Source organism: Roseitalea sp. MMSF_3546 (assembly GCF_030732865.1).
GTDB lineage: Bacteria > Pseudomonadota > Alphaproteobacteria > Rhizobiales > Rhizobiaceae > Roseitalea.
The window spans coordinates 1-54,586 of the sequence record NZ_JASHKB010000002.1 but is presented as its reverse complement, the minus strand read 5'-3'; the positions used below and the strand labels follow the sequence as shown (position 1 = coordinate 54,586).

Sequence of the window (54,586 nt, the reverse complement as noted above, 5' to 3'; positions counted from 1 at the left end):
CATGGCGAGACGTTCAACTGCCCGGTGGAGATCTGCGAGGCGCGCTACGGCATCGATGTCGAGCACAAGCGGCTTAGCGAAAGCGCCCTGGGCCAGGGCCTGCATCGCGGCGGCCGGGGCCTGAGCGTGCGCTACCGCCCGCGCGGGCCGGCGATCCTGTCGGCCGGCTACAGTCGCAACCGCGTGCCGGTCTGGGGTTCGAACGGCGGCGATGCCGGCGGCACGAACGCCCTGTCGGTAACCCGCGCCGATGGCAGCCGTGAGAGCCACGCCTTCGTCAGCGGCCTCGCCGTCGAACCGGGCGATGTCATCGACATCGACACCGCCAATGGCGGCGGATGGGGAAGCCGCGCGGGGAATGGCTGAACGTCAATCGGCACCTATGCCTTGTCGCGCCCGCGCAGATAGGCGATCAGATCCGCCTTGGCGCCCTCGACATGATCGGCGATGCGCCGGGCGGCAAGCTCGGCGTCGCCCGCCTCGCAGGCCTCGACGATCGCCTGATGTTCGCGGTTCGCCCGTTCCATACCGTCGGTCATGGTCAGTTGCGCGCGGGTGAAGCGGTCGACGCGATCGTGGGTGTTGCCGATCACCTGCAGGTGGTAGCCGAGCCCGCTGTCGCGATAGAGCGTATGGTGGAACTGCCGGTTCAGATCGCCCCATAGCATTGGATCGGTCGACCTGAAGAAGTCCTCGCAATGGGCCCGCGCCTCGGCCAGCGTTTCGGCGCGCATGCGCGGCACCGCCGCCCGCATCACCGCGCTTTCCACCAGCTTGCGGAAATCGAAGATCTCGCTGACCTCGGCGATGTCGATGCTCGCGACCGTGGCGCCGCGATAGCGCTGCTGGGTGACAAGCCCCTGCTGCTCGAGCCGGGTGAGCGCCTCGCGCACCGGGATGCGGCTGGTGTTGAACAGCCGCGCCAACTCGTCCTGGCGCAGCGGTTCGCCATCGGCGACCTCGCCCGAGATGATGGCCTTGCGCAACGCCTCGCAGATGATGTCGGCGCTCGAGGCGGTCCTGGTGATGTCGACGGCCTTCAGCGGCATTGCGGTTTCCGATCCGGTCTTGCGCGGTGCTGAGCGAGAGATAGCCCGGCCAATTGGTTATTGCAAATCATATCCAATATCCGATAACCATTCAGCCCACGGAGCCATTCGAGATCGGGAGACCGCCCATGTGGAAGGGAATGATGCCCGCCGTGACCACCAAGTTCACCGAGGACGGCGGTCTCGACCATGCCGAGATGGAGCGCTGCTTCGGCCTGCAGATCGAGGCCGGCAATGCCGGTCTGGTCGCCTGCGGCAGCCTTGGCGAGGGTCCGATGCTCTCGCAGGACGAGCGGCTCGCGGTGCTGGCGCGATGCAGGGCGGTGGCCGGCGACAGGACGGTGCTGATGACCGTCAGCGAGGCGGGCACGCGCGAAGCCTGCGAAATGGCCAGAAAGGCGGCCGCCGCCGGCGCCGACGGGCTGATGGTCGTGCCCTCGCCGATCTACTTCACCGACCGGCGCGAGGCGATCGCCAATCTGCGCGCCATCGCCTCGGCCGGCGACCTTCCGGTGATGATCTACTCGAACCGGGTCGGCTACCGCGTCGACATCACGCCCGACATGATGGCCGAACTGGCGGACGATGACCGCTTCGTCGCGGTCAAGGAGAGTTCGGACGACATCCGCCGCACCACCGAGATCATCAACCTGCTCGGCGACCGCTATGCGGTGTTCACCGGCGTCGACAATCTGGGCATGGAGGCCCTGCTGATGGGCGCGGTCGGCTGGATTTCCGGCGTTTCGCTCGCCTTCCCCGAGGAAAACCAGAGGATCTACGATCTGATCGCGCAGGGCCGCATCGCCCAGGCGCGCGAGATCTACCGCTGGCTCCGGCCGGTGCTCGACCTGGACGTGTCGACCTATCTGGTCCAGCAGATCAAGCTCGCCGAGGCGATGACGCTGGGGTCGACCGAGCATGTCCGTGCGCCGCGCCTGCCGATCGTCGGCGAGCACCGCGCCCGCGTCGAAGCCATCGTGCAGGCCGCCATCGACACGCGCCCCGACCTGACGCGCCACTGAGCGGTCGCCGGCGCGCTGCGCCCTGCCGCGAACGGGAACGAGCATGGCAAACCCCGCACACCGCACCGACACGCTGCTGGTCATCGGCGCCGGCGTGATCGGGCTGAGCATCGCCCTGGCCGCCCAGGCGCGCGGGCTGGCGGTGACGGTGATCGACCGCGACCCCGTCGGCCAGGGCACCTCTTCGGGCAATGCCGGCGCCTTCGCCTTTCCCGAGATCATGCCGCTGGCCTCGCCCGGCATCATGGCGAGAGCCCCGCGCTGGCTGCTCGACCCGACGGGGCCGCTCGCCATCCCACCCGCCTACGCGCCACGCCTTGCGCCCTGGCTCTACCGCTTCTGGCGCGCCTCCATGCCCGACCGCTACCGCGCCAGCATCGCCGCGCAGGCATCGCTGATGGCGGTGTCGGAGCGCGCGCTCGAGCCCTTCATGGCGGCGACGGGCACCGCCGCCATGCTGCGCCGCGAGGGCCAGCTGCAGGTCTACGAGACCGAGGCGTCATATAGGGCCGCCCGGCCCGAATGGGACGAGCGCGCCCGCCGCGGCATCGATTTCACGCTGATCACCACCCATGACGGGCTCGTTGCGCACCAGCCCGGCCTCGCAACGCATCTGCGCCATGGCGCGTTCACGCCGGGCTGGTTCAACATCTGCGATCCGCGCGACTACCTGCTTGCACTGGCCGGCCGGTTCCGCGAGGCGGGCGGCGCCATCGAGCGGACCGAAATCCGCGCGCTGCGGCCGACCGAAACGGGCGTCACAGCCCAGACCGGTGCCGGCACGCGCGGCGCCGCGCGTGCCGTCATCGCCGCCGGCGCATGGTCGCACCTGCTCGCGCGCACGCTCGGCGACCGCATCCCGCTGGAAACCGAGCGCGGCTACAACACCACCCTGCCGGCCGACGCCTTCGACCTGAAGTGCCAGGTCAGCTTTTCCTGCCAGGGCTTCGTCGTCTCGCGGCTCGCAAGCGGGGTCCGCGTGGGCGGCGCAGTCGAACTGGGCGGGCTCGACCGTCCACCCAACTGGAAGCGTGCCGACGCGCTGCTCGCCCATGCCCGGCGCCTGATGCCCGGCCTGAAGACCGGCGGCGGCACACGCTGGATGGGCTATCGCCCCTCTTTGCCCGACACGCTGCCCGTGATCGGGCCGAGCCGCGCCTCGGCCAGGATCGTCCATGCCTTCGGTCACGGCCATCTCGGCCTGACCCAGTCGGCCGGCACGGCCGCGCTCGTCGCCGACATGCTGACCGGCCGGCCGCCCGAAATCGATCTTGCGCCCTTCTCGCCAACGCGCTTTGGATGAACGCCATGAGCAAGCACACATTTCTTTGCATCGACGGGCACACCTGCGGCAATCCGGTCCGGCTCGTCACCGGCGGCGGACCGGCGCTGGACGGGGCAACCATGATGCAGCGGCGCGCGCACTTTCTCGCCGACTATGACTGGATTCGCACCGGGCTGATGTACGAGCCGCGCGGCCACGACCAGATGTCGGGCGCGATCCTCTATCCGCCAACCCGCGAGGATTGCGATATCGGCGTGCTGTTCATCGAGACATCGGGCTGCCTGCCCATGTGCGGGCACGGCACGATCGGCACGGTGACCATCGCCGTCGAGCACGGCCTCGTCCGGCCCAGGACACCGGGCGTGCTGCATCTGGACACGCCGGCCGGCCCGGTCACCGCCCGATACGCGATGAACGGCGACCATGTCGACGAGGTGCGCATCACCAATGTCCCCTCCTTTCTCTACAGCCAAGCGCTGACGGCCACCTGCCCCGTGCTCGGGGAACTGACGGTCGATGTCGCCTATGGCGGCAATTTCTACGCAATCGTCGAACCGCAGCGGAACTACGCCGATCTGGCCGACCATGCCGCAACCGACCTGATCGCCTGGAGCCCGGCCCTGCGCGCCGCGCTCAACGAAAAATACGACTTCGTGCATCCCGACAATCCCGACATTGCCGGTCTGTCGCACATCATGTGGACCGGCAGGCCGACGCAGACCAGGGCCGATGCGCGCAACGCCGTCTTCTACGGCGAAAAGGCGATCGATCGATCGCCCTGCGGTACCGGCACCTCGGCGCGCATGGCGCAGATTGCCGGCAAGGGCCGGCTGCAAAAGGGCGATACCTTCGTCCATGAGAGCATCATCGGCACGCTGTTCTCCGGTCGCCTCGAGCAAACCACGAGCGTCGGCGGCCTGCCCGCCATCGTGCCCTCGATCGGTGGCTGGGCCCGCGTGACCGGCTTCAACACCATCTTCATCGACGACCGCGACCCGCTCGCCCACGGTTTCGTGGTCCAATAGCCAGACCCGGATCACGCCCATGCGCCGCGTCAGAAGCGTGCATGTCGCCTCGGTCGGCGTGCTGACATACCCGCCGCAGCCAAGCGGATAGTGCCGGCGGTCGGACGACCACACCCGCCAAGGATGGCCGGCATCGCCATTGACCGCCAGGATCGTGATCAGGCGGTCGCCCGTCGTCTGGCGGACACGGTCGGCGATGGCGGCGAACGGCGCCTTGGCGCTCTCGCCGCCGTCACGGGCCGAATGCTCGCCCCGCGTCACGTCACGACCCGATCACGGTCAGGCCGCGCTCGAAACCCGTCAGCGACCGACAGCCGTCCTCGGTGATCAGCACGTCGTCCTCGATGCGCACGCCGATCTCGCCACTGCGATAGAGCCCCGGTTCGATGGTGAACACCATTCCCGGCTCGATCGGCGCGCGGTTGCCGACCATCACCTGCGGCGCCTCGTGCACCTCGATGCCGAGCCCGTGGCCGGTCTTGTGCAGCACCATGTCGGCGAATGGCGACCCGCGCAGCCGCTCGGTGACGGCCGTATCCAGATCGTGCAGCGTCATGCCCGGCGCGGCGATCGTGCGGCCGGTCTCGTTGGCGGCCAGAACTGTCTCGTAGATCGCCCGGTGCTCGTCGCTGACCGCGCCAACGAAGAAGGTGCGCGTGATGTCGGCATTGTAGCCGCCATGGGCCGCGCCGAAGTCGATCAGCAGCGGATCGCCCTTTTCGAGCCTGCGCTCGGGCGATGGCGTGCCGTGCGGGTCGGCCGAAGCGCCCCTGGCGAGCACGATCGTGTCGAAGGCCGGCGCGTCGGCCCCCTCGGCCAGCATCTCGGTCATCAGCCGGCTCCTGATCTCGACCTCGCTCATGCCCGGCACGACCGCATCGATGGTGGTGCGAAGGGCCCGCTCGCTGATCGCGATCGCCTGTTCGATGATCGCCACCTCCTCGGCGTCCTTCACGAGCCGCATGCGCGAGATCGCCGCGTGGGCATTGTCGATGCGCGCATCGGCGAACGCGCTGCGCAGCGCGTCGCGTTCGAACACGCGCATCAACTGGCCCTCGACGCCGATCCGCTCGGCCTTCAGCCGGCGGGCCACATCGGCGAAGGCGTCGTCGAAGCCGTCCGAATCCTGCCAGTATGTGGTGTTCACCTCCGGTGCGCCCTGCCCCCATCGGGCGCTTTCCAGCGTCGGGATCGCGCCATGCATGGAGCCGTCGCGTGCAACGAACAGCACCGTCGGCCGCTCCATCAGGTGCAGGTGCACGCCGGTCAGATAGTAGAAATTGGCGCCGGGCACGAGCGCCACGGCGTCGAGCCCCGCCCCGTCCATGGCCGCGGTGAGCTTTGATAGGCGCGCCGCCTTGCGTTCCTGGTCGATCATGCTTGTCCCCCAAACTGGTCCGAGACGGTGAAACTGTTGCCGAACCTTGGGGCCAGCGAACGCTGGATCACCGCCGGTTCGGCCATTAGATGCACGCCGACCGGCCGGTCGGCACGGTCGCAGTCGCCCGCGCGCACGGCCTTGGCAATGGCCTTGTGCTGGCCGACCGTCAAGGCCGCCTGGGCCTCGTCGAACAGCGGGTAGTAGTGCAGAAGGTGCAGGCGCCGGCGAAAGTCGCGCGCCAGCCGGTAGAACTTGTCGAGGAACTGGTTGCGCGCCGCATCGATGCGCTCGAGCCCTTCGGCGGCGGCGTGGCGCAGCGGTTCGCCCTCCCCGCGCTGGCCCACGCCGGGTTCCGGCCTGCTCAGGGCGATCGGCCTCACCGCCGGCCTGGTGCGGCGAGCGGCCCGGCATCGCGCGGCTCAACGCAGTTTTCCGTGCGTCGCTTCTTCACCACAATTGGGCGCGAGATTGGGCCGGTCGGCTGGGCGGCAACACGGTCGGTCCCGATCACTTTTCCGGCGCGGTCGCAACAGGGGGCTTAACAAATCCGCCTCCAGCGACATCTAATGTGAAGGACCGGTGCCGTGGACACGTTGTCGGCCGGGGCAACACCGCCTGGAAGGTGCCCCGATCCCGGCCGGCCAAACCACACCGATGCGCCCAGGGGCCACCGGCAGGAACATCGCAGGACGCAGGGAGCATCATGGAGCTCTTCAGTCACTATACCGAAGTCTACGATCGCCTGAAGGTCGAGGAGATGCCGCTGCAGGACTACCTGCTGGGCTGCCGCGAAGACCCGTCGATGCGCGCCACTGCGGCCGAGCGCATGGTCTCGGCCATCGGCGAGCCCGAACTCGTCGACACAAGCCAGGACCAGCGGCTCGGCCGCATCTTCCTCAACCGGACCATCAAGCGCTACCCGGCCTTTGACGACCTTTTCGGGGCCGAGGAGACGATCGAGCGCGTCGTCGGCTTCTTCCGTCATGCCAGCCAGGGCCTGGAGGAGAGAAAGCAGATCCTCTACCTGCTCGGACCGGTCGGCGGCGGCAAGTCGTCCCTTGCCGAAATCCTCAAGCGTCTGATGGAGAAGGAACCGGTCTATATCCTCAAGGCGGGCGAGCAGATCAGCCCGGTGTTCGAGTCGCCGCTCGGCCTGTTCGACCCCGACCGGTTCGGCGACATCCTGGAAAGCAAGTACCGCATTCCGCGACGCCTTCTGAGCGGGCTCATGTCGCCATGGGCGGTCAAGCGGCTCGAGGAATTCGACGGCGACATCTCCAGGTTCTCTGTCGTCAAGGCTCATCCGTCCAAGCTGCGCCAGCTCTGCATCGCCAAGACCGAGCCCGGCGACGAGAACAATCAGGACGTGTCCACGCTGGTCGGCAAGCTCGACATCCGCAAGCTCGAGCATCTCAGCCAGAACGATCCCGATGCGTACAGCTATTCGGGCGGGCTCAACCGCACCACCCAGGGGCTTCTGGAATTCGTCGAGATGTTCAAGGCGCCCATAAAGGTGCTGCACCCGCTGCTCACGGCGACGCAGGAAGGCTCCTATGTCGGCACCGAGAACATCGGCGCAATGCCCTATCAGGGCATCATCATCGCCCATTCCAACGAGGCCGAATGGCAGCAGTTCAAGTCCAACAAGAACAACGAGGCCTTTCTGGACCGCATCAGCGTCGTCAAGGTGCCCTATTGCCTGCGCGCGACCGAGGAGGCGCAGATCTATGGCAAGCTGCTGGGCAACAGTTCGCTGCGCGAAGCGCCTTGCGCGCCCGAGACGCTGCCGCTGCTGGCCCGTTTCAGCGTGCTGACGCGGCTGCGCGAGCATGAAAACTCGAACCTTTACTCCAAGCTTCGGGTCTATGACGGCGAAACGCTCAAGCACACCGATCCCAAGGCGCGGTCGTTGCAGGAATACCGGGACATGGCCGGTGTCGACGAGGGCATGACGGGCATCTCGACGCGCTTTGCCTTCAAGGTGCTGTCGGAGACCTTCAACCACGACACCGAGGAAGTGGCGGCCGACCCGGTCCATCTGATGTACGTGCTCGAGCAGGCGGTCCGGCGCGAGCAATATCCGCCCGAGGTCGAAAGCCGTTATCTCGACTTCATCCGCACCGAGCTCGCACCGCGCTACGCCGAATTCATCGGCGACGAGATCCAGAAGGCCTATCTGGAATCCTACTCGGACTACGGGCAGAACCTGTTCGACCGCTACATCGCCTATGCCGATGCCTGGATCGAGGAGCAGGACTTCAAGGATCCCGACACCGGTCAGATGTTCGACCGCGAGGTGCTCGAACAGGAGCTTGAAAAGATCGAAAAGCCGGCCGGGATCAGCAACCCCAAGGACTTCCGCAACGAGGTCGTCAAGTTCGTGCTGCGCGCGCGCGCCGAGAACGAGGGCCGCAATCCGGACTGGCACAAATACGAGAAGCTGCGGCGCGTGATCGAACGGCGCATGTTCAGCAATGTCGAGGATCTGCTGCCGGTCATCAGCTTCGGCGCAAAGAGCGATCGCGACAGCGACGCCAAGCACGAGGAGTTCGTCGGGCGCATGACCGCGCGCGGCTACACGCCGCGTCAGGTGCGCAGGCTGGTGGAATGGTACATGCGCGTCAACAAGGCCGGGTGATGGCCACACGCCGATGGTGAGCTTCGTCGACCGCCGGCTCAATCCCAAGAACAAGAGCCTTGGGAACCGCAGACGCTTTCTGGGCAAGGTGCGCGCGCATGTGAAGCGCGCCGTCGACGAGGCCGTCCGCAAGCGCAGCATCGCCGACGTCAACGACAGCGGCGCGGTGACCGTGCCGGCCGACAGCATCCTCGAGCCGCATTTCCAGCACGCCGCCGAGGGCGGCCGCCGCGAGCGCGTCCTGCCGGGCAACCGGGACTACCAGGCCGGTGACCGGATCAGGAAGCCGCGCACCGGCGGCGCGGGCAGCGGCAACAGGGGCGCCCCCGGCGGCGAGGGCGAGGATTCGTTCGCCTTCGTCCTTTCGCGCGACGAGTTCCTCGATATCTTCTTTGAGAATCTCGAACTGCCCGACCTGGTCAAGCGGACCCTGTCCGACCAGAGCACGGCAAGGCCCCACCGCGCCGGCATCTCGGTGACCGGTTCGCCCGGCAACCTCAATGTCGAACGCACCATGCGCAACGCGCTTGGCCGGCACATCGCGCTCGGGCGTCCGAGCGACAAGCGGATCGGCGAACTGCGCGCAAGGCTGTTCGAACTCGAAGCGGTGCATCAGCCCACCGAGGAACAGCACGAGGAAATGCACGCATTGCGCCTCGAACTCGAGGCGCTGCGCAGGCGACAGAAGCGGGTGCCCTATCTGGACCCGCTCGACGTGCGCTACAGCTATTTCGAGCCCAGGCCCGAGCCGAACGCCAAGGCGGTGATGTTCTGCCTGATGGATGTGTCGGCATCGATGGGCGAGCGCGAGAAGGATCTGGCCAAGCGCTTCTTCGTGCTGCTGCACCTGTTCCTCGAACGCTGCTACGAGCGCGTCGACCTGGTCTTCATCCGGCACACCCACCAGGCGAGCGAAGTTGACGAGGACACCTTCTTCCACTCCCGGGAGACCGGCGGGACGGTGGTCAGTTCGGCCCTGGACGAGATGGCGCGCATCATTTCGGAGCGCTATTCGCCTGCCGAATGGAACATCTACGCGGCCCAGGCCTCGGACGGCGACAATTATGCGGGCGATTCCGACACCTGTGCCGACATCCTCGACGACACGCTGATGCGGCGGTTGCAGTATTTCGCCTATGTCGAGATCCTGCAGGAGCAGGAGCGCAGCTTCGTGACCAGCGACGGCAGCGGCACCGAACTGTGGCGGGCCTACCTGACCGTGGCCGAGGACTGGCCGAACTTTGCCATGAAGCGCGTGGCCCACCCCTCCGAGATATACCCCGTCTTCCGCGAATTGTTCGAACGGGCCGAAAGCCATGGCTGAAGGCAGAAAATCCCGCTCGCTTCTCTTCGAGGGCGCCGAATGGACGTTTGACGATCTCAGCCGCGTGCATGATGCCATCGAGAAGGTCGCCCGCAAGGACCTGGCCCTGGATCTGTACCCCAACCAGATCGAAATCATCTCGAGCGAGCAGATGCTCGACGCCTATTCCTCGATCGGCATGCCGCTGATGTACCGCCACTGGTCCTTCGGCAAGCACTTCATCCAGCACGAGCGGGCCTACCGGCGCGGCGCCCGCGGGCTGGCCTACGAGATCGTCATCAACTCCAATCCGTGCATCAGCTATTGCCTGGAAGAGAACACCATGGCGCTTCAGGCGCTGGTGATCGCCCATGCCGGCTTCGGCCACAACCACTTCTTCAAGAACAACGAACTGTTCCGGCAATGGACCGATCCCGATGGCATTCTCGACTATCTCGAATATGCCCGCGATTTCATGCAGCGCTGCGAGGAGCGCCATGGCCGGATCGAGGTCGAGCGGCTGCTCGATTCCGCGCATGCGCTGATGCCCTCGAGCGTCTTCCGCAGCCGGCGCCCGCCGCCGCCCACGCCCCGGCAGGCCGAAGCCCGTCAGCAGGCGCGTCGGAACGAGGCCGAGCGCAGCGCCCACTATCTGTGGGACCGGCTGCCGGCGAGCCAGCCCGCCTCCGACGCCGATCAGATACGCCAGCGCAAGCGCGCCATGCATCTGCCCGAAGAGAATCTTCTCTACTTCATCGAGCGCTACAGTCCGATCCTGCAACCATGGCAGCGCGAAGCGCTGGCGATCGTGCGGACGATCGGCCAGTACTTCTACCCCCAGAAGCAGACGCAGATCATGAACGAGGGCTGTGCCTGCTTCGTGCATTATCACGTCATGCACGCGCTGCATGCAAAGGGGCGCATCGACGATGGCGCGATGCTCGAGATCCTGCACAACCATACCGAAGTCGTCCGCCAGCCCGACTTCGACGACCCGCATTTCGGCGGCCTGAACCCCTATACGCTCGGCTTCACCATGATGCAGGACATCCGTCGCATCTGCGAGGCGCCGACCGAGGAGGACCGGCAATGGTTTCCCGACTTTGCCGGCAGCGGTGACTGGCACGGCGTGCTCAAGGACGCATGGGCGAACTACCGCGACGAAAGCTTCATCCTGCAGTTTCTCAGCCCGGAGGTGATGCGGCGCCTGCGCCTGTTCGCGCTGACCGACGACACGAACGCACCGTTCTATACCGTCTCGGCGATCCACAACGAACGCGGCTATCGCCAGGTGCGCGAGGCGCTGGCGCGCTCGCGCGACATCTCGCTCCTCGAACCGAACATCCAGATCGTCGATGTCGACCTTCAGGGCGACAGGGTCCTGCATCTTTGCCATCTCCAGCAAGACGGCGTTCCGCTCGACAAGCGCTCGGAGACGATGACGCTCGAGCACATGCGTCGCCTGTGGGGCTACCCGGTCGAGATGACGCGCAGCTAGTGCTCCGACCCCGGGCATGCGGGCGGAACCAATGCGGCGCCCGTCGGTTCCGTTAACGCAGATGTGGATCAACGACGTCGAACACAACATGGCTCAACCCGACCTGGCCGATGCCGCCTCGGCGCGCCGTCGACCGAAGCGCGGCGTGCGCTCGCGGCCGGCCTGAGGGCGGAGGAGTCGATGGCCGCACGCGCGCTCTGGAAGGGCCAATTGAGGCTTTCGCTGGTCTCGATACCGGTCGAGCTGTATTCGGCGACCGAGAGCGCGGCGCGCATCCGCTTCCGCCAGATCCATGCTCCCAGCGGCAAGCCCGTGCGCTACGAGAAATCGGTGCCGGGCATCGGCCCGGTCGATCGCGACGAGATCGTCAAGGGCTTCGAGTACGAAAAGGACCGCTACGCGCTGATCGATCCCGACGAGATCGATGCGATAAAGCTGGAGACGAAGAAGACCATGGAGATCGTCCAGTTCGTCGACCAGGGCGAGATCCCGCCGATCTACTTCAACAAGCCCTATTACCTGACGCCGGCGGACGAACTGGCCGAGGACGCCTATCGCGTGGTGCGCGACGCCCTGCGCCAGAGCGGCAAGACCGGCCTGTGCCAGGTCGCCATGCGCGGCAAGGAGTATCTGGCCGCGATCCGTCCCTGCGGCGATGGCCTGCTGCTCGAGACGCTGCACTACGACGACGAGATCCGCAGCGCCGAGCCGATGTTTGCCCAGGTCACCGATGACGAGCCCGACGAGGAACTGCTCGATGTTGCCACCTCGCTGATCGAACGCAAGACGGCGCCATTCGATGCGTCGGCCTTCACCGACAGCTATGCGAAGGCGCTGCGCGATCTCGTCGACCGAAAGGTCAGGAACAAGTCGACCCCGCGCGTGGAGACCGAAGGCGCCGAGCCGCGCCCGACGGGCGAAAACGTCGTCGATCTGATGAGCGCGCTGAAGGAAAGCCTGGAGGAATCGGAAAACAGCGGCCGCAAGGGCAAGTCGGGATCGAAGTCCGGCTCCGGCGGCAAGCGCGGCTCGTCGGGCGCCCGCAGGAAGAAGTCGGCCTGAACCATGGCGGCGAAGTCAGACAGACTGTCCGACTATGCGCAAAAGCGCGACTTCTCGGTCACCTCCGAGCCCTCTGGCAAGGCGATACCCCAAAAGCGCGGCAAGCCGGTTTTCGTCGTCCAGAAGCACGATGCGACCCGTCTGCATTACGACTTCCGGCTCGAATGGGATGGCGTGCTGCTGAGTTGGGCGGTGACCAAGGGGCCAAGCGACGACCCCACTGCCAAAAGGCTGGCCGTGCGCGCCGAGGACCACCCGCTCGACTATCAGGATTTCGAGGGCACGATCCCCAAGGACGAATATGGCGGCGGCACCGTCATGGTCTGGGACAAGGGCTGGTGGGGACCGCACGGCGACGTCGAGGAAGGCCTTCAGAAGGGCAAGCTCGGCTTTGACCTGCACGGAAAACGCATGACCGGCGCCTGGGCGCTGGTACGCATGCGCCGGCGCAAGGGCGAAAAGCGCGACAACTGGCTGCTGATCAAGGAACGCGACGGGCAGGCGACCGATGACGAAAACCATCTGACCGACGCATACAACACGAGCGTCGTGTCGGGCCGCACCATGACGGCGATCGCCCAAGACGAACCGCCGACGTCCGATCCCGGCTCGGCGCCGCGACAACCGCCCGATCCGGCCGAAACCTTCACAAGGAAGACGCCGAAATTCACGCCGCCCGAACTGGCCGTGCTCGACGACCATGCTCCCGAGGGCGAGGACTGGCTGCATGAGCCCAAATATGACGGCTATCGCTGCCTTGCCGCGCTCGGCCGCGACGGCATCCGCCTGCACACGCGCTCGGGCAAGGACTGGACCGAGCGCTTCGTCGGTCTGGCCGACGCCCTTGCCTTTCTGGATTGCGAGAGCGCGCTCATCGACGGCGAGGTCGTCGCCGGCGGCGGCGGCGATCCGGCGACGGCCAAGTTCTCCGACCTTCAGGACGATCTGAAGGCCGGACGCCCCGTCCGCTTCATGGTCTTCGATCTGCTCGAACTCGACGGACGATCGCTGCGCAAGACCGGGCTCGCCGAGCGCAAGGAAAGGCTGCGCGCGTTGATCGCAGGCGCGCCGGCGGGCGGACCGGTGCGCTACAGCGAGCATATCGTCGGCAAGGGCCCCAAGGTCTTCAAGGCCATTGCCGAAGGCGGCGCCGAGGGCATCATCTCCAAACGCGCCGACAGCGCCTATACGGGCAGGCGCTCGGGCAAATGGCGCAAGGTCAAGGCCGAGCGGCGCCGCGAGTTCGTCATAGCCGGCACCACCCCCTCCTCAGCCAGGGGCCGGCCCTTCGCCTCGGTCCTGCTTGGCACCCATGACGATGGCGCGCTGGTCTATCGCGGCCGCGTCGGCACCGGCTTCGATGCCGATACGCTCGGCCGGCTCGAAGCGCGATTTTCCCGGATCGAGCGCAAGACATCGCCCTTTGCCGACGACGTACCGCGCCAGATCGCCCGCAATGCGCGGTGGCTGACGCCGAATCTGGTGGCCGAGATCGGCTTTGCCGAACTGACGGCCGACGGGCGCATCCGCCATGGCCGGTTCGAGGGCCTGCGCGAGGACAAGGAGGCCAAGGCGGTGAGCATGCAAAACGATACCCGGGCCGAGCCCGGCGGGTCCGCAGATGACGCGGACGACGACACGGCAGCCGGCACCGACCACGACGACGGCGGCACCGTGCACGTGCGCGACATCCGCATCTCGAGCGCCGACCGGACGGTCTTTCCAGACGCCGGCTGCACCAAGGGCGATGTCGCCCGGCACTACGGCACGGTCGGCGACCGCATGCTTGCGCTCGCCGGCAGCCGGCCCGTCTCGCTGCTGCGCTGTCCCAGGGGCACCGAGGGCGACTGCTTCTTCCAGAAGCACGCCGGCAAGGGTTTCCCCGGCGAGATCGCCTCGGTTCCGATCGAAGAGAAGTCCGGCGGCACCGAGGACTATCTGGTCATCGACAGGCCGGAAGGATTCGTGGCTGCCGCGCAGATGGGCGCGATCGAATTCCACATCTGGGGTGCCCGCACCGACAATCTGGAAAAGCCCGACCGCGCCGTCTTCGACATGGATCCCGGGCAAGGCGTCGACTTCGCGGCGGTAAGGGCCGCCTCGGCAAGGGTGCGCGAACTGCTGTCGGATCTCGGCCTTCAATCGGTCGCGATGGTCACCGGCGGCAAGGGGGTGCACGTCATCGTTCCGCTGCGCCGCACAGCCCGCTGGCAGAGCGTGGTGCTGTTCGCCCGTACCGTTGCGACCTATTTCGCCCAGACCGAGCCGGACCGGTTTGTCGCGACCATGTCCAAGGCAAAGCGCAAGGGCAAGGTGTTCGTGGACTGGCTGCGCAACGAGCGCGGTTCGACGGCGATCGCGCCCTATTCGTTGCGCGCACGCAAGGGCGCACCCGTCGCCATGCCGGTCACCTGGCAGGAACTGGAGCGCCTGGATGCGGCCAATACCTTTTCCATGGCGAAGGCCCGGGACCGGCTGTCCCGGCCCTGCCCGCTCGAACGGGCCGAGGCCGACCTCGATCAGGCGATCACCAAACCGGTCATCGAAAGGCTCGAAGCGAAGCTGGAGTGATCGGCACTCACGCCGACGGCCGGCCATAGAGCATGTCCAGGACCGCGTTGACCGCCACCGCTTCGCACGCCGTTACGAGCCCGGCGCCGTCCTTTCCCTGAAGCGCATCGAGGAAAGGCACCAGTCCCTCGCCCGCATCCAGTGAGGCCAGTTCGGCCGACCAGTTGCGCGTTCCGTCCTGCCTGTCCCAGGCCTCGGCGAGGCCCTGGCGCACGCGCGCGCCGCCTTCGGTGCCCACCAGATCGAGTTCGAGGCGCATCCGCGTGTCGGTCCAGCCTGCCTGCACGGCTCCGATCGCGCCCGATTCGAATGCCAGCACCGCCGCGCCGTGGTCGTCGACCGGATAGCCCTTTTCGAAACCAAGGCGCGCCTGCCCGTCCGCGATCGGGCCGAGCATCCATTGCAGCAGGTCGATCGCGTGCACGCCCTCATCGGCGAAACCGCCATAGCCGGCAAGCTGCGGCGTGGTCATCCAACCCGAAAGGTCGAGCCAGCGGGCAAAGGCGCCATCATGGGAAAAGCGCGCACGCGCTTCCACGATGTCGCCGAGCACGCCCTCGCGCACCCGTTCGCACAGCTCGGCCAGCGCCGTGTTGGTACGCATGAAAAAGCCGGTATGCACCGTCGTGCCGGTGCGTTCGGCGGCATCGGCGATGCGGCGGGCGGAGGCCGCGTCGTGGGCAAGCGGCTTTTCGGCGAAGACCGGAATGCCGGCCTCGACAAGCGCATGCATGTCGGCTTCGTGATGGGCGGTCTCCGAGCAGACGATGGCGCCGTCATAGCCTGCCCCGGCCAGTTCCGCCGCCTCGCCATGCCAGTTGGCGCCGAGCCGGTCGCACCAGTCGCGGCCGCGCTGCTCGTCGCGGTCGAAGACCCCGCCGATCGTCCACGAGTGATCCCGAGCCATGCGCACATGGTCGGGCAGATGAACGTGGGCGGCGCCGCAAATGGCCAGCCGGCCCTTCTCAGCGTCCCGCGCCGGCATCGTCGCGCGCCTCCTTCGACTTGCGGAACAGGCGCGGATAGTACTGGCTGTTCAGGCGCAGCCGCGGCGCCAGCTTCCAGGCCAGCGGCACGGTCAGCGCGATGCCGGCCACGATGACGACCGGCAACACGTATTTCCAGTATGGCGCGAGCGCGGGGATCGACAGCACCGTCACCGCGCCGACGCCGAAGACGACGGCGTTGAGCGGAAGGGCGATCGCACCGGCCATGAGCGTTCGGGTTCGCATGGCAAACCTCCATCGGTTCGGTGTTGCCGGCAAAACGCGGCGACCCGGTCCGCCGTTCCGCTCACCCGCGCGCCCGCCGATTGGCGCGCTCACTCGTCCGCGTCGTCATCGCCGCCGGTGAGTTGCGTGGCAAGCAGGGCGCCGGCCACCACCGCCGCGATGGGCAGCGCCGCGGTTCCGGTCCGTCTCAGGCTGACCATCGCCGTGGCGACCGCCGCGCTGCGCAGGGCGGCGTTGCGCCGGATGCGCCGTTTCGCCCGCGTCTGGTAGATCGAATTGACGATCAGCGCGATCGCCGCAATCACCAGGAACAGCGCCGCCGTGATCACCAGCGCGATGATGGGATCATAGAGCGCGGCGATCCACACGGCGAGCGCCGTCGCGCCGAAGCCGACGGCGAACAATGCGCAGATGCCCGCGATCCCATACATCACCGCCGCCCAGATCCATCGCCGTTTGCGGCTGTGGAAGTCGGCGGCGGTCAGGCGGGCGAAGCTCGAGAGCGGTTTGAGCATGTCAGCGCCGCATCAGCAGCGCAGCCAGAAACCCCGCCCCGGCGGCAATTGCCATTGTCTGGATCGGATGGCGGCGCACCGTCGCGCTGGTCTGCCGTTCGATCCGCTCGAGTTGATGGTTCAGGTCGTCGATGAACTCGTCGGACTTTGCGCGAAACATCTTGCTGGTCTCGTCGCGACGCGAACGCGCCGTGCGGGCGCCGGCTCCGGCAACCTTGCCCAGCCGCTCGGTCACCGCGTCGATGTCCCGACGCAGCGCGGCGATCTCGGCGGACAACTCGTCATTGCCCGCCTTGCCAGGGCCATTGCGCGATTTCGAGCCGGACTGGTTGTCGGATGTCGCATTCATCACAGTCTCCTTTCGTGAGCCGGCTCGGAGATGACCGTCGCCAACGGCTCAACTGTCTGTTTTCCCGTGCATTCGAGCCAAGGAAGAGGTGCTCCCCGTCCCAAAGGCACACAAGGGGCCAATGCGCGCCCGGGCGAAGGGTTCCCGCCCGCTGGCGTTGCGACGGTGACGTTACCGGAGCGACATGGGGTGCCGGGCGCGCGGCGTGAGCATGCGGTGGATGCCCGCAAGGCTTTCGGTCTTCTCGGCGGTCGCCTTGAGCACCACCAGGATGGGCACCGACAGGAACAGGCCGGCGAACCCCCACATCCAGCCCCACACGAGCAGCGAAACGATGATGGCCAGCGGCGCGATGTTGGTGCGCCGGCCCACCAGGTTCGGCGTGACGAAGTTGGCCTCCACGAAATTGATCGCCATGTAGGTCGCCGCCGGCAGGATCATCTGCAAGACGGTGTCGAACTGCACGATGCTCACCGCCAGCAGCAACAGCACCCCGATCGCCGGGCCGACGAACGGCATGTAGTTGAGAAACGCGACGACCGCCCCCCAGAAGACCGGCATGGGCACGCCCAGCCACCACAGCGCCAGCCCGACCACGATGCCCAGTGCGATATTGATCAGCGTCGTCACCAGCAGATAGTGGCTGACCTGGGACTCGACCGCTTTCCAGACACGGGCGGCGCGCAGCTTGCCGCGCATCGTGCCATGTGGGATCGTCGCGATGATCATGAACGGCCGACGCATCGCCAGAATGAAGCCGGCGATGGTCACCGTCACCAGGAAGGTCGTTGCGCCCGAGGCGAAGCTCGTGGCCGCGTTCATCAGGAATCCGGGCTGCCGGACCACCACTTCCTCGACATTGTCGTCGCGACCATCGTCCAGCGCCTCGCCGACCTCCTCTCCCACCGTCGACAGGGCCTCGCCGATCTCCTGGGCCTCGCGCAGCGACAGGCGCAGCGCCGCCAGCTTGCGCTGCAACTGATTGACCATGCTGGGATAGTTTTCGATCGTGGTCTGCACGGGTCCGGAGATGAAATAGGCGAGCAGCGCGATCAGCCCGGCCACGGTCAGCGTCAGCGTCAGCGCCGCCAGGATGCGCGGAACGCCGGCGCGCTCCATCGCCGCCAATGGCAGATGCAGGATGATCGCCAGGAACAGCGCGATGAAGATCGGGATGAAGACCGCCTTGGCCAGCATGAGCCCGGCAACGAGCGCGATGATGACGGCGAGCCCGGCCAGGCCCCGAAAAAGCCAGCCGTCCAGGCCGATCATGAAGCGCCTTCAGCGCCCTGAGGACCGGGCTGCGCAGGGCGGGCAATCGATGAGCGCGGCGACGGGCAAACCATCGTCAAGTCGATCGATGCCGCTTTCGTCTCAATGCTGATCGCGAACATGGCGGTTCTGGCGGGGCTTTCGGGCCGGTTCGTCACCATCGGCCGAGCCTATGGTTCCCATGAGTCAATGAAGTGCTTGACGCTTCCAACGCTGGCGGCGCCACCTCGGTTCCGCCGGCCAACGATTGGGCAATCGGGGAACCCCGGCACGTGGTGGCCCGTTTCCGGAGCAAGAAAGGATCAAGCCATGGAACAGATGGTCTTTGCCATATTCATGATGGGCTGCGGGCACAATCTCGATGTGTGCCGGCCGATCGACAATCCCGAGCCGGTCTTCGAAAGCCGCGCGTCATGCGAACGCGAACTCGAAAGGACCGCACGGCAGGTAACCGGGTTTCCCACCGCCATCGGCAGCTGTATCGAAGTCGAGGAACGGCGCGCCGATGCGGACCTGGAGTTCGACTGGTTCTTTGCGGCCGACGGCCGCCTGATCGTCGAGCCGCGCTCCACGGACCTGCAACTGGCCAGGAACTAACCAGGGCAGGTCTCAGTGCAACACGAAGCGGATGGTGACGCGATATCCTCTTTCACCGGCCACGCGCTCGATGACGCCTTTTTCGGCCGCGATCAACCGGTCGATAAGGACATTGCCGAAGCCCGAGCTTTCCTGCTGGGTGTCGATCGCCTGGCCGGCATGCTGCTCGTCCCACACCAGTTCAAGCCCGTCCGGGTTCTTGCCGGCGCGACACGAAAGGCTGATCTCGCCCGTTTCCCGCGCGAACGCCCCATACTTGATCGCGTTGGTGGCAAGCTCGTAGATCGTCAGGGCAAGTGCTTGGCCCAGCGATGGCGGCACGGCGATGTCGTCGACGTGAACGGAAATGCGCGGCGCCCAGGCGCGCGCGCCGATGAAGGGGGCGAGCGCGCCGTCCACGGCCTCGGAAACCGAGGCCAGCTCGGCGTCGGCGACGGTGCCGATCGCATGCTGGGCGGCGGCCAGCGCGTCGATCCGCCCTCGCAGCTTCTGGACGTAGTCGCTAATCTGATTGGTCTCGCGCGCGGTCGCCGCGGCAAGCGAATTGACCATCGCCAGCGAGTTCTTGATACGATGGCGCATCTCGCCGATCACGGCCAGCAACCGCTGTTCGGCATGCACCTGCTCGGTGACATCGTGGTTCATGCCGATGATGATGCTCGCACGCCCCTGCGCGTCGCGCCTGTAGACCTCGCCCGTCCCGAGAAGCCAGCGCTCCTGCCCCAGACCATCGGTCACCCGAAACCGCTCTTCATATTGCGTGCCATCGGCGATGGTCGTGGCCATGGCCGCTTCCACACGCGCCCGGTCGCCGACATGGACATGTTTGAGAAGCACCGCACCGGTGAAGGGTCCCCGCCCGAACGGCATGCCGAACAGGCGCGGCAGGTTCGGATCGGCGTCCACCAGGTCCGAGGCCAGATCCCAGACCCAGGTCGCCGCCCCGCTCGACTTCAGCGCCACCTGCTGGCGCAGTTCGGCCGACATCTCCAGAAACGTATCGGACGGTTCTTCGCTTGCCTGCTCGGTCGCCGGTGGGGCCTGCCCTTCGGGCAATCTTTCTTCTTCGTCATCCATCGGCTTCATCGCGCTCGCAACAACAAAAACAGGAACGCGACGAAGATGCGGGCCGCGGTCGGGTTACAGATCGAACGGATCGGAGCTTTGCCTCGATGATAGCACGGATGCATGGACTGTGAAACACTGCACGCAATCCGAGGATCGCAGGACATGTTGCGTCATTTGATCACGGCGGATCAGGCCTTTCCCGAGATGGAGCGGCTGGTGCTCGGCGCGCGTGAAAGCCTGGACATCGCCCTTCACCTGTTTTCGCCGCGCACCAAGACGCGAAGCGCAGCGTCTCACGACCGTACCTTGGTCGACTGGGGGGATTTGATCGCCGATGCCGCCCGCCGCGGCGTGTCGATCCGCATCCTGCTCAACGATTTCGATCCGGCCGGCTGGGCGGACATGCACGCGCGCGTGTGGGAACGGGTCGCCATGCTCGGCGAAGCCTTCGCGGACATGACCGCCCAGGAGCGCCAGCGCGTGGTCGTGCTGGTCGCCCATCCGGGCGGGCAGGCCGGTGCCGCCCTGCGCCTTCTGGCATGGCCAAGGGTCCGCGGCCATCTGAAGACGGCCATCGCCGATTTCAAGCAGCGCGGCCGTCGCCTGCCGCCCGGCCTCGATGCGCTCGACCACGGAACGGTTCGCTGGTGGCCACCGACCGCGAACTTCACGCAGACGCTGCATCAGAAGTTCCTGCTCGCCGATGGCGAGCGCGCCATACTGGGCGGCCTCGACATCGACGAGCGGCGCTATGACGATCCCGGTCATCGCCGCAATGCGCAGCAAACCTGGCACGATGTCTGCGTGGCATTCGACGGGCCGCCGGCCGAACAGCTCGAACGCCATTTCGAGCGCTGCTGGGCTGCCGTGCAGGCCGACGGCACCAGCCACGCGCCGGCCTTCCGCCGCAGCCATCCCGACTTCCCCCTGACGCTGGTCGATACCGCCGCACACGCCAGGGCACGGCCACACAGCGCCCCGGCGCCCGACACATCGGCCGGTCCATGCCGCATCGCCGCCACCCTTCCGGTGCCCGGCCGCAATCCGCTGCGCTTTGGCCCGCGGCCCGATGACTGCTCGCTGCTCGAGGCCCATCTGGAGCTGATCGCGGGCGCCAGGCGATACATCTATGTCGAGAGCCAGTTCTTCAGATTCTCCATGATCCGCGACTCGCTCGTCTCGGCGCTCGAGCGAAACCGCGATCTCCACCTGATCATGCTGCTGCCCGGCGCGCCCGATGTCGTCGCCTATGAGGGCGCAAGGAGCGGCGTTCAGCGCTATGGCGAATGGCTGCAGATGCGCGCCTGCAACCGCCTTGCCGATGCCTTCCCGGACCGGTTCGGGGTGTTTTCGCTGACCAATGATCGCGACCGCGCCGAACACAACGAGCGCGACGCGCTTCACGGCAAGGCCATGGTCTATGTGCATTCCAAGCTGATGATCGCCGACGACCGCGTCGCCATCGTGGGTTCGGCCAATCTCAACGGCAGGTCGATGCGCTGGGATGTCGAGGCGGGGCTCATGGCCCATGACGAAGGTTTCGCCGTCGGGCTGCGGCGCGATCTGTGGCATGTCCATCTGGGCGAGATCGCGGCCGATCTCGATCCGGTCGAAGCGCCCGAGGGCAGCCTTGCGGTCTGGCGCCGGCAGGCCGAACTGCGCCGCAATGCGGGCCGGTCGAGCGCGATCGACGGCATTGTCCCCTTTCCGCTGGCCAGGACACGCCGCTTTGCCAAGGACCATCTTTTTGTGCCCGAGGAAATGGTCTGAGCGGGAACCCTTCGTCGCCGCGTGCGTTGCGGATGAACACCGCGCAAGCGGACAAGGAGACCAAATGACCACCAAACTGGATCCCGAACAGGCGCGCCAGGGGCGCGGCGGACGTCGGGTGCTGACCATCCTCATCGCCGGGCTGCTGCTTGCGGCCGTCGGCGCGATCGTCTTGGAGGTCATCGACAATGATGCGGTGACCGACAACATCGGCGCTCCGGGCGTCGAGCCCGTTCCCGGATGATGCACCGCAAGGCGCGCGCCGTCTTCACACACGCCACGAGACAGCCAGAGCACGAGAAAGGACACCGCCAATGACCCAAGCCGTCCTGAAGCCCGAGCTAAGCAGGGAGCAGGTTTCGACCGGGATCGATGCCGATTCGCGCAGGCAGATCGCCGAAGCGCTTTCCTCGGTTCTCACCGATACCTACTATCTGGTCATCAAGACCCACATCTATCACTGGAACGTGGTCGGCCCGCTTTTCCATGCGGTCCACGAGATGACCGAGGAGCAGTACAAGAACCTGTTCGAAGCTGCCGACGACATCGCCGAACGCATTCGCGCGCTCGGACACCGGGCGCCCATCTCCGATGCGGCCGGACCCGATGAATCGGTGGTTTCGACCGCCGCCTCGGCGCGTTCGGCCCATGACATGATCGCCGATCTGATCGGCGATCACGAGGCCGCCATCCGCAACATGCGCCAGGCCGCCGAGATGGCCGAGGACAAGCACGATCTGGTCACGCACGACATGCTGACCGCCCGCCTGACCTTTCACGAGCAGGTGGTCTGGATGCTGCGCGCGCTGATCACGGAGTGATCCGATGGGCATCGAGACCGGAGGCCTTCTCGGCCTGCTGCTGCTGATCGCCATGGTCTGGGCGATCTACAGCATATTCCAGTCGGCCGCATCGACCGGCGCCAAGGTGCTGTGGACGGTGCTGATCATCGTCGTGCCCGTCGTCGGCCTGATCATCTGGCTGCTGTTCGGCCCCAAGGGGCGCAACAGGCACGCCACCTGAAATCGGCCCGGCGTGCCCGAGCCCGCCTGAGGGTTCGGAGGCCGCCGCGTGACCGATGACGCAGGACGCGGGCGCGACCGAGGCGCTCGCGCCTGCATTGCGGCAAGGGAGTGTGCAATGTCGACAAATCGCAACCCGTCCATCATCAGCGGCGCGCTCGGCCCCGAGCGTGACATGACGCCCGAGCAGGTCGCCGCCCATGGCGAATGGACCGATCAGGAAAAGATCAAACGTCTCGAACAGATGAAGACCGACGCGCTCGCCCGCGAGCGCGACGACGATCAGATCGCCGAGGGCGGCGATCATCCCGATCTGCGCATGATCGAGCGGGCGATCGAATCGGTCAAGAGTGGTCAGGCCGACCAGAAGGCCGAAAAGCACAAGGCGCGGCCCACCTGGACATCGGGTGTGCAGTAGGCGCACCGCGCCGCGCGGACATCGTCACATGGGTGGCCTTTCAAACGAAGGGCCGCTTCTCGTCCGGCAGGCCCTGCCAGCCGGCAATGTCGCACAACCGATCGATGTCGAGCACGCGCACCCCCGCCTCGCGCCAGGCAATCACCTTCAGATCCTGAAGCTTGCGCAGCGTCTTGTTGGTGTGCACGAGCGACAGGCCCAGTGTGTCGGCCAGGTGTTGCTGCGTCAGCGGCGTAATGTCGACGTCATCACCCTCGAATAGACCGACGGCCTTCGCGCGCGCCTGAATGTAGGCGAGCAGATAGGCGGTGCGCTCGACGGCCGTGCGGCGGCCGACGCTGAGCAGATGTTCATCGAGGATCCGCTCGTCGCGCGCCGCGATCCACGTGATGTCGAAACCCAGCGAGGGGTTCCGGCTGTAAAGCTCCATCAGGCGGCTGCGCTCGAAAAGGCACAGCCGCATGTCCGAAAGACATTCGACCGCGTGCTGCATCTCGCGCATCAGCGAGGCCTGCAAGCCGACGAAATCGCCCGGCATGACATAGTTTAGGATCTGCCGCCGGCCGTCCTGCAGGGTCTTGTAGCGAAACCCCCACCCGGAAATCACCGTGTACAGATGCGGGCTGTTGGTGCCCTCGACAAACAGCGTCGAGCGCGCCTCGGCCAGCAGTTCGCCGCGCTTGAAATGGGAGACGAAGGCCAGTTCCTCATCGTTTTCGAAGTCCCGGAAATGACCCGAAGAGCGCAAGGGACACTTCTCGCAGGGTATGGCGCGCGTGTTCGATGGCGGTGTGGTGGGCGGTGTCATCGGCCTCCCCGATCCCGGTGACGGGCTATGTCAAAGTTAAAAGCCGCAAACGGCGGGACCTGCTAGACGAATGGGCCGATCAATCAAAGGAAGACCCATGGCGCATCCCGCTGGCTGGACGATGCTGATCATCGAAGACAAGCTGCTCATCGCCATGAACATCGAGCAGACAGCGCTCGATCTGGGTGCCGGCAAGGTCACCATCCTGCGACCCGCCGAAGCGCTCGAATTCATGCCCGGCGCCGACTTCGCCGCCGACATCGCCGTTGTCGACTACCGGGCCGCCGACGGCAGGCGGCGCGAACTGCTCGGACTTGTCGCCGACACCGGTGCAACGCTCGTGATCGTGACCACCGATCACGAGGGCATGGATGACCCGTTGCTCGATGGCGCGCGGATCATCTTGCGCAAGCCCTTCAGCGATGCCGATCTGCGCGATGCCCTCGTCAGGGCACTGAGCCGCTGATCGGCCCGTCGCGATGGCGATCATCCCGTGTCGTCCGGCTTTTCGTTCTGCTCGAGCTGGTCGAGCAGCGCCTTGAACCGGTCCGGAACCGGGGCATTGACGACCTCTTCATAGCTTTCGCGCAGCTTCTCCCCGATCTTCCGTACCGCCGCCTCATCGCCTCCCTGCCCGGAATCGGCGGCATCCTCCCCCTTCTTCTCGGCCCTGTTGGTGTTCGCCGTTGTCATGTTAACCTTGCCCTTTCCCCGTATCAGGCCCATCAACGCCTGAGCACGAAAAATGTTCCACGACCGGGAACCGGCAACGGTCAACGCACGTTGATTTGTGTGACGGTCCGGACAGGAGGAAGACTATATGTCGCTCGCAGCACGCATTACACCCCATATCCCCCTTCTGCGAAGGTTCGCACGGGCCCTTACGGGTTCGCAACAGGCTGGCGATGCCTATGTCGCGGCCCTGCTCGAGGCGCTCGTCGCCGATCCGTCCGTCTTTCCCGAGAGCGACGATGCCCGCGTCGGCCTTTACAGGGCGTTCGTTGCGCTGTGGTCCTCGCTCGATGTGAATCTGCGCGGCGAGCAGCCGGGCAACATGTCCAATGAAGGCGCCGAGCGCAATCTGCAGGCGATCGCGCCGCTTCCGCGCCAGGCGTTCCTTCTGACCGCGGTGGAAGGCTTCGACCGCCAGGACAGCGCCGAGATTCTGGGCGTTTCGGCGGGCGAGGTCGACAGGCTGATCGACCAGGCATCGCGCGACATAGCCCAGCAGGTCGCCACCAGCGTGCTGATCATCGAGGACGAGCCGCTGATCGCGATGGACGTCGAGGCGATGGTCGAGGAACTGGGGCACCGTGTCACCGGCATTGCGCGCACCCACGCGGAGGCGCTGGCCGCCTTCGAAAAGGAACGACCGGGCATCGTCCTGGCCGATATCCAGCTCGCCGATGGCAGTTCCGGGCTCGATGCGGTCAACGACATTCTCAAGTCAGTCGACGTTCCCGTCATCTTCATCACGGCGTTTCCCGAACGGCTCCTGACGGGCGAGCGGCCCGAGCCGGCTTATCTGGTGACCAAGCCGTTCCATCCGCAGACCGTGGGTGCATTGATCAGCCAGGCGCTCTTCTTCTCGCAGGCCCGGCAAAAGGCGGCCTGAGACAGGATCGTCACGCAAAGGGGCGCTGCAAATCGGCGCGCCCGACCCTAAATTGGAGGGGGTTCAGGCAACTCACCGACGATCTCTCGCAATGCCCTCAAAAAACCCAGATTTCAAGTCGCTGGCGACAGCCTTGTCGGGATCGCCGGTGACCATTTTCGCACAGGACGCGAAGGGACGTTTCCAGTGGTTCGTTAACCTGCAGTCGATCTGGGCCAGCCAGGACCTTGTCGGAAAGACCGATGCCGACGTTTTTGACGCCGAAAGCGTCGCCGCCTTCCAGCGCGCCAAGGAACGCGCCGGCGACGGCGGCACGCGCCAGACGGTCGAACTCTCCCCGCGCACGGAAATCATCCCGATGGGTGCGCAGTGCCACCTCAAGGTTTCGGTCGAGCCGCTGACCGGTGCGAACGGGGCGATCGAGGGTTACCTGTGTTCCTCCATGGACACCACGCTCGAAAAGCAGCGCGAAGCGACCTTGAAGACCCTGCTTCTGGAGGTGTCGCACCGCTCGAAGAACATGCTGGCCATGGTGTTGGGCCTGTCGGCGCAGACCGCGCGCTCGGCACGCAGCATCGACGGGTTCCTGCGGGCGTTCACCGGCCGCGTCCAGTCGCTGTCCAAGTCCCAGGACGTGATCACCGACAGCGACTGGCGCGGCGCCCGCTTTCGCGAACTGGTCGATCACCAGGTGATCAACGTCGTCCAGCTCGGCGGCGCCCGCATCGAGGTGAGCGGCGACGATCCGAACCTGCGGCCCAATGCGGGGCTGCATATCGGCCTGGCCCTGCACGAACTGGTCACCAACGCACTCGTGCATGGTGCCCTGGTCCAGACCGGGGGCAATGTGAAGATCCGCTGCGAGGTCATCCATTCCAAGTCCGAGCCGCCGGTCGCCAGGATAACCTGGCATGAACGCTCGGCGGCACAGCCCTCACCCACGCACAACGAGACAAGCTTCGGCAAGACCATGCTCGAACGCATCGTGCCGCGCGCCGTCGACGGCAGCGGCACGCTCGAGCTCAGGCCCGATGGCGTCGTCTATACGCTCACCGTCGCCGGCACGCAGTTTCACTGACGCAAATCAGGGATTTTCAGGCGATCGAGACGGTCTTGACGTTGACGAAGCCCACAATGCCCTCGCGCGAGAGTTCGCGGCCATAGCCCGAATTCTTGACGCCGCCGAATGGCAGGCGCGGGTCGGAGGCCACCTTCTGGTTGACGAACACCGATCCGGCTTCGATCGCATTGACGAAATGATCGATCTCGTCCTGATCGCGGGTCCAGACCGCACTGCCCAGACCGAATGGCGTCTCGTTTGCAAGCCGCACCGCATCGTCGATGCTCGCCGCCTCGAAGACCATGGCGACCGGACCGAACAGCTCCTCGAACCGGGTGCCGGCATTGTCGGGAATGTCCGCAATGAGCGTCGGCTCGAAGTAGTGCCCCGGCCGGTCGACCGGCGCACCGCCGCAGATCACGCTGGCGCCGGCATCGGCCAGCGCACGCACCTGTGCGTCCAACCCCTCGAGCGCCTGCCGGCTGGACAGCGGGCCAAGCTCGGTGTCCTCGTCCATCGGATCGCCGATCTTCAGCGCCTGGAAACGGTCGGCCATCGCCTCGACAAATCGCGCATGGATGTCGCTGTGCACGATGAACCGCTTGGCGGCGATGCACGACTGCGCGTTGTTGATCATGCGGGCGGCGACGGCCGTTTCCACGGCCGCATCCAGATCGGCGCTCGGCATGACGACGAACGGATCGCTGCCGCCAAGTTCCAGCACGCTGGGCTTGATGTGCTTGCCTGCCAGGGCAGCCACCGAGCGGCCCGCCGCCTCGCTGCCGGTCAGCGTGACGGCGCGGACGCGATCGTCGGCGATGATCGCCTCGACCTGATCGGAGCCGATCAGCAGGGATGCGAACACCCCCTGTGGGAACCCGGCCTCCAGAAAGCTTTCTTCGATTGCCATGGCACATTGCGGCACGTTGCTGGCGTGCTTGAGAAGACCGACATTGCCCGCCATCAGCGCCGGCGCGGCAAAGCGGAAGACTTGCCAGTAGGGAAAGTTCCACGGCATGACGGCCAGCACGATGCCGAGCGGCTGATAGCGGACGAACGATTTGGCCGCGCTCGACTCGCGCGTCTCGTCTGCCAGGAAGGTTTCGGCATTGTCTGCGTAGTAGTGGCACACCCACGCGCACTTTTCGACCTCGGCGCGCGCTTCGGCGATCCGCTTGCCCATTTCCGTGGTGGCAAGGCGCGCCATCTCGTCGCGGCGCGCATCGAGCACTTCGGCCACCCTGCGCAGGAGCGCCGCCCGGTCGGCGACGGGCGTTGCGCGCCATTCCTCGAACGCCGCCCGAGCGTTGCCGATCGCATTTCTTGCGTCTTCAGCGCTGTGGCGGGCAAAGGATTTTTCGGTTCTGGCAGTGGCGGGATTGACGCTGTCTGGCATCGAGGACCTCGGCAAGAAAGAGCGGGAGAGAGGCTTGACGGGGACTTGGGGAGGAAACAGCCTCTCTCCCGACCGTCCAGTTGGGGACGGGCCGGACGGTGATCCAATTGGATCCCCGGTTCAACGCAGCCACGTCCGGCTGGTTCCACCTTGGCCGGCCGGTTTCACCGCTAATGGTTGCGCAGCGCGTCGATCAGTTCGTCCCTGGACATCTCCGAACGGCCCTCGATGCCGATCTCCCGGGCCCGCTCGTACAGATCGTCGCGCGTCCATTCCTCGTAGGCATCTGATTTTCCGCCCTTCTTGGACGGCTTTCGCGAGGGGTTTGCCTGTGCGTTGGCAATACGCGCCGCCTTTTCCTTCGACGCGCCCTTCTCGCGCAGTTTCTGATAGACCTCGTCTTGTTTGACCGTCGGTCCATGGTCTTTTCCAGGCATTTGTCTCTCCATTGTCGATGTCCATCATGTCGCGACCGTGGTGAAGCGCCAGAACGCCCACAGCCAGACCGGGCACAGGACCCAGCCCAGCACGGCGCTCAGCCCGTCGCGTGCGACGATCGCCGTTGCAAACAGGCAATATGATCAGGCTCGGGATGACCACCGCCCACGGGATCAGGATGACCGGGAAGAACGAAATCGCCAGGATCACGCTCGCCGCTGCCATGAGCCGGTCGCCAAGGCGCGAAACCATGAATTGAAGGCGCGGCGCCAGCACCCGGTCGATCCGCCTCGTCCATGACCGCATCTTGGCGGTGGCGGCATCGACCTTGTCGGCATCCACCGTCAGGCGTTCGAAATAGCCCGGCAACCAGGGCTGCGTGCGGCCGAGCGCGAACTGGCCGCCGATCAGGATCAGGATGAACGCGATCACGAACGACGCGCCCGGCAGGGCGCCCAGCGGCGAGATCGATATCAGCGCGGGAGCGCCGAGCAGCGCGCCGAAGCCGCGACTGCCGAATGCGCCGACCATTTCGCTGACCGACATGGCTTGGCCGGCATTGGCCTGCTCCAGCTCGTCGACGATGTCGGTCAGCGTGGCGGCCTGGGCCATGCCCGCCTCCCAACCGGTCAGGCCACGGCCGGCTTTGCCAGCACATGGGTCGAGACCGCATCGGGACCGTAGTCGCTGCTGTCATCGATCTTGAGCAGTTCGGCCAGCTTGGTGCGCGCGCGCGACACGCGGCTCTTCACCGTGCCGACGGCGCAGCCGCAGACCTCCGCCGCCTCCTCGTAGCTCAGCCCCGACGCGCCGACCAGGATGATGGCTTCGCGCTGGTCCTCGGGCAGTTTCTGCAGCGCGGTCTTCATGTCCTGCAGGTCGAGTTTCCCCGACTGCTCGGGGTGCGCGGCCAGACCTTCGGTCAGCGCGCCGTCGGCGTCGGCCACCTCGCGCCCCTTCTTGCGCATCTGCGAATAGAACTCGTTGCGCAGGATCGTGAACAGCCAGGCACGCATATTGGTGCCGGGCATGAATGTGCTCTGCTTGTGCCACGCCTTGACCAGCGTTTCCTGCACCAGATCGTCGGCGCGGTCGGCATTGCCGCTAAGCGAAAGAGCGAAGGCGCGTAGGCTGGGAATCGAGGTGAGCAATTCCGTCTTGAAGTCCGCACTGCCCGTCATTGACTGGCCCTTTTCAGGCTGGATTTGTCTGGCGCGCGCTCGGCCTCGGCGCGCTCGAGTTCGCCCAGAAGGGCGGTGAACCTGTCCGGCACGGGCGCTTCGACCATCGCCTGGTAGGCCGATTTCAGCCTTTGGCCAATCTGCTCCACCGCGATGTCGTTGCGGTTCTCCCGCTCTATCGTTCTTTGAAAAGGAATAACGTTCATGACTGCTCTGAAGGCTCTTTCTTTCGCCTTTCAAACGACGCAGCAGGCGAAAGGTTCCGCCGGCCACCGCATCGACGCCCGGACGGCCGGGCGCGCCGCTGCGACCGGAACCAGCCGCCGCCGAGGGCGTTGACGGCCCAGTCCAAGCGATAGGAGACAACCATGCTCGGATGGGCAATTGCATTCCTCGTCATCGCCATCATTGCCGCCGTTCTCGGCTTTGGCGGCATCGCCGGCGCGTCGGCGGGAATCGCGCAGATCCTGTTCTTCCTGTTCCTGGCCCTGTTCGTGGTCAGCCTGATCTTCCGGGTCATGCGCCGATAGGACGAGGACCTTTCGGGCGGGGTCGCGGCGCAGTGCCGCGGCCCTTATTTTTCGTCCATACCCATTTGGCGACGCAACGCCGCGATCGCATTGTCAAGATCGCGCTCGATCGGGGCGAGTTCATGGTTCGGATCGGCTTCCACTCTTGCGAGCACCTCGCGGCGCATCGCCTGCAATTCGGCCAGACGTTCCTCGGCCGGCGCTTCGGAAACCATCATGGCGCGCACATCGCCCGGCGTGATGGAAAGCGCGGTGCGCTCGATGTCGACCGGATCGCCGACTTCCGACTTGACCGGTTCCTTGTTGCGTCCATTATCGGACATTGTCGATGTTCCTCGTTTCGCGGCAAGCAGCTTCGATAGCCTTGCTCGAGTGTCCGGAACCGATGCATTGCTGCTTCGTTCCAATTGTCTGACACACAAAGGAGCCCATTTGATGACCGACGGCACCAATGGTCGCAGGGACGATCACGATCGCAAGGTCGACGCACGCAATCGGCACCTGGCGCAGGAGGCCCAGACCGATACCGAACTGGAATCCATGGTGCCGCCGACCTGGGGGCCGGGAATGTGGTGGCGGATCGGCATTGCCGTGCTTGCCGTCATCATCCTGGCACTGTTGATGTTCCGGGCAATCGGACCCTGACGGCAGGAACCGCCCGATTGGGGCGGCCCTGCAAGCGATGATCTCGCCTTGATCCCTTCATGTGGTGAAGTGCATGGGACCGTCCGCCTCCGATCGGTCGCACGCGGTCTTCCCCTGCCCGAACCGGACGACTACCGCAGCGATGCCATCCAGTCGTCCACCTCGCGCTGGGCTTCTTCCTTGGACTTGCCGTAGCGCTGGCGCACGATACCGGCCAGCTCCTCGCGGTCGCCCTGGGCCTGGGCGAGATCGTCGTCGGTCAGCTGACCCCAACGCTGCTTCGCCTGGCCCTGCAATTCGGTCCATTTTCCCTTGACCTGGTCCCAGTTCATGTCGTCATTCTCCTTTCGGCGTCTTGCACCGGATGAACGTCATCGTCCCGGTTTCGTTCCCGCGCCTGCGGGGCCAGCGTATCGGCGACATGCGCCTGGCGCTCGCCCATCGGCCGATCCGGGCCGACCGTCGTGTCCTTTGTGGTGCGCCATTCCAGTTCGGCATTGAGCGCAGCGCCCGCTATCAGCACCAGCGCGCTGAAATACAGCCACAACATGAAGATCGCCGCTGCCGCGATCGAGCCGAACGTGGCGTTGTAGCGTCCGAAATTCTCGATGAAGAACGAAAGGGCGACCGAGCCCAAAAGCCACAGCAGCGTGGCCAGGATCGCGCCAGGCACGACCCAGTCCCTGCGCGGCGAGCGTCGGTTGGGCGCGTGCCTGTAAAGGAAGAACACCGCCACCGTCAGAACGAGAACGACCAGCGGCCAGCGCAGCCACAACAGCGCCGTCTCGCGGCTGTCGACATAGGGCCACATCACCGCCAGCGCCGGAACGACGGTCAGGCTGGCAATGATGATGCCCAGCGTGACGAAGGCACCGACCGTCGCGGCGAGCGACATCACGATGCTGGCGATGAAGCTGCGTTCTTCGGTCTCGCGATGCGCCCGCGTGATCGCGAAGACCAGCGCGTTCATGCCGCGCGAACCGGTCCACAGCGCCACCAGCAGGCTGATCGCCAGGCCCCACCCGGCGGTCGCGTCACGCGCGGCGAATTCGGCGATCTGCTCCTTGATGACGATGGTGACGTCATCGGGCAGCGCGGCGGCGAAGGGCGGATCGGCCACGGCGATCTGGGTCGGATCGGCGATCAGCCCGAAAAGGGAGATCGCCGCGCTCAGCGCGGGAAAGACGGACAGAAAGCCGAAGAACGCCACGCCCGCACAACGCAGATTGTTGTCCATGGCGAAGGTGTAGTTGATCGTGGCCATGCCCGCCTCCATCCAGGCGCGCCGGTCGAGCTTGACCGGCCGGCGGGCCTCGTCATGCCTGCTCATCGTCGGGCCTGTCGCTTCGCGCGCCGGATCGCGCGCCTGCATGTGTTACGGGCTGCCCCATGCAATGGCTACGCTGTGCACGCAAACAGGTTCCACCGCTGGCAGATGCGCGCGCCGAACCCGTGCGGAACCATTGCCCTCCGATGGCGGATGTCAAGTCTGGCGATTGCAAAGAGTGCTGCAAAAAGGAAGTGATTTAACAATGGCTTGAGCGAATGTCGGGTTCGCTCTTCAAGGAGCCGAAAATCTCGCGTAAGCATGGCGTAAGCATCTCGCGAACGGTATGCACCCGTAGCTCAGCTGGATAGAGCGCCGCCCTCCGAAGGCGGAGGCCAGAGGTTCGAATCCTCTCGGGTGCGCCATTTCTAATTGCAAAACAGTACGTTAAGGTAGAGACGTTTTCCTGACTAGCTGCTTACGCGAGGATTTCACGTAGGCAGACAGGTCGGATTTTGATCTTAAGGCGGCAGCGTTGATTTCTGAAAGGCCGACTTGTTTCGTGGGTCGGACCTGCGGGAGTTCGGCCACCACGGGCTCAGTGGCTTGATTGCAATATAGTTCAGATCCCACTTGCCCCTCCAGGCGGCGGTCGAGCTCTTGGCGGATGCACCGCGGTCACGAGAGCTCCGTCGTGCAACGGCGAACTGTCTCGCAGTCGTCAGACAGCGCCTGGCCTCGGCTCGCATGTTGGAAGAGCAACGGCAGACGCGTGTGTGCGCCGACGGTTGTTCTTCAGAAGTCTTTAGGGCCGTCCCAGCCGAAAGAGAACGCCGCACCGCAAAAACCTGTCTCACCCGTGGCCTTATGAGACACATGACCGCGCTCCCTGAGGCAGTTTGAGACACGTTCTTGTACCGCCTCGCTTTCCCGTTGCGACACTCCTGCCCTGTCAGCAAACCTCCGATCGACAAAACAAGCCCAGATCCATGGGCGAAGCCAGGGAGGACATCATGACGCCGTCGCGCGACCAACTGCACTGGATGTACCGCAACATGGTCACCAGCAGGAGGCTGGAAGAGGCCATTGCGAAGATCTACCTGGAAGGCAAGACGCCAGTCTTTAACATGGCCAACGGCCCCATACCGGGCGAGATGCATCTCAGCGACGGTCAGGAACCGGTCGCGGTCGGAGTGTGTGCGCATCTGACGGCGGAAGACGTCGTCACAGCCACCCACCGTCCTCATCACCAGGCGATCGCAAAGGGCGTGGATCTCGATCGAATGGTCGCCGAGATTTTTGGCAAGGCGACAGGCCCGTCAGGCGGTCGCGGTGGGCACATGCACATCTTTGATCCCGCGGTGAACTTCGCGTGTTCCGGGATCATCGCCCAGGGAATGGGGCCGGCCGTCGGCGCGGCGCTTAGCCGGAAGGTGCAGGGCAAACCCGGCGTCGCTGTTGCTTTCGTTGGGGAAGGCGCGGTCAACCAGGGTGGTTGGCATGAGGCCATGAACCTTGCAGCGCTCTGGAAGCTCCCTTTCATCTGCGTGATCGAAGACAACGCCTGGGGCATCTCGGTCGCCAAGGCTGCCGCCACTTCGGTTCCACGCAACGATGTTCGGGCAGCCGCCTACGGCATACCCGGCCACCATGTCGAAGACAACGACCCCTACGCGATCTTCGAAGTTGCCGGTGAAGCCGTCGCAAGAGCCCGCGCCGGCGAGGGACCGACACTGATCGAGGTGGAGACCTACCGTTTGGCCGGACATTTCATGGGCGATGCAGAAGCCTACCGTCCCGAAGGCGAGAAGGATGGCCTCTTCGCAAAGGACCCGATCCCGAAGATGCGGTGGCGCATGCTGACCGACGGCACGGCCACCGAGACCGAGCTGGACGCAATCGAGGTTGAAAGCGCGGAAAGGGTCGATGCTGCCATCAAGTTTGCCCGCGAGAGCGCCGATCCCGCGCCGGAGGACGCGCTGACGAGCGTCTTCGCCGCGTGAAACTAGGGAGGATAAGGTGAACAAAACGAACGAGAGAAAACTAACCATCGCGCGAGCCATGGCAGAAGCCGTGGCACAAGAGCTGCGCGTCGACCCTCGAGTCTTCGTTATGGGCGAAGACATCGGGGCCCTCGGTGGCGTCTACGGCAATACGCGAGGCCTCTTGGAAGAGTTCGGAGCTGAGCGCATACGCGATACGCCGATTTCGGAGACCGCATTCATTGGTGCAGCTGTCGGAGCTGCGCAGGACGGAATGCGGCCGGTGGTAGAACTCATGTTCGTCGATTTCTTCGGCGTGTGCTTCGACGCCATCTACAACATGATGGCCAAGAACACCTATTTCTCCGGCGGTTCGTTCAAAGTGCCCATGGTTCTGATGACGTCCACCGGCGGGGGGTATTCTGATGGGGGTCAGCATTCGCAATGCGTCTATGGCACCTTCGCTCATCTGCCGGGCATGAAAGTCGTCGCTCCCTCGAATGCCTATGATGCCAAGGGCTTGATGACTGCCGCTATGCGAGACGATAGTCCGGTGGTCTACATGTACCACAAAGGTCTGCAGGGTATGGGTTGGCTGGGAACCGAACCCGGCGCGACCGTCCATGTGCCAGAGGAAAGCTACGCACTCGAAATAGGCAAGGCGAAGGTCGTTCGAGACGGGACGGACGTAACGGTCGTCAGTCTTGGAATGGGTGTCCACCATGCCATGAAGGCCGCGAAAGAGCTGCAAGAGCAGGGTGTGAGCGCCGAGGTCATCGATCTCGTCAGCCTTGTGCCGCTCGACCGGGACACGATCCGTGCGTCAGTCGCCAAGACGGGACGCCTGATTGTCGTTGACGAAGATTACATGAGCTACGGCGTCTCCGGCGAGATCATCGCCTCCGTGACGGAGCACGACATCTCGGTTCTGAAAGCTCCGCCCAAGCGGGTGGCTTTCCCGGATGTGCCCATCCCCTTCGCGCGCGTCATGGAGCAATTCTGCCTTCCCAATCCCGACAAAATCGTTGCGGCTTGGGCAGGAATGCAGGCTGCCTGACTCCCCTCAAGAGCTTCAATGGCATCGCGATGGGGCCGCACGCCGCGGCCTCAATCAGGAAAGGACTATCTGAATGGCCACCGATATCGTCATCCCGTCTGATCTCTGGGAGGAGGACGACGAAACCGTCATAACGGCCTGGTTGGTCAACGATGGTTCGACCGTCGAGGAAGGCGCACTGATCGCCGAAATCATGACCGCCAAGGTGCAGTATGAGATCCAGGCGCCTGCATCGGGCACCGTCCACATCAAAGAAGATGCCGACGCCGTGGTTGCCAAGGGCACCGTCATTGGGGTGGTCGAATGAAGGTGCCAACGAGATCCGTGCCCTTGAAAGGCGTGCGCGGAATGATTGCCGACAAGATGGTGGAAAGCCTGCAGACCGCGGCGCAGCTAACCCACCATGGCAGTGCCGATGCCGGCGCGCTTCTGGCCGAGAAGGCAAGATTGGCTGGAGCTGGTACGAAGGCGTCGGTTGAAGATCTGCTGATGCTTGCAGTGGTCAGAGCGCTCAAGAAGCACCCGGAAATAAACGCCCGTGTAGAAGGGCGCGTGGTCCAAATCTTCGACAGTATCGATCTCAGTATCGCAATCGCCTTGCCTGGGAACGTCTTGGTTGCGCCAGCTATCGACGGGGCGGGCGAGATGGACGTCACCGCGCTGCGCGCGGCGCGCCAGGATCTCGCGACGCGAGCCAAAGCCAACAAGCTGAGCGTGTCCGAGATGACCGGAGGAACCTTCTGCGTCTCAAATCTCGGGCTCACCCGGGTGGAGCATTTCACGCCGATCCTGAATGCACCACAGATCGGCCTGCTTGGCATCGGCAGGCTGACCGATCGTGCCGTCCGCAACGACGCTGGCGCCGTTGAACTGCGGCCCTTCGTCGGGTTGTCCCTAACTTTCGATCATCGAGCCATCGATGGAGCGCCAGCTGCAGATGTTTTGACCACGATCTGCGAAGAGATCGAGGGAATCGGATCATGACCGGCCCGATCCACTCCGTGACGGACCCGACCTCAGGGCTCATGCTCGAGGCGGAGCTTTTGGCGGGCGCCGGACCGGGTGTCGTGTCGTGGACATCGAAGACCCGGGCGATTGTCTGTCCGGCGAGCATGTCGCGGAAAAAAGGCTTCAAAGCTGCCGCGGACCGTTCTGCTGCCCGAGGCTGGCCCGTCGTGTCGCGCCCGACGGGTGGCGGGGCTGTGCCGCAGGGGCCGGGCGTTCTCAATCTCGCGGTCGCGCTGACTGTGAAGCCGGGTTTCACCATCGAAGACGGCTACCGTCTACTGACCCGTCCAATCATGCATACTCTGGCCCAAGCCGACCTCCTTGCCGAGATTGGAGACACGCCCGGGAGCTTCTGTGACGGCAAATGGAACCTCTCAGTGGCAGGTCGCAAGATCGTCGGCACGGCCCAACGTTGGCGTTCGCTGCCTCAGGGTGGCACGCGTGTTCTCATTCACGCTCTGATTTTGACCCACGGACGCCTTGGCCCGGGAGCGATCGCTGTCGACGCTCTTCATCAGGGTCTGGCTTTGGGAAAGCGCGTGCGGCCTGAGGCTCACACCTCGTTGGAAGCTGTCCTTGAAGCAAGGCCCGCCGAGGTGTCGGCACTCGGCACGTCATTCCATGACGCGGCATGGCGCGAACTCACCCGAACCGCGCCAGGGCAAGAAGTTAGGGCGGCTGCTTGAGGAGAAGGCCGCACGCAACGCCCAACGAACTCACATTCGGTGAGAGGCCCTTGGAGGAGGGCATAACCCAAAAGGGAGGAAACGATGCACGAACATACTAAAGACGACAGCCCCAAGGACCCGTCACGTCGGGCGATGCTCCAAGCTGGGGCCGCCGGCGCCGTCGCATTCGGTGCAATGGGAATGGGGCTCACATCAGGCGCCAGCGCCTCCGCGCAGTCTGCGGCTGGAGATCACCGATTGATCGCCTCATGCTGGGTCCATATGGGGCCGGTTGTTCCATTCGCGGGTCGTATGTGGAGCCCCGTACCTTTCGAGTATCGCGCCCGCCAGGTCGCGGAAGCGGGTTTTCAGGGGATGGGTCTCTTCCATGACGACATCGCGTACATCCTCGAACAGCAGGCGCCGGGCAACAGCCGGGCGGACAAGTTCCGTTGGATGAAGGACGTACTCGACGAGAACGGGCTGACGACAAACGAGATCGAATTCCTTGTCAACTGGATGGTTCCGCGTGGCAACATGCTTCGGGACGGCGAACAGCCGATCCGCGAGCTGTTGATCGAGGCAGCGAACATCCTGCGGCCGACCAATCTGAAATGCGGTAACCTCGGTGTTCCTGTTGATGTGGCGACCGCAAACCAGGGTTTCCGAGAGCTCTGTGCCGATTTTGAGGAAAGCGGCGTCAACGTCTGCATGGAAATCCTGCCACCCGACCCAAATGGCGCCACTTTGGACCAGGCTATGGCGGTGACGGACGGACCACATAACGGCGGGATCTTCCTCGACACCTGGCACGTCAACAATATCCCTGGCATCACATACGATGCCATCGCGGCGCTCCAGCCGGGTGACATAGTAGGCGTCGAGTTGGACGACGGTTGGGTTGTCAATGACCAACGATACGCGCGCTTCTTCCAACGCATCGGCTCTCCCGGGTTCATCGAGTTGACCGTGAACACGCGCAGGCCGTTGGGTGAAGGCAACTTCGACGTCGTCGGCTTTATCCAGGCGGTGCACGATTCCGGCTACCGCGGTCCGTGGGGCAACGAGATCCTCTCCGAGGAATTACGCCGGCTTCCAATGGAAGTCGCCGTTCGCCATGTCCATGAGACCTCGATGAACCACGTCCGGCACGCCCTGGACGGCACAGATCTCGCCGGACCGATCCAGCTCTACAGTCGGGGTTGAATTGCCCCGGAGTATCAGTCTCCTGCAGCATAGCCCGCGGACGACAGACAACAATCAATTCAAACCGGGAGACAGAATATGCCCGACGAATCCATCCACGTCTATCTGAAGGTCGGTGTTCCGGCCGAACGAAAACATGGCTTTGAGACGATCATGCAAGAGTTGGTGGCCGAGGCAGAAAACGAGCCGGGTACGCTCATTTATGAGTGGTTCTTCTGTGACGAAGGCCGGACCTGCCACATTCAGGAGCGGTATGCCAACGCTGAAGAGGGCGACAAACACGTTAGGAACTTCGCTGAAAACTATGCGGGTCGGTTCTTCGAACACATCGACGGGATCGAAGGCGTCGTCTCGTCCAATGCGTCGCCGTACATTCGTAGCGTCCTAGACGCCATCAGCCCGACCTACGCGGCGAAAGCAGCAGGCTTTAGTCGTCTCTGACTACGGGCCGGCTCAGCCCGGCCTCTCTAATCCGCCTGTTTATTGTCGCTCGGCTTACCCCCATAAGCCGAGCGGCACGGCTTACGTTCCAATCCGCTGCCATCAATGCCGAGGTCAAGGAATGCGCTGCAGGCCCACGTGGTGCTCCAGCGTCGCGAATATGATCCGGAAGCATATCCCTTTCCAAAGAATTGGTCCCGGCTAACGTTAGCGCCTGAGAAAGCACCGCTTGCAACTCGCGAAAATTGCCCGGCCAGGGATATGTGAGCATCGGTTCAACCGCGTCTGCACACAGCTCTTGGCCGTCTGAAGCAAGTCGACGCCAGCATGCTTGGATCAATTCGACCTTGTCGCTTCTGTCCCGAAGTGGAGGCAGACAGATTTCGTGTGACGCGAACAGCGGTCTCAGGTTCGCGGGGAGTTCCTCCGCCTGAATCGTCGCAACAATCACAGTTTCGCTGTGAACGCCTCGCAAGCGTCCGTCACGGTCCAGCGCCTCGAGCCAGGCAATCAGGCGGTGGCGTGCTTTTCTTGGAATGCAATCGATGCGGTCGAGGAGCATGCTCGGCCCCGAGCCGCTGTTTAGTGCTTCGTCGGCCTGCTCGATCCATTTCGCGATCAAGCGGCCGGCTTCACCATGCGCGGCCAGTCCCGACCCGCAAAGGCGAATGACGCGTTTCATTCGTGTCGCCAAAAAACCTTCGGCGACTTGCAGCTTGCCCGTTCCGGCGGCTCCGACGATCGCCAAGGGCTGACCCAGAGATAGTATCTGTACGGCCCGCGTTGCTGCCTTGTTCGCGGCCAAGTCCTGTCCTGCAATCTGCGAAACCGCGTGAGGCAGTCTGCCGGACACGCCACCGAGGCTGGCCACTCTCCCGGGGGCTCGCTGCGCCGGCAGGGGCTTGATGAAAACCTCTTCGAATGGCCGACCGATGATGGTCTTACCGTTACCTGGCATTTGCTCGGCTGCTCGGGTCGCCGCCACAATGGTTGCGCCGTCGTCGATCGCAACCAACGCACCGGGCGGCGCTTCCGGCGATGGCGCGACAACGTGTCTGCCGCTGTGGGCGCGCAAGAAGAGCCGCGCCTGAATACCATCCGACGCTTGGTTCAGCAATTGCTGGGCCAAGACGTAATCAGCCGCATAATCGCGATCGATGCATGATAGTGTTAATGTACCCATGACGCGACCGTCGGCAGCGCGCAGAGGGACGCCGGTACAGGCGAACTCGCGCAGATTGCGGAGATAATGGTCCGGTCCCCTGGCTGTGAAAGCCTTGCCCTGTGCGAGTGCTAACGAAACACCGTTCGTCCCTGCGACTTGTTCGGTCCAGCAACTCCCGAGCGTTATACCTGCGCGTTCCAGGATGGATTGCGCAGATGGATCGGCACGAACTTCAACGACGACGCTTCCCGGATCCGTAACGACGAGGCATTGTCCGGCCTTGAGTGCGACGTCCGCCAGCAAATCGATCTCCGAGCGGACGTCTCCCAGGGCATCTCGCAACTCTCCTTGTCGGGGTGCTATCTCGGATTGCATAAGGCGCATAATAGGCACGTGCGAATCTGCTTGGATGTTAAAGATCCTCGCACATCGGTCCCATGACGACTTAACCGCCCCGCGGTGTTCGCTCGGGTGCAACAAACCGACCATTGGATACCTCCCATGGCATCTCCCGCCCGCACAGCACCGGACGCCTACTGGCCTGTCAAGCGCGCGGCAGTTTCCTGTGCGGGTGCAGCATGCCCTCAAGCGCGTCCAAAAAGACCTTTGCACGTGGCGTGGTTTCACGCCCTCCAGGCCGGACAGCCCAGATGGAGAGACGGCGTGGTTCAGCGTCTTCGAGTGGAACTTTCACCAGTTCTCCGTTCGCTAGATGGTCATCGATGTCCCAGCGCGAGTGCAGTCCAAGCCCGAGACCCGAAAGGGCGGCTTCACGCAGTGCTTCGTTCGCGTTGCTGGTGAAAGCCCCAGAAACGCGAATCTGACGCTCCGTGCCGTCATTGATGAAGGACCAAACATCCGTTCCGGTCCGCACCAGACAGGAATGCTGGGCCAGGTCATCGAGCGTTCGGGGCACTCCATTTTTCTTGATGTAGGCCGGCGCGGCGACCAGCATGATAGGGTTGTCCGCAAGCTTTCGCGCAATATGCGTCGTGGGACGCATCGTCGCTATGCGGACGGCAATATCTATCGCATTTTCAATAAGATCAACGACGCTGTCTGTCAGTTGAAGATCGATCCTCAAATCCGGATGCCTTGCAAGAAGTCCGGGCACGAATGGCGATATCGCCTTCCGGCCGAATGTGGCGGGAGCGCTGACACGCAGGGTGCCTCTTGGCTCTTCCTTGTTCGGACCGACGGAGGCTTCAGCCGCCTCCGCCTCGGCAGTGAGACGTTGAGCAGCAGCAAGGAAAACCTCGCCATCATTTGTCAGTGCGCTCCGCCGCGTCGTCCGATGAAGCAACTTGACCCCGAGATAGGCTTCCAAACGTTGAAGTCGGCGGCTCGCGATCTGTGGAGTCAACCCCATCTGCCGCGCCGCCTCGGACAGGCTCCCAGCGGCGGCGATCCGTTTGAAAAGCGCAACATCCTCGAGGTTCAAGGGCATCGCTTGATTTTCCTGATTCTTGAGAAACTAGTTTCCTTACTCATGGCTCTATATGCTGCAAGTGCGAAAGTCCATGTCTGTCTCAACGGCTCCAACAGGAAAGGAATCGGATCCGATGAGAGTTCAGATAATTCGTGGCAATGGTGGCCCTGACGTCTTCGAGGCTGCCGAGCTCGAGCGTCCGAAAGCAGGCTCAGGCCAAGTGCTCGTCAGTATCGCTGCTTCGAGCGTCAACACAGCCGATCTCATGGCGCGGGACATGGGCCCTGTCGTGAACTTCATTCCCACACCTCCTGCCGTGCTCGGCATGGACTTCGCCGGGACCGTCGAAGCCGTGGGCGAAGGGGTCAGAGGGTACAAGGTCGGTGACGAAGTCTACGGGTGTGCCGGAGGTGTCGCCCATCACCAGGGGGCACTTGCCGAGTACATTTCTGCGGACATCCGCCTGATCGCCAAGAAGCCTTCGTCTCTCTCGATGATCGAAGCGGCAGCTCTCCCACTCGTCTCGATCACAGCATACGAGGCGCTGTTCGACCGCATGAAGCTCACCGCGGACCAGACTGTCCTGATACACGGCGGTGCCGGCGGCGTGGGCCACGTTGCCATCCAGATCGCCAAAGACGCTGGGGCAAAGGTGTTCGCTACGGACAGCGGGTCAGATCGCCTCGCCGCCATCGAAGCTCTCGGAGCAACTTCGATCGACTATGCTGCCGAAGGCGTGGATGACTATGTCGCGCGCCTGACCGACGGACGTGGATTCGACCTCGTCTTCGATACGGTTGGCACGACGAACGTCCCAACGGCGCTCGCCGCGGCCAAACTGAACGGGCAAGTCGCCACTACGGTTTCAATTGGTGAAATCGATCTTACCCAAGCACACCTGCGTGGGCTGACGCTGCACGTGATCTACATGTTGATCCCGCTCGTTCACGGGTATGGAAATAAGCGGCACGGTGAGATCCTCAAGGAGATCGCCAGTCTGGTTGATGCTGGCAAGCTGAAGCCGATCATCGACTCGGTTCACCCCCTCGAAAAGGCTTCGGACGCGCATGCGCGTCTCGAGAGCAAGTCGGCGATCGGCAAGGTCGTCGTCGAGATCGCAGCGTGAAGGGGGAAGACATGTCAAATCTCTCAACCGCTCAGATGGCGACTTGCTGGATGCACGCCGGCCCGGCCCGGCCCTTTACCTGGCAGAACTGGAGCCCATGGAGTTTTCGATCCCGTGTCGCACAGGTCGCTCGTGCCGGTTTTGTCGGCATGGGCGTCTTCCATGAGGACCTGGCATTCGTTCTGGCGAACGAGGCCGAGGGGAGCAGCGAGGAAGAGAAACTCGCCTGGATGAAGGGGCTCTTCGACGCGCACGGTATTACCGAAATCGAGGTCGAGTTCCTGACCGAATGGGTTCACCCGAATGACGATCCGCGCAGGCGGGGTGAAATGGAGAACCGACGTCTAGTATTGGCGGCCGCCAAGGCATTCGGCGCCCGGCACATCAAGGCCGGCAACTTCGGAATTCCGTTGCCAGACAAGGCGTTCTTGCGTTCTCGGTTCCATGAGCTCTGTGACGAAGCCGCTGAGGCCGGCACGAGGATCGCATTCGAGATTCTTCCACCCGACCCGAACTCGCAAACGCTCGAACAAACCTTGGAGTGGATGGGGGATCATCCTGCAGCCGGCTTGTTTCTCGATACTTGGCACGTGAACAACATGGACGGCATCTCCTACGCCGACATTGCGGCGCTTCCGAAGCGCAAGTTGATCGGTGTTGAACTCGACGACGGTCTCGCCTTCGACGACGAAGACAAGGCCGTTCTGGCGCGACCAGGCATGCCTGGCTTCCTCGATCTCACCGTCAACTGCCGTCGGATTCCCGGCGAGGGCGACTACGACGTAGTCGGTTTCATAAATGCCTGCCGCGCTGCCGGCTTCGATGGACCTTGGGGCAATGAGATCCTTTCGGAGGAGTTCCGGCGCCTACCGATGGAGATCGCCTATAAGCGGGTCTTTCAGGCTACGGGCAAACAACTCCGTTTGGCCGGGATGGCCGAAAAGGGTGCGGCCGCCTGACGGCATGCCCACGGCCGGGGTCGGCGCGCATCTCCTCCCAGCGTGCCGACCCCAATCGACTGACCGAAAGGACTCGAAATGAGGTCCAGCGCAATCCATTCCGAAAGGCAGAACGGCGACGTGCCCCAATCAAAAGGTTTCCGGCGCACCTTCGCGGGCCGGGGACATCTATCACTTGGTCTGACCTTCCCGATCGAAGCCTACTCAGGCGAGGTGCCTCGCATGGAGGGGCAACTTGATCTGGCGTGCCGCGCCGAAGAACTCGGGTATTCCACGCTATGGGTTCGCGACGTCCCGCTGCGCGACCCCAGTTTTGGTGATGTGGGTCAGATCTACGACCCATGGGTCTGGTTGGGCGCCGTGGCCACGGTCACAAAGTCGATCGCCCTTGCGACCGGTGCCATCGCCTTGCCGCTTCACCATCCACTCGATGTCGCGAAGTCTGCGACGTCGGTGGACAGCCTATCGGGTGGGCGGCTGGTCCTTGGATTGGCATCGGGTGATCGTGCCGTGGAGTATGGCGCATATGGCCGTCCGATAGGTTCGCGTGGCGCCGACTTCCGGGAAAGCCTGGCTTACATACGCGACCTGACGGAATCGACGTTCCCTCGCGCGTCTTCGAGTTGGGGTACGTTGGACGGCAGCGCAGATTTGTTGCCCAAGCCCGTGGCCGGCCGCCTGCCGGTCCTCGTCACCGGTCGTGCGCAACAGGATATGGCCTGGATTGGTCGCGAGGCTGATGGTTGGCTGACCTATCCTCGCCCGCCAGCACACCAGGCACAGGCACTATCCGATTGGGATTTGGCGGTCGAAACGAGTGGGGCATCGTCAACCAAGCCATTCGCGCAGTCGCTCTACGTCGATCTCACGGAGTCTGTAGATGCCGCCCCAACGCCAATTCACCTGGGTTGGCGGCTTGGCCGCAAGGCAATGTTGGAATTGCTTGCGGCTTACCGGGAAATCGGCATCGAACACATTCTTCTTAACCTCAAGTACAGCCGCAGACCAGCTGACGAAGTCGTAGAGGAGATCGGTAGCGACATCCTGCCTGTTTTTGCGACAGGGGCGCGGCTCTGAGGATACCCCGTACGTGAATTCAATTCCGGAAACCATGGAGCTCAGAATGACGAAAACTGCCCTCGTGACTGGAGCGAACCGGGGCATTGGCAGAGAGATCGCCAAGCAGCTGCGAGAGCAGGGCATCTCGGTTGTTCTTGCCGCGCGGGATGCGGAGGCTGGCCAGGCGGCGGCCAAAGGAATTGGCGCCAGGTTCTTCGAACTTGACGTGGCCGACCGGGCGAGCATTGAAAACGCTGCCAGGCGGTTGGACAGGATCGATATCCTTGTGAACAACGCCGGCATTCTTCAACATGGCGGTTTGTTTGACGATCCTGCCGACCTCGACCGCTGCCTAGACGTCATGACACGCGGTCCATTCCATCTCATGCGCCTCTTCGCACCGCGTATGATGGAACAACGCTGGGGCCGGATCGTCAACGTTTCCTCGGGTTGGGGCTCGTTTGCAGAAGGCCTGAGAGGCCCCGGGGGGTACGGGGTCGCTAAAGCCGCCTTGAACGCATTGACATTCGTAGCGGCGCAAGAACTGCCTCAGACAGTGAAGGTCAACGCCATGTGCCCTGGCTGGGTCAGGACGCGAATGGGAGGACCGAACGCTACTACGACCCCTGAAGAGGCCGCAGATACGGCCGTTTGGCTGGCCACGCTGCCAGATGACGGGCCAACAGGGGGCTTCTTTCGCCAGCGCAGGCCAATACGGTGGTGAATCATCAGAAACTTGCACTGCTCGCCCAATGAAAAAGGGCGATCTGAGTGCCGTGCGGCGTCCAAAGAGAGGGCCCCGGCAACGCAACACACATTCCTTGATTGATGGCTTTGACCGGGACTTGAGCTTCACAGATCTGTTGTCGATCGTTTCTGTCGCAGAAGCTGGGAGCTTTCGGCAAGCGGCGGTTCGACTTGCAGTCAGCCAGCCCGCACTGTCGCGCCGAATCCAGAGGCTCGAAGACGCCCTCGGTCTTTCGCTCTTTGAACGTCATCCAAGCGGTGCGCGACTTACCCAAGGTGGGTCGCACTTCATCATGAGCGCCCGGATGGTCTTGCGCGACATGCGACGAGCGATCGGTGCCGCGCAGAGCCACGGTTTGGCTGAATGCGGGCGGTTGCGCCTTGGGATTATCGCATCGCTTTCTCGCGGCGTTGTGCGTGATCTGATCTCGACATACCTTGCTGCCCATCCGGGTGTTGACGTCTCAATGCGCGAGACTGGCCGTAGCGAACTGCTTGCGCTTCTCAGTCACCGGGAGATCGATGCGGTTATCGCCGCCGGATATCCAGAGCCGGAAGTTGGCGAAGGTTTACTTCTGCACCATGAGGCGGTCTATCTTGCAATGCGCACCGATCATCGGTTGGCGGGGCGTGAGGTGCTTTCTTGGAAGGACGTTCGTAAAGAGGCTTTCATTGTCAGTGCGCGGGAACCTGGCCCGGAAATCCACGACTACATAACAAGATGCGCTTCTGATCTTGGTCGATCAATCCGCATGCGGAGCTTCGAGGCCGACCGAGAAGGCATCATGAATCTCGTGGGCCTCGGATTGGGCGTCAGCCTGGTCCCTGACCATTGGCGTGGCATCCGCTACCCGGACGTCGCCTTTGTCCGGATCGGAGCTGAAGGCGATACCATCCCGTTCTCCATCACTTGGCGTCCGGAGAACGACAATCCGGCGCTCAGGCGGTTTGTGAGTCTGGCTCGGGTTCACGCAAGGAAGGCCGTTTCTTCTCCTTCCGCAGCTTCGCAAAGCCCCGATCCGTCGCCATGAAGCGGGCTAGCATGGGCGCGATCAGCTTGGCGGGCTCGTGAGTCTGGCCGGTCTCTTGGGCGAGCGCCTCGGCATAAGCGACAAGATCGCGGTGGACGTCGGCGGGCAACTCCAGCGCGACCTTGACAGGCTTGTCGTCTGGAATGGGTCCGAGCTTCAGTTTCGTCATCGATCAGCTTTCATAGGGTTCGAGGATCAGGTCTCGCGTGACCATGACCCGGACCGGAAATCCGGGCCGGATGGTCAGCGTCGGCGGCACGGTGAGCTGGCGGCGGACGATCTCGTCGCCGGCGCGCCCGACCGTGTCCTGGGCGCCGTCGCGGATCGCCTCGGCGATCTCGTCGTCCTCGTCCTGGCCGAATTCCAGGCCGATGTTGAGGATGGTGGCGAGACCGGCGGCGCGGAGAAGCTGGCCCCAGTGATAGTCGACGCCGTCTTCGAGCCCGGCGTATCCGGCTTCGTCAGCGCCGGGCTGACGTTCCAGCGTGATCGACCGGCCATTCGGCAGGATCATCCGTGTCCAGACCAGGAGCACGCGGCGCTGGCCGAAGGCGACCCGGCTGTCATATTCGCCGATCAGCCGCGCGCCTTGGGGGACCAAAAGGAAACGTCCGGTCGGGCTGTCATAGATATGCTCGGTCACTTGGGCGGTGATCTGGCCGGGCAGATCGGAGCGCAGGCCGGTCACCAGCGCGGCCGGGATGACCGCGCCGGCCTGGAGCACGTAAGGGCTTGCTGGGTCCACGAGACGTTCCGCGCTCATGGTGCGGCGATCGACGGGCTCGTCAAGAAACGCCTGGCGCCTCTCGATGGCGTCCGGCTCCGACCCTGGCTGCGCGACCGTCGGGAACACCGTTTGCGGATCGATCTGCGGCGTTGTTGGTGTAGCGATGTCTAGGACGCCGCCGCTCTCGGCGGTGGTCGCATCATGGAACAGTCGACTGAGGCGCGCCGCTTCCTGCTCCTGCAAGCGCATCTGCTCTTCCGGGTCCATGGCGGGACCGGGTGCGACGGGCGCCGCCGGCACGGGCTCGCCGCGCTCGCGTGCCGCCAGAACCGGGCGTCCGAGTTTGCCGGGGAGCGGCGGGCCGAGTTGCGGGACCTGGCTGTAATCCTCCGGCAGTGACAGGAGCTCGTCGGCGGTCGGAACGCGTTCGGTGTTGAAGAGCTCCGCCGGTCCATCGCCGCGCTCCGGATCCTGCAGGGCGACAATCAGGATCGCGCCGAGGCCGAGGCCGCCGACAGCGGCGAGAATGCCGAGGGTTCTGCGCGACAGGCGCATAACACGCGGCGGATCGGGGTGCAGGCGCAGATCGGCCGCGATCTCCGCCTCGGGACGCGGACCGGCCCGGATCTCCGTCTCATCCCGGCCATCGCCGGCCTCGCTCATGAGTCCGCTCCGACATGGCGCTCGGGCGCGCGCCGCACACCGTCGGTGCGGACGATGCGCACCACCTGTTGACGATCGCCGAGACGCAGTTCGGCGGCGGCGAAGAGCCGGTCGACGATGATGTAGTTCCGGCGGATGCGGTAATTGACGAGCTGGCCTTCGCCTTCCGGTCCGATGATGAAGAGCGGGGGCATCTCGCCCTGACCGATGCCGCGCGGGAACTCGATGAAGACCTGCCGTCCGTCGTCGAAGGCGCGGCGCGGCCGCCAGGGTGGTCGTTCGCCTTCGATGCGATAGCGGAACCGGAGACTATCAAGCGCGATGTCGCGACCGATTGGGAGGGCGGCCTCTGCGTCGGCATTGCCCCGCCGGAGCGCGATCAATTCGTCCTGCGGATAGCGCCAGGAAACCGAAGCCATATAGGCGCTCGGATGGGCGCGAAGCTCGAGATGATAGGTCCGGCGGTCGGTATTGATGACGAGATTCGTGACGATGTCGGGCCGGGTCGGCTTGACGAGGATGTGCGTGCGCTGCGTATCGCCGGCGCCGCTGATCGTGTCGCCGATGATCCAGCGCGCGGTGTCGCCGGCCGCGATCGGGCCGTTGCCGACGAGGCTTTCTCCCGGCTGCAGGGCGATGTCTGTAACCTGACCGGGGGATGAGTAGACCTGATAGAGCGCCCCAGCGCTGTAGGGGTAGAGCTGGACCGCGTTGATGAAGCCGTCGCGCACGGGTTCGATGCGGGCGGCGGCGTTGGCCTCCTCGATGCGCTCGGGCGGCTCGCCGGCTTCGGGGAGCGGACCGCCGTCTTCCACCGACATAAGCTGTCCGGGCAGCGGCAGCGGAACGGGCCGCTCGACTACCTCGACCGGTCGCGCGGGTTCGGGCAGAAGCGTCGCCTCGATGGGCGGCTCATCATACTCGATCTGCGGCGGGCGGAAGGTCGCACAGCCCGCCAGCGCGGTCGCGGCAAGCAGGATCGCCGGAAGCGCCGCTGAGTGTCGGATGTTGTTTTTCATTGGGCGCTCTCCCGTGACCAGTTGATGGCGTGAACGAAAATGCCGAGTGGATTGCTGCGCAGACGTTCCGCGTCTCGGGGCGGCTGGACCGCGATGGTGAGGATCGCCGTCCAGCGCTCGGTCTGGCTGAGTTGCCCGTTTTGGTAACGGCGTTCGATCCAGGCGACGCGGAAGCTGGTGTCGGAGGCGCGGATGACGCTGGAGACCTCGACGGACACCTGCGTCTGGCCGACCCGCGCGAAGGGGTCGTTGACGCGGGCGTAGTCGTTGAGCGCGAGAGCGCCGCGATCGGTGGTGAAGTCGTAGGCGCGCAGCCAGCTTTGCCGCAGCACGATCGGGTCGGCCGGGACCTGTCGGACGTTTTCGATGAAGCGCGCCAGGTGGAAGGCGATCTGCGGATCGGTCGGCCGGTAGTCGGCGGTCACCGGCGCCACGGCCTGGGCCTGACCGAGCTCGTCGACCTCGACGACATAAGGGACAATGGTCCCGTGGGTCGATTGCCACGCCAGCGCGCCGGCGAGCCCGGCGGAGAGTGCGAGACAGTAGAAGGCCATGAGGCGCCAGTTGCGGGCTTGAACCCGCGCCGAGCCGATGCGTTCGTCCCAGGCTTGCGCTGCCTTCTGATAGGGCGTGACCGGTTCGGGGCTCGTGGCGTAGCGGACGCTCGGGCGTTTGAAGAGGCTCATGGTTTCTCCGAGAGGCTGACCGACGTTCCGCCGCCGCCATGATCGCCGGAGCGGACGACATGGGCGGCCGTTGCGACGCCGTGATTGAGGGTTTGCTGGCGCCGGAGGCGCTGCGCCCAGGCAGGCGGGCCGTCATTTGCGGCCGCTGGCATGTCCGGCGTGTTCGAGAACTTGCCGCCGGTCGCGGTGAACGCGGCGCGCGATCCGCTTTGATAGCTCTCCTTCATCGCGCCGGCGGCCTTGCGTAACGGACTTCCCGCCGCGCTCATCCCGGCCTTGCCGGCATTCGCGATCCCGGCGGCGACACCGGATGCACCGCCGCCAGCACCCGAACTGCCGAGGCGGTAGGCGGTGGAAGCGCCGCCAGCGACGGAGGCCGCGCCACGCGCGCCTGCTCCAACGGCGCCGGCGGCCATGCCGCCCGCCATGGCCCCGCCCACGGCGAGACCGCCCGCTGCGAGACCCGTGCCCACCGCGGCACCCGCGCCGAGCTGCGGCCCTCCGGAGACGATGCCGTTGGCGATGCCGGGGCCGAAGATGCCGAGCGCCAGCAGTGAGAGCGCGGCGAGCACGACGGCCATGGCGTCTTCGATGGTCGGCTCGCCGCTGAAGCCGGCGGTGAACTCGCCAAAGATGGTCGAGCCGATCCCCACGATGACCGCGAGCACCAGCACCTTGACGCCCGAGGAGATGACGAGACCGAGCACCCGCTCGGCCATAAAGGCGGTTTTGCCGAACAGCCCGAAGGGCACGAGCACGAAGCCGGCGAGCGTCGCCAGTTTGAACTCGATCAGGGTGACGAAGAGCTGGATCGCGAGGATGAAGAAGGAGAGCAGCACGATCACCCAGGCGAACATGAGGATCGCGATCTGGATGAAGTTCTCGAAGAAGGAGACGAAGCCCATGAGCTCGCCGATCGCTTCGAGCAGCGGCCGTCCTGCGTCGAGCCCGACCTGCGCGATACGGCCCGGCTGGAGTAGTTCGCCAGCGGAGATACTGCCGCCTGAGGCGATCAGCCCCAAACCGGCGAAGCTCTCGAAGACGATGCGCGCGAGCGCGTTCCAGTTGCCGATGATGAAGGCGAAGATGCCGACGAAGAGCGTCTTCTTGACGAGGCGGGCGATGATGTCGTCATCCGCGCCCCAGGCCCAGAACAGCGCAGCGAGCGTGACGTCTATGACGATCAGCGTCGTCGCGAGGAAGGCGACGTCGCCGCCGAGCAGTCCGAAACCTGAGTCGATGTAAGACGTGAAAACGTCCAAGAAGCGGTCGATGACGCCGACGCCGTCCATGTCACTCGACCTCGCCCGAAGTGTCGCCGCCGGGACCGAAGAACTGGCGACGATTCTCCGCCCACGCCGCCTGACACGCCGCGTCGGCCGCGAGCTCTTCCGGCGTGATGGTCCGGCAGCGCATGAGTTCCGCGCGCAGCGGATCGCCTTCGAGCGTCGCTGGCGCCCGACCGGATGGCGGCGTCGCGCTGTCGGTGAGTTCGATCGCGGCCATGAGCGCCGCGATCCCGCCCATGCCGATGGCGATCAGTCGCGGGATCGTATCTGGGCCGACGCGCATCCTCAGCCCCCGAACATCCGCACGGTCGTGGGCTCGTAGCCCGTACCGTAATCGAGGAACTGGCTGAGATTCTCGCGCGCTTGGGCCTCGGCCGACGCGCGCCGTGCGGCGTCGAGGGCCTGGGCGCGGTTCTGAGCCGCGATGGCGGCGGTCAGGTCCGCCATCTGGGTCGATTGCAGGGCGAGGAGTTGATTGCCGGCCTGCGCGGCCTGCAACGCGCCGGTCGCGCCCTGGCTCTGGGCGACGAGCGTCTGCATCTCGGCGCGCGCGCTCTCGATGTTGCCGACGACGCCGGCCTGCACGCGCAAGGCGTCCTCGAAACCGGCGATCGAAGTCCGCCAGCGCTCGCGCGCGCCCGTAACCCGCGCGGCGAAATCGCCCGTTCCGGCCGCCTCGCCATAGTCTTGTGTAAAGGCCTGCTCGATGTCGGCGACCGCATGGGCAATCCGCTGGGCTTCAGAAAGAAGTTGCTGCGTGCGCTGTACGGACGCTTGCAGTTGCCCGAGAGACGAATGCGGCAGGCTCGCGAGATTGCGCGCCTGGTTGATCAGCATCTGCGCCTCGTTCTGGAGCTGGGCGATCTGGTTGTTGATCTGCTCCAGCGCGCGTGCGGCGGTCAGCAGGTTCTCGGCGTGGTTCGTCGGGTCGTAGACGATGCCGCCAAACCCGCCGCCGAAGAAGGCGTGGGCCGGTGGCGCGGTGATTGTCGCTGCGCCGATGACAGCCGACGTCATCAGGGTGGCGGCGACAAGGGCGCTGCGCAGAGGTTTACGGATCATCTGAGGTCTCCTGTGCTGGGGGATTGAGAAGGTCGGCGGCCCATTGCAGGCCGCGGTGCTGGAGCCAGGCCGCGGCGAAGCCGTCCGGCCCATGCTCGGCGAGCACTTCGGTGATGGCGGCGTGATCGGTCTTTGACGAGGCGGCGGTGAAGGCGAGCGCGACCTCGCCGAGGCCCAGCTCGAACAACCGGTTGCCGCGCCGGGATTGGGCGTAGTAGTCGCGCTTCGGCGTCGCGCGGGCGAGGATCTCGATCTGCCGGTCGTTGAGGCCGAAACGCCGGTAGATGGCCGCGATCTGCGGTTCGAATGCGCGTTCGTTGGGCAGGAAAACCCGCGTCGGGCAGCTCTCGATGATCGCCGGAGCGATATTCGATCCGTCCACGTCGGAGAGCGACTGGGTGGCGAAGACGACGCTGGCGTTCTTTTTGCGCAGCGTCTTCAGCCATTCCTTGAGCTGGCCGCCAAAGGTCGCGTCATCGAGGGCGAGCCAACCCTCATCGACGACGATCAGGCTCGGCCGTCCGTCGAGACGACCTTCGATGCGGTGGAAGAGATAGGCGAGCACGGCCGGCGCGGCGGCCGTGCCGATCAAGCCTTCCGTCTCGAAGGCCTGCACATCGGCGGCGCCCAATGCCTCATGCTCGGCGTCGAGCAGCCGACCGAAGGGCCCGCCGATGCAATAGGGTTGCAGTGCGCGCTTGAGCTCCTGTGATTGGAGGAGCACAGACAGGCCGGTGAGCGTGCGTTCCTCGACTGGTGCCGAAGCGAGTGAGGTGAGCGCCGACCAGAGGTGATCTTTGGCGGTCGGGTCGATCGCGACACCTTCGCGCCCGAGCAGACCCGCGAGCCAGTCCTGCGCCCAACTCCGTTCGGTCGTGTCGTCGATCCGGGCGAGCGGCTGCAGCGAGACCGCATCCTCGGCATCCGAAAGCGCCCCTGCGAGATCTTCGAAGTCGCCGCCCATGGCGAGCGTCGCGCAGCGGATCGAGCCGCCGAAATCGAATGCGAAGACTTGGGCGCCCGCATAGCGGCGAAACTGCAATGCCATGAGCGCCAGGAGTACGCTCTTGCCCGTGCCGGTCGGTCCGACGATCAGCATATGGCCGACATCGCCGACATGGGTGGAGAAACGGAACGGCGTCGAGCCCTCCGTATCGGCGAAGAAGAGCGGCGGGCCGTCGAGATGGTCGTTGCGCGCCGGCCCGGCCCAGACCGCCGAGAGCGGGATCATGTGGGCGAGGTTCAGGGTCGAGATCGGCGGCTGGCGGACATTGGCGTAAAGGTGGCCGGGTAGCGATCCGAGCCAGGCTTCGACGGCGTTCAGGGTCTCCGCCATGCAGGTGAAGTCACGACCCTGGACGATCTTCTCGACGGTTTTCAGCTTCGCTTCGGCGCGGCGCTCGTCCTCATCCCACACCGTCACGGTGGCGGTGACGTAGGCCGCGCCGACCATGTCCGAGCCTAACTCCTGCAAGGCTTCGTCCGCGTCGACCGCCTTGTTCGCGGCATCGGAATCCATCAGCGTCGAGGCTTCGTTGGTCATCACCTCCTTGAGGATCGCGGCGATGCCCTTTCGCTTGGCGAACCATTGACGGCGGATGCGGGTGAAGAGTTTGGCAGCATCGGTCTTGTCGAGACAGATGGCGCGGGTCGCCCAGCGATATTCGAAGGCCTGACCGTTGAGCTCGTCGAGCAGGCCCGGCCAGGTCGCCGTCGGGAACCCGACGATCGTCAGCGTCTTGAGATGAACCTCGCCCAGTCGCGGCGCCAGACCACCGACGAGGCCGCAGTCGGCGAGAGACGCGTCGAGATACATGGGTGTCTCGGGGACGCGCACGCGCTGGCGGTGCGTCGAGATCGTCGAATGCAGATAGGTCAGCGTCTCCTCATCGGATAGCCAGGCCGCCGCCGGCATGAAGCCGTCGAGCAGGCCCAAGAGGCTGTCCGTGCGGCCGATGAAGCTCGTGAGGTGCTCGCGCGGATCGGCGCCGCCGTCCTCGGCGCCCTCATAGAGCCAGCGCTCGGCGCGGCTCGTATCGTCGGCCGGCGGCATCCAGACGAGCGTCAGGAAATAGACGCTCTCGAAATGCGAACCGGCTTCTTCAAACTGCGCCCGTCGTTCGGCGTCGACCAAGGCCGAGACCGGATCGGGAAACTCCGAGAGCGGATAATCCCGCGCCGGGAGCCGTTGCGCTTCGACGAACACCGCCCAGCCCGATCCGAGCCGTCGGAACGCGCTATTGAGGCGACCGGCGGTCGCCACCAGCTCGGCGGGCGTCGCCGAGTCGAGATCGGGACCGCGAAACTGCGCCGTGCGCTGAAGACTGCCGTCCTTGTTGAGGACGACGCCGGGCGCGATCAGCGCGGCCCAGGGGAGGAAGTCGGCGAGCTTGGAGGCTTTGGAGTGGTATTCGGCGAGGCGCATCATCGGCTCACGCCTCAAACCAGGTCGGGAAGCGCAGATGCCGGCGCGTGACGTCGACGATGTCCGGGTCACGCCTGGCGGCCCAGACGGCCAAGAGATGCCCGATCAGCCAGAGCAACAGGCCGACGATCCAGAGCCGCAGGCCCAGGCCGACGGCGGCTGCGAGCGTGCCGTTGGCGATGGCGATCGCCCGCGGCGCCCCGCCGAGCAGGATCGGTTCGATCAGTGCCCGGTGGACCGGCGCGGTGAAGCCGGGGATGTCGGCGCCCTCCTGCATTAGACCAGCGCCCCGCCGCCGAAGTCGAAAAAGGTCAGGAAGAAGGACGAAGCCGCGAAGGCGATCGAGATGCCGAAGACGATCTGCACCAGCCGGCGGAAGCCGCCGCTGGAATCGCCGAAGGCGAGCGTCAGTCCGGTGATGATAATGATGATCACGGCGACGATCTTGGCGACAGGTCCCTCGATGGATTCGAGGATCGCCTGTAGCGGCTCCTCCCAGGGCATGCCGGAGCCGGCCGCGTAAGCCGGGTCCGCGATCAGGATGCCGAGCGCGAGCGCTGTCAGATAATAGGGCCAGCGCGGATAGAGGATGGATATTCTGGTCACTGAGGGTCTCCTTCTGTGGGGCTGAGCGCGTAATCGCCTTGGGAATTGAGGCCGGTGACGCGGGCGAGTTCGGCGAGGCGCCGATCCGCGCCGCGGCCGGAAAGCACGGCGACGAGATCGATGGTCTCTGCGATCAACGCGCGCGGGACGGTGACGACGGCTTCCTGGATGAGTTGTTCGAGACGGCGCAGCGCGCCGACGGCGGAGCCGGCAT

Annotated in this window: 62 protein-coding genes, 1 tRNA gene and 1 pseudogene (1 of these 64 cut by a window edge); 33 read left to right on the top strand and 31 right to left on the bottom strand. The window is 64.8% G+C overall.

All coding sequences use genetic code 11. The features are described 5' to 3' along the window. Positions 1-366: the 3' portion of a hydantoinase B/oxoprolinase family protein gene (locus RBB34_RS02130; protein WP_306117541.1), read on the top strand. It extends 1,248 nt beyond the left edge of the window; the window shows 366 of its 1,614 coding nt (coding positions 1,249-1,614); its start codon lies off the left edge, out of view; it ends in the stop codon at positions 364-366. 14 nt (positions 367-380) lie between these two features. On the opposite strand, the gene RBB34_RS02125 is transcribed toward RBB34_RS02130, so the two are convergent. Further along, a complete protein-coding gene (locus tag RBB34_RS02125) occupies positions 381-1,049 on the bottom strand; it encodes a GntR family transcriptional regulator (protein ID WP_306117540.1) in 669 nt (222 codons plus the stop codon). 128 nt (positions 1,050-1,177) lie between these two features. Between RBB34_RS02125 and RBB34_RS02120 the strand changes: the two genes are divergently transcribed. Genes RBB34_RS02120 through RBB34_RS02110 form a run of 3 tightly spaced genes read left to right on the top strand, consistent with a single transcriptional unit; the run spans position 1,178 to position 4,381 of the window. Then, complete coding sequence (locus RBB34_RS02120) at positions 1,178-2,071, top strand: dihydrodipicolinate synthase family protein (RefSeq protein WP_306117539.1); 894 nt, start codon at positions 1,178-1,180, stop codon at positions 2,069-2,071. Positions 2,072-2,114: 43 nt separating this feature from the next. Next, positions 2,115-3,374, top strand: coding sequence for an FAD-dependent oxidoreductase (locus RBB34_RS02115; RefSeq protein ID WP_306117538.1), 1,260 nt, complete (start codon positions 2,115-2,117; stop codon positions 3,372-3,374). A gap of 5 nt (positions 3,375-3,379) precedes the next feature. After that, entirely contained in the window at positions 3,380-4,381 is a 1,002-nt protein-coding gene (locus tag RBB34_RS02110; protein ID WP_306117537.1) for a 4-hydroxyproline epimerase, read from the top strand. A gap of 262 nt (positions 4,382-4,643) precedes the next feature. Here RBB34_RS02110 and RBB34_RS02105 read toward each other — a convergent pair whose 3' ends face one another. Both RBB34_RS02105 and RBB34_RS02100 read right to left on the bottom strand, forming a co-directional pair. Further along, positions 4,644-5,759: a Xaa-Pro peptidase family protein gene (locus RBB34_RS02105; protein ID WP_306117536.1), complete on the bottom strand. Its 1,116-nt coding sequence runs from the start codon at positions 5,757-5,759 to the stop codon at positions 4,644-4,646. Further along, positions 5,756-6,106, bottom strand: a complete 351-nt coding sequence (locus RBB34_RS02100; RefSeq protein WP_306117535.1) for an FCD domain-containing protein — start codon at positions 6,104-6,106, stop codon at positions 5,756-5,758. Before RBB34_RS02100 ends, RBB34_RS02105 begins: the two co-directional genes overlap by 4 nt. Before the next feature lie 359 nt (positions 6,107-6,465). Between RBB34_RS02100 and RBB34_RS02095 the strand changes: the two genes are divergently transcribed. The 5 genes from RBB34_RS02095 (at position 6,466) to ligD (ending at position 14,834) form a co-directional block, all read left to right on the top strand. After that, the gene (locus RBB34_RS02095) at positions 6,466-8,400 is read left to right on the top strand and encodes a PrkA family serine protein kinase (RefSeq protein ID WP_306117534.1); all 1,935 of its coding nucleotides are present in this window, start codon (positions 6,466-6,468) and stop codon (positions 8,398-8,400) included. Between the two features lie 13 nt (positions 8,401-8,413). Further along, complete coding sequence (locus RBB34_RS02090; RefSeq protein WP_306117533.1) at positions 8,414-9,724, top strand: YeaH/YhbH family protein; 1,311 nt, start codon at positions 8,414-8,416, stop codon at positions 9,722-9,724. Then, positions 9,717-11,201 (top strand): SpoVR family protein, encoded by a 1,485-nt coding sequence (locus RBB34_RS02085; RefSeq protein ID WP_306117532.1) that lies wholly within the window; start codon positions 9,717-9,719, stop codon positions 11,199-11,201. The genes RBB34_RS02090 and RBB34_RS02085 overlap by 8 nt, the downstream gene beginning before the upstream one ends. A 180-nt stretch (positions 11,202-11,381) precedes the next feature. Then, positions 11,382-12,263 carry a Ku protein gene (locus RBB34_RS02080; RefSeq protein WP_306117531.1) on the top strand — a complete coding sequence of 294 codons (882 nt, stop codon included), beginning with the start codon at positions 11,382-11,384 and terminating at the stop codon, positions 12,261-12,263. 3 nt (positions 12,264-12,266) lie between these two features. Continuing rightward, positions 12,267-14,834 carry a DNA ligase D gene (gene ligD, locus RBB34_RS02075; protein ID WP_306117530.1) on the top strand — a complete coding sequence of 856 codons (2,568 nt, stop codon included), beginning with the start codon at positions 12,267-12,269 and terminating at the stop codon, positions 14,832-14,834. Positions 14,835-14,841: 7 nt separating this feature from the next. On the opposite strand, the gene RBB34_RS02070 is transcribed toward ligD, so the two are convergent. The 5 genes from RBB34_RS02070 to RBB34_RS02050 form a co-directional block, all read right to left on the bottom strand. Continuing rightward, positions 14,842-15,819, bottom strand: a complete 978-nt coding sequence (locus RBB34_RS02070; RefSeq protein ID WP_306117529.1) for a Gfo/Idh/MocA family oxidoreductase — start codon at positions 15,817-15,819, stop codon at positions 14,842-14,844. Then, entirely contained in the window at positions 15,800-16,066 is a 267-nt protein-coding gene (locus RBB34_RS02065; RefSeq protein WP_306117528.1) for a hypothetical protein, read from the bottom strand. The genes RBB34_RS02070 and RBB34_RS02065 overlap by 20 nt, the downstream gene beginning before the upstream one ends. Before the next feature lie 89 nt (positions 16,067-16,155). After that, entirely contained in the window at positions 16,156-16,581 is a 426-nt protein-coding gene (locus RBB34_RS02060; RefSeq protein WP_306117527.1) for a phage holin family protein, read from the bottom strand. Between the two features lies 1 nt (position 16,582). Further along, entirely contained in the window at positions 16,583-16,930 is a 348-nt protein-coding gene (locus tag RBB34_RS02055) for a hypothetical protein (protein ID WP_306117526.1), read from the bottom strand. Between the two features lie 171 nt (positions 16,931-17,101). Further along, positions 17,102-18,202 (bottom strand): AI-2E family transporter, encoded by a 1,101-nt coding sequence (locus RBB34_RS02050; RefSeq protein ID WP_306117525.1) that lies wholly within the window; start codon positions 18,200-18,202, stop codon positions 17,102-17,104. Between the two features lie 309 nt (positions 18,203-18,511). Here RBB34_RS02050 and RBB34_RS02045 point away from each other — a divergent pair, with 309 nt between their 5' ends. Beyond that, on the top strand, positions 18,512-18,799 hold the full coding sequence (locus RBB34_RS02045) for a hypothetical protein (protein ID WP_306117524.1): 288 nt from the start codon (positions 18,512-18,514) through the stop codon (positions 18,797-18,799). A 12-nt stretch (positions 18,800-18,811) separates the two neighbouring features. Here the strand turns inward: RBB34_RS02045 and RBB34_RS02040 are convergent, their stop codons facing one another. Next, positions 18,812-19,876 carry an HWE histidine kinase domain-containing protein gene (locus tag RBB34_RS02040; protein WP_306117523.1) on the bottom strand — a complete coding sequence of 355 codons (1,065 nt, stop codon included), beginning with the start codon at positions 19,874-19,876 and terminating at the stop codon, positions 18,812-18,814. Between the two features lie 153 nt (positions 19,877-20,029). Between RBB34_RS02040 and RBB34_RS02035 the strand changes: the two genes are divergently transcribed. The 5 genes from RBB34_RS02035 to RBB34_RS02015 all read left to right on the top strand — a co-directional run bounded on the left by RBB34_RS02035 (position 20,030) and on the right by RBB34_RS02015 (position 23,077). Continuing rightward, positions 20,030-21,637: a phospholipase D-like domain-containing protein gene (locus RBB34_RS02035; protein WP_306117522.1), complete on the top strand. Its 1,608-nt coding sequence runs from the start codon at positions 20,030-20,032 to the stop codon at positions 21,635-21,637. 64 nt (positions 21,638-21,701) lie between these two features. Beyond that, positions 21,702-21,881 (top strand): hypothetical protein, encoded by a 180-nt coding sequence (locus RBB34_RS02030; protein ID WP_306117521.1) that lies wholly within the window; start codon positions 21,702-21,704, stop codon positions 21,879-21,881. A 70-nt stretch (positions 21,882-21,951) separates the two neighbouring features. Next, on the top strand, positions 21,952-22,458 hold the full coding sequence (locus RBB34_RS02025) for a DNA starvation/stationary phase protection protein (RefSeq protein WP_306117520.1): 507 nt from the start codon (positions 21,952-21,954) through the stop codon (positions 22,456-22,458). A gap of 4 nt (positions 22,459-22,462) precedes the next feature. Continuing rightward, positions 22,463-22,660: a PLD nuclease N-terminal domain-containing protein gene (locus RBB34_RS02020; RefSeq protein ID WP_306117519.1), complete on the top strand. Its 198-nt coding sequence runs from the start codon at positions 22,463-22,465 to the stop codon at positions 22,658-22,660. Between the two features lie 117 nt (positions 22,661-22,777). Next, positions 22,778-23,077 (top strand): hypothetical protein, encoded by a 300-nt coding sequence (locus RBB34_RS02015; protein WP_306117518.1) that lies wholly within the window; start codon positions 22,778-22,780, stop codon positions 23,075-23,077. Between the two features lie 40 nt (positions 23,078-23,117). On the opposite strand, the gene RBB34_RS02010 is transcribed toward RBB34_RS02015, so the two are convergent. After that, a complete protein-coding gene (locus RBB34_RS02010) occupies positions 23,118-23,885 on the bottom strand; it encodes a Crp/Fnr family transcriptional regulator (RefSeq protein WP_306117517.1) in 768 nt (255 codons plus the stop codon). Between the two features lie 97 nt (positions 23,886-23,982). Between RBB34_RS02010 and RBB34_RS02005 the strand changes: the two genes are divergently transcribed. Further along, positions 23,983-24,351: a hypothetical protein gene (locus tag RBB34_RS02005; protein ID WP_306117516.1), complete on the top strand. Its 369-nt coding sequence runs from the start codon at positions 23,983-23,985 to the stop codon at positions 24,349-24,351. Between the two features lie 20 nt (positions 24,352-24,371). Here the strand turns inward: RBB34_RS02005 and RBB34_RS02000 are convergent, their stop codons facing one another. Continuing rightward, a complete protein-coding gene (locus RBB34_RS02000) occupies positions 24,372-24,578 on the bottom strand; it encodes a NepR family anti-sigma factor (RefSeq protein WP_306117515.1) in 207 nt (68 codons plus the stop codon). Between the two features lie 127 nt (positions 24,579-24,705). Here RBB34_RS02000 and RBB34_RS01995 point away from each other — a divergent pair, with 127 nt between their 5' ends. Continuing rightward, positions 24,706-25,500, top strand: a complete 795-nt coding sequence (locus RBB34_RS01995) for a response regulator (RefSeq protein WP_306117514.1) — start codon at positions 24,706-24,708, stop codon at positions 25,498-25,500. Positions 25,501-25,648: 148 nt separating this feature from the next. Then, positions 25,649-26,578: a PAS domain-containing sensor histidine kinase gene (locus RBB34_RS01990; RefSeq protein ID WP_306117513.1), complete on the top strand. Its 930-nt coding sequence runs from the start codon at positions 25,649-25,651 to the stop codon at positions 26,576-26,578. 16 nt (positions 26,579-26,594) lie between these two features. Here the strand turns inward: RBB34_RS01990 and RBB34_RS01985 are convergent, their stop codons facing one another. The 4 genes from RBB34_RS01985 to RBB34_RS01965 all read right to left on the bottom strand — a co-directional run bounded on the left by RBB34_RS01985 (position 26,595) and on the right by RBB34_RS01965 (position 29,724). Beyond that, on the bottom strand, positions 26,595-27,956 hold the full coding sequence (locus RBB34_RS01985; protein WP_306117512.1) for an NAD-dependent succinate-semialdehyde dehydrogenase: 1,362 nt from the start codon (positions 27,954-27,956) through the stop codon (positions 26,595-26,597). Between the two features lie 120 nt (positions 27,957-28,076). Then, complete coding sequence (locus RBB34_RS19830) at positions 28,077-29,006, bottom strand: exopolysaccharide biosynthesis protein (protein ID WP_346432522.1); 930 nt, start codon at positions 29,004-29,006, stop codon at positions 28,077-28,079. 17 nt (positions 29,007-29,023) lie between these two features. Continuing rightward, complete coding sequence (locus tag RBB34_RS01970; RefSeq protein ID WP_306117511.1) at positions 29,024-29,575, bottom strand: sigma-70 family RNA polymerase sigma factor; 552 nt, start codon at positions 29,573-29,575, stop codon at positions 29,024-29,026. Further along, positions 29,572-29,724, bottom strand: a complete 153-nt coding sequence (locus RBB34_RS01965; protein ID WP_306117510.1) for a NepR family anti-sigma factor — start codon at positions 29,722-29,724, stop codon at positions 29,572-29,574. Before RBB34_RS01965 ends, RBB34_RS01970 begins: the two co-directional genes overlap by 4 nt. Before the next feature lie 219 nt (positions 29,725-29,943). Here RBB34_RS01965 and RBB34_RS01960 point away from each other — a divergent pair, with 219 nt between their 5' ends. After that, positions 29,944-30,105: a DUF1328 domain-containing protein gene (locus RBB34_RS01960; protein ID WP_306117509.1), complete on the top strand. Its 162-nt coding sequence runs from the start codon at positions 29,944-29,946 to the stop codon at positions 30,103-30,105. Between the two features lie 44 nt (positions 30,106-30,149). On the opposite strand, the gene RBB34_RS01955 is transcribed toward RBB34_RS01960, so the two are convergent. Then, the gene (locus tag RBB34_RS01955) at positions 30,150-30,428 is read right to left on the bottom strand and encodes a hypothetical protein (protein ID WP_306117508.1); all 279 of its coding nucleotides are present in this window, start codon (positions 30,426-30,428) and stop codon (positions 30,150-30,152) included. Positions 30,429-30,540: 112 nt separating this feature from the next. Here RBB34_RS01955 and RBB34_RS01950 point away from each other — a divergent pair, with 112 nt between their 5' ends. Further along, positions 30,541-30,750: a hypothetical protein gene (locus RBB34_RS01950; protein WP_306117507.1), complete on the top strand. Its 210-nt coding sequence runs from the start codon at positions 30,541-30,543 to the stop codon at positions 30,748-30,750. A 131-nt stretch (positions 30,751-30,881) separates the two neighbouring features. On the opposite strand, the gene RBB34_RS01945 is transcribed toward RBB34_RS01950, so the two are convergent. Next, entirely contained in the window at positions 30,882-31,082 is a 201-nt protein-coding gene (locus tag RBB34_RS01945; protein ID WP_306117506.1) for a CsbD family protein, read from the bottom strand. Continuing rightward, positions 31,079-32,080: a YihY/virulence factor BrkB family protein gene (locus tag RBB34_RS01940; protein ID WP_306117505.1), complete on the bottom strand. Its 1,002-nt coding sequence runs from the start codon at positions 32,078-32,080 to the stop codon at positions 31,079-31,081. Before RBB34_RS01940 ends, RBB34_RS01945 begins: the two co-directional genes overlap by 4 nt. Before the next feature lie 285 nt (positions 32,081-32,365). Between RBB34_RS01940 and RBB34_RS01935 the strand changes: the two genes are divergently transcribed. The 8 genes from RBB34_RS01935 (at position 32,366) to RBB34_RS01900 (ending at position 38,379) form a co-directional block, all read left to right on the top strand. Beyond that, positions 32,366-32,442: transfer RNA gene (locus RBB34_RS01935), tRNA-Arg, on the top strand. 588 nt (positions 32,443-33,030) lie between these two features. Then, positions 33,031-34,020 (top strand): thiamine pyrophosphate-dependent dehydrogenase E1 component subunit alpha, encoded by a 990-nt coding sequence (locus tag RBB34_RS01930; protein ID WP_306117504.1) that lies wholly within the window; start codon positions 33,031-33,033, stop codon positions 34,018-34,020. A gap of 16 nt (positions 34,021-34,036) precedes the next feature. Next, complete coding sequence (locus tag RBB34_RS01925; RefSeq protein WP_306117503.1) at positions 34,037-35,056, top strand: alpha-ketoacid dehydrogenase subunit beta; 1,020 nt, start codon at positions 34,037-34,039, stop codon at positions 35,054-35,056. A 73-nt stretch (positions 35,057-35,129) separates the two neighbouring features. Then, positions 35,130-35,363 carry a biotin/lipoyl-containing protein gene (locus tag RBB34_RS01920; RefSeq protein WP_306117502.1) on the top strand — a complete coding sequence of 78 codons (234 nt, stop codon included), beginning with the start codon at positions 35,130-35,132 and terminating at the stop codon, positions 35,361-35,363. Further along, entirely contained in the window at positions 35,360-36,040 is a 681-nt protein-coding gene (locus RBB34_RS01915) for a 2-oxo acid dehydrogenase subunit E2 (protein WP_306117501.1), read from the top strand. The genes RBB34_RS01920 and RBB34_RS01915 overlap by 4 nt, the downstream gene beginning before the upstream one ends. After that, entirely contained in the window at positions 36,037-36,750 is a 714-nt protein-coding gene (locus tag RBB34_RS01910; protein ID WP_306117500.1) for a hypothetical protein, read from the top strand. Before RBB34_RS01915 ends, RBB34_RS01910 begins: the two co-directional genes overlap by 4 nt. A gap of 84 nt (positions 36,751-36,834) precedes the next feature. Beyond that, positions 36,835-37,938 (top strand): TIM barrel protein, encoded by a 1,104-nt coding sequence (locus tag RBB34_RS01905; protein ID WP_306117499.1) that lies wholly within the window; start codon positions 36,835-36,837, stop codon positions 37,936-37,938. A 78-nt stretch (positions 37,939-38,016) separates the two neighbouring features. After that, positions 38,017-38,379 (top strand): antibiotic biosynthesis monooxygenase, encoded by a 363-nt coding sequence (locus RBB34_RS01900; protein WP_306117498.1) that lies wholly within the window; start codon positions 38,017-38,019, stop codon positions 38,377-38,379. Here RBB34_RS01900 and RBB34_RS01895 read toward each other — a convergent pair. After that, complete coding sequence (locus tag RBB34_RS01895; RefSeq protein ID WP_306117497.1) at positions 38,366-39,847, bottom strand: helix-turn-helix domain-containing protein; 1,482 nt, start codon at positions 39,845-39,847, stop codon at positions 38,366-38,368. The genes RBB34_RS01900 and RBB34_RS01895 overlap by 14 nt on opposite strands. Before the next feature lie 241 nt (positions 39,848-40,088). Further along, positions 40,089-40,991 (bottom strand): LysR family transcriptional regulator, encoded by a 903-nt coding sequence (locus RBB34_RS01890; RefSeq protein ID WP_306117496.1) that lies wholly within the window; start codon positions 40,989-40,991, stop codon positions 40,089-40,091. 115 nt (positions 40,992-41,106) lie between these two features. On the opposite strand from RBB34_RS01890, the gene RBB34_RS01885 reads away from it, so the two are divergent. From RBB34_RS01885 to RBB34_RS01865, 5 genes are all read left to right on the top strand, one after another. Beyond that, positions 41,107-42,099: a zinc-dependent alcohol dehydrogenase family protein gene (locus RBB34_RS01885; protein ID WP_306117495.1), complete on the top strand. Its 993-nt coding sequence runs from the start codon at positions 41,107-41,109 to the stop codon at positions 42,097-42,099. 11 nt (positions 42,100-42,110) lie between these two features. Beyond that, a complete protein-coding gene (locus RBB34_RS01880) occupies positions 42,111-43,058 on the top strand; it encodes a TIM barrel protein (protein ID WP_306117494.1) in 948 nt (315 codons plus the stop codon). 78 nt (positions 43,059-43,136) lie between these two features. Then, complete coding sequence (locus tag RBB34_RS01875) at positions 43,137-44,135, top strand: LLM class oxidoreductase (RefSeq protein ID WP_306117493.1); 999 nt, start codon at positions 43,137-43,139, stop codon at positions 44,133-44,135. A gap of 46 nt (positions 44,136-44,181) precedes the next feature. Then, positions 44,182-44,841, top strand: a complete 660-nt coding sequence (locus RBB34_RS01870) for an SDR family NAD(P)-dependent oxidoreductase (RefSeq protein WP_306117492.1) — start codon at positions 44,182-44,184, stop codon at positions 44,839-44,841. Positions 44,842-44,962: 121 nt separating this feature from the next. After that, positions 44,963-45,895 carry a LysR family transcriptional regulator gene (locus RBB34_RS01865; RefSeq protein ID WP_306117807.1) on the top strand — a complete coding sequence of 311 codons (933 nt, stop codon included), beginning with the start codon at positions 44,963-44,965 and terminating at the stop codon, positions 45,893-45,895. Here RBB34_RS01865 and RBB34_RS01860 read toward each other — a convergent pair. The 11 genes and pseudogenes from RBB34_RS01860 to RBB34_RS01810 form a co-directional block, all read right to left on the bottom strand. Next, positions 45,804-46,064, bottom strand: a complete 261-nt coding sequence (locus RBB34_RS01860; protein ID WP_306117491.1) for a DUF2274 domain-containing protein — start codon at positions 46,062-46,064, stop codon at positions 45,804-45,806. The two genes, RBB34_RS01865 and RBB34_RS01860, sit on opposite strands and share 92 nt — an antisense overlap. 3 nt (positions 46,065-46,067) lie before the next feature. Further along, positions 46,068-47,285, bottom strand: a complete 1,218-nt coding sequence (locus RBB34_RS01855) for a TrbI/VirB10 family protein (RefSeq protein ID WP_306117490.1) — start codon at positions 47,283-47,285, stop codon at positions 46,068-46,070. Then, on the bottom strand, positions 47,282-48,304 hold the full coding sequence (gene trbG / locus RBB34_RS01850) for a P-type conjugative transfer protein TrbG (protein WP_306117489.1): 1,023 nt from the start codon (positions 48,302-48,304) through the stop codon (positions 47,282-47,284). Before trbG ends, RBB34_RS01855 begins: the two co-directional genes overlap by 4 nt. After that, positions 48,301-48,990, bottom strand: a complete 690-nt coding sequence (trbF, locus tag RBB34_RS01845) for a conjugal transfer protein TrbF (RefSeq protein ID WP_306117488.1) — start codon at positions 48,988-48,990, stop codon at positions 48,301-48,303. Before trbF ends, trbG begins: the two co-directional genes overlap by 4 nt. Further along, a complete protein-coding gene (trbL, locus tag RBB34_RS01840; protein ID WP_306117487.1) occupies positions 48,987-50,282 on the bottom strand; it encodes a P-type conjugative transfer protein TrbL in 1,296 nt (431 codons plus the stop codon). Before trbL ends, trbF begins: the two co-directional genes overlap by 4 nt. A gap of 1 nt (position 50,283) precedes the next feature. Beyond that, positions 50,284-50,562: a putative entry exclusion protein TrbK-alt gene (trbK-alt, locus tag RBB34_RS01835; protein ID WP_306117486.1), complete on the bottom strand. Its 279-nt coding sequence runs from the start codon at positions 50,560-50,562 to the stop codon at positions 50,284-50,286. A 2-nt stretch (positions 50,563-50,564) separates the two neighbouring features. After that, on the bottom strand, positions 50,565-51,341 hold the full coding sequence (gene trbJ / locus RBB34_RS01830; RefSeq protein ID WP_306117485.1) for a P-type conjugative transfer protein TrbJ: 777 nt from the start codon (positions 51,339-51,341) through the stop codon (positions 50,565-50,567). Then, a complete protein-coding gene (gene trbE / locus RBB34_RS01825; RefSeq protein ID WP_306117484.1) occupies positions 51,331-53,769 on the bottom strand; it encodes a conjugal transfer protein TrbE in 2,439 nt (812 codons plus the stop codon). Before trbE ends, trbJ begins: the two co-directional genes overlap by 11 nt. Before the next feature lie 4 nt (positions 53,770-53,773). After that, the gene (locus RBB34_RS01820) at positions 53,774-54,043 is read right to left on the bottom strand and encodes a VirB3 family type IV secretion system protein (RefSeq protein ID WP_306117483.1); all 270 of its coding nucleotides are present in this window, start codon (positions 54,041-54,043) and stop codon (positions 53,774-53,776) included. Further along, positions 54,043-54,330, bottom strand: a complete 288-nt coding sequence (locus RBB34_RS01815; RefSeq protein ID WP_306117806.1) for a TrbC/VirB2 family protein — start codon at positions 54,328-54,330, stop codon at positions 54,043-54,045. The genes RBB34_RS01820 and RBB34_RS01815 overlap by 1 nt, the downstream gene beginning before the upstream one ends. A 38-nt stretch (positions 54,331-54,368) precedes the next feature. Next, positions 54,369-54,586 (bottom strand): annotated as a pseudogene (locus RBB34_RS01810) (P-type conjugative transfer ATPase TrbB); the annotation flags it as partial.

Coding starts and splice junctions, on each gene's coding strand:
- RBB34_RS01970 (WP_306117511.1), bottom strand. CDS start 29,575: ATGACGGGCAGTGCGGACTTCAAGACGGAATTGCTCACCTCGATTCCC.
- RBB34_RS02025 (WP_306117520.1), top strand. CDS start 21,952: ATGACCCAAGCCGTCCTGAAGCCCGAGCTAAGCAGGGAGCAGGTTTCG.
- RBB34_RS01995 (WP_306117514.1), top strand. CDS start 24,706: ATGTCGCTCGCAGCACGCATTACACCCCATATCCCCCTTCTGCGAAGG.
- RBB34_RS01905 (WP_306117499.1), top strand. CDS start 36,835: ATGCACGAACATACTAAAGACGACAGCCCCAAGGACCCGTCACGTCGG.
- RBB34_RS01950 (WP_306117507.1), top strand. CDS start 30,541: ATGACCGACGGCACCAATGGTCGCAGGGACGATCACGATCGCAAGGTC.
- RBB34_RS02095 (WP_306117534.1), top strand. CDS start 6,466: ATGGAGCTCTTCAGTCACTATACCGAAGTCTACGATCGCCTGAAGGTC.
- RBB34_RS01920 (WP_306117502.1), top strand. CDS start 35,130: ATGGCCACCGATATCGTCATCCCGTCTGATCTCTGGGAGGAGGACGAC.
- RBB34_RS02090 (WP_306117533.1), top strand. CDS start 8,414: ATGGTGAGCTTCGTCGACCGCCGGCTCAATCCCAAGAACAAGAGCCTT.
- RBB34_RS01985 (WP_306117512.1), bottom strand. CDS start 27,956: ATGCCAGACAGCGTCAATCCCGCCACTGCCAGAACCGAAAAATCCTTT.
- RBB34_RS02070 (WP_306117529.1), bottom strand. CDS start 15,819: ATGCCGGCGCGGGACGCTGAGAAGGGCCGGCTGGCCATTTGCGGCGCC.
- trbK-alt (WP_306117486.1), bottom strand. CDS start 50,562: ATGCGCGTCGGCCCAGATACGATCCCGCGACTGATCGCCATCGGCATG.
- RBB34_RS01890 (WP_306117496.1), bottom strand. CDS start 40,991: ATGCCCTTGAACCTCGAGGATGTTGCGCTTTTCAAACGGATCGCCGCC.
- RBB34_RS19830 (WP_346432522.1), bottom strand. CDS start 29,006: ATGGCCCAGGCCGCCACGCTGACCGACATCGTCGACGAGCTGGAGCAG.
- RBB34_RS01855 (WP_306117490.1), bottom strand. CDS start 47,285: ATGAGCGAGGCCGGCGATGGCCGGGATGAGACGGAGATCCGGGCCGGT.
- RBB34_RS01870 (WP_306117492.1), top strand. CDS start 44,182: ATGACGAAAACTGCCCTCGTGACTGGAGCGAACCGGGGCATTGGCAGA.
- RBB34_RS02005 (WP_306117516.1), top strand. CDS start 23,983: ATGGCGCATCCCGCTGGCTGGACGATGCTGATCATCGAAGACAAGCTG.
- RBB34_RS02010 (WP_306117517.1), bottom strand. CDS start 23,885: ATGACACCGCCCACCACACCGCCATCGAACACGCGCGCCATACCCTGC.
- RBB34_RS01910 (WP_306117500.1), top strand. CDS start 36,037: ATGACCGGCCCGATCCACTCCGTGACGGACCCGACCTCAGGGCTCATG.
- RBB34_RS01960 (WP_306117509.1), top strand. CDS start 29,944: ATGCTCGGATGGGCAATTGCATTCCTCGTCATCGCCATCATTGCCGCC.
- RBB34_RS02125 (WP_306117540.1), bottom strand. CDS start 1,049: ATGCCGCTGAAGGCCGTCGACATCACCAGGACCGCCTCGAGCGCCGAC.
- trbG (WP_306117489.1), bottom strand. CDS start 48,304: ATGAAAAACAACATCCGACACTCAGCGGCGCTTCCGGCGATCCTGCTT.
- RBB34_RS02040 (WP_306117523.1), bottom strand. CDS start 19,876: ATGGATGACGAAGAAGAAAGATTGCCCGAAGGGCAGGCCCCACCGGCG.
- RBB34_RS02050 (WP_306117525.1), bottom strand. CDS start 18,202: ATGATCGGCCTGGACGGCTGGCTTTTTCGGGGCCTGGCCGGGCTCGCC.
- RBB34_RS02080 (WP_306117531.1), top strand. CDS start 11,382: ATGGCCGCACGCGCGCTCTGGAAGGGCCAATTGAGGCTTTCGCTGGTC.
- RBB34_RS02055 (WP_306117526.1), bottom strand. CDS start 16,930: ATGAATGCGACATCCGACAACCAGTCCGGCTCGAAATCGCGCAATGGC.
- RBB34_RS01940 (WP_306117505.1), bottom strand. CDS start 32,080: ATGAGCAGGCATGACGAGGCCCGCCGGCCGGTCAAGCTCGACCGGCGC.
- trbL (WP_306117487.1), bottom strand. CDS start 50,282: ATGGACGGCGTCGGCGTCATCGACCGCTTCTTGGACGTTTTCACGTCT.
- RBB34_RS02015 (WP_306117518.1), top strand. CDS start 22,778: ATGTCGACAAATCGCAACCCGTCCATCATCAGCGGCGCGCTCGGCCCC.
- RBB34_RS02060 (WP_306117527.1), bottom strand. CDS start 16,581: ATGCTCAAACCGCTCTCGAGCTTCGCCCGCCTGACCGCCGCCGACTTC.
- RBB34_RS02115 (WP_306117538.1), top strand. CDS start 2,115: ATGGCAAACCCCGCACACCGCACCGACACGCTGCTGGTCATCGGCGCC.
- RBB34_RS02105 (WP_306117536.1), bottom strand. CDS start 5,759: ATGATCGACCAGGAACGCAAGGCGGCGCGCCTATCAAAGCTCACCGCG.
- RBB34_RS01900 (WP_306117498.1), top strand. CDS start 38,017: ATGCCCGACGAATCCATCCACGTCTATCTGAAGGTCGGTGTTCCGGCC.
- RBB34_RS01930 (WP_306117504.1), top strand. CDS start 33,031: ATGACGCCGTCGCGCGACCAACTGCACTGGATGTACCGCAACATGGTC.
- trbF (WP_306117488.1), bottom strand. CDS start 48,990: ATGAGCCTCTTCAAACGCCCGAGCGTCCGCTACGCCACGAGCCCCGAA.
- ligD (WP_306117530.1), top strand. CDS start 12,267: ATGGCGGCGAAGTCAGACAGACTGTCCGACTATGCGCAAAAGCGCGAC.
- RBB34_RS01945 (WP_306117506.1), bottom strand. CDS start 31,082: ATGAACTGGGACCAGGTCAAGGGAAAATGGACCGAATTGCAGGGCCAG.
- trbJ (WP_306117485.1), bottom strand. CDS start 51,341: ATGATCCGTAAACCTCTGCGCAGCGCCCTTGTCGCCGCCACCCTGATG.
- RBB34_RS01885 (WP_306117495.1), top strand. CDS start 41,107: ATGAGAGTTCAGATAATTCGTGGCAATGGTGGCCCTGACGTCTTCGAG.
- RBB34_RS02065 (WP_306117528.1), bottom strand. CDS start 16,066: ATGCGAACCCGAACGCTCATGGCCGGTGCGATCGCCCTTCCGCTCAAC.
- RBB34_RS02110 (WP_306117537.1), top strand. CDS start 3,380: ATGAGCAAGCACACATTTCTTTGCATCGACGGGCACACCTGCGGCAAT.
- RBB34_RS02085 (WP_306117532.1), top strand. CDS start 9,717: ATGGCTGAAGGCAGAAAATCCCGCTCGCTTCTCTTCGAGGGCGCCGAA.
- RBB34_RS02030 (WP_306117521.1), top strand. CDS start 21,702: ATGACCACCAAACTGGATCCCGAACAGGCGCGCCAGGGGCGCGGCGGA.
- trbE (WP_306117484.1), bottom strand. CDS start 53,769: ATGATGCGCCTCGCCGAATACCACTCCAAAGCCTCCAAGCTCGCCGAC.
- RBB34_RS01860 (WP_306117491.1), bottom strand. CDS start 46,064: ATGACGAAACTGAAGCTCGGACCCATTCCAGACGACAAGCCTGTCAAG.
- RBB34_RS02035 (WP_306117522.1), top strand. CDS start 20,030: ATGTTGCGTCATTTGATCACGGCGGATCAGGCCTTTCCCGAGATGGAG.
- RBB34_RS01880 (WP_306117494.1), top strand. CDS start 42,111: ATGTCAAATCTCTCAACCGCTCAGATGGCGACTTGCTGGATGCACGCC.
- RBB34_RS01915 (WP_306117501.1), top strand. CDS start 35,360: ATGAAGGTGCCAACGAGATCCGTGCCCTTGAAAGGCGTGCGCGGAATG.
- RBB34_RS01820 (WP_306117483.1), bottom strand. CDS start 54,043: ATGCAGGAGGGCGCCGACATCCCCGGCTTCACCGCGCCGGTCCACCGG.
- RBB34_RS02000 (WP_306117515.1), bottom strand. CDS start 24,578: ATGACAACGGCGAACACCAACAGGGCCGAGAAGAAGGGGGAGGATGCC.
- RBB34_RS01875 (WP_306117493.1), top strand. CDS start 43,137: ATGAGGTCCAGCGCAATCCATTCCGAAAGGCAGAACGGCGACGTGCCC.
- RBB34_RS02120 (WP_306117539.1), top strand. CDS start 1,178: ATGTGGAAGGGAATGATGCCCGCCGTGACCACCAAGTTCACCGAGGAC.
- RBB34_RS02020 (WP_306117519.1), top strand. CDS start 22,463: ATGGGCATCGAGACCGGAGGCCTTCTCGGCCTGCTGCTGCTGATCGCC.
- RBB34_RS01955 (WP_306117508.1), bottom strand. CDS start 30,428: ATGTCCGATAATGGACGCAACAAGGAACCGGTCAAGTCGGAAGTCGGC.
- RBB34_RS02045 (WP_306117524.1), top strand. CDS start 18,512: ATGGAACAGATGGTCTTTGCCATATTCATGATGGGCTGCGGGCACAAT.